Here is a 57671-nt window from a genome sequence, read left to right on the forward strand (position 1 = left end):
CGAATCGAGCTACTCCGGGTGGCTGATGTGCAGGAGTTTGGCCAAGCTCGGCAATTTGACGCGGGGACGCCCGTGCGGCTCGCCGGCCGCGCGCTCGTGAGCGTCGATGATGTCCCAGTGCGCCGAGGTGACCAGGTGCGGTTGGCGCGAGGACAGCCAGTCGGCCAACTTATCGGCATGGTCGTCGGGGAATTCGGCGAGTTCGCCGACACTCGTCAGATCGGCGATCAGGGTGTCGACCGTGTCCTGGGAGTCCTTCTTATTGGTGCCGATGACGCCGGTCGGCCCGCGTTTGATCCACCCGACCACGTATTCGTTGCGGCTGCCCGCCACGCGCCCGTCGGTGTTGGGGATGGTCGCGCTCTTGTCGTCGAACGGCAGCCCCGGCGTGGGCACGCCGCGGTAGCCGACCGAGCGCACCACCAGCTGGACGGGAAGCTCTTCGCGTTCGCCGGTGTCTTTGGCCGACACCTGCCCGGTCTCGTCGGTGACCAACTCGTTGCGGCCGAGCACCATTGTTTCCACTTTGCCGTCGCCCTTGATCTCGATCGGGGAGGTCATGAATCGAAACACCAGACGGCGGTGCCCCGGGCGGGGTTCGCGGCTGGCGTAGTCGCGCAGCACCTTGAGGTTCTGTTTTGTCGTCTTGCCGGCAGCCTCGACCTCCTCGTCGGTAATGCCCTCGAGCTGGGCCGGGTCGACGATTACGTCCACGCCCTCGAGGTCGGCCAGCTCACGCAATTCCAGCGTGGTGAACGCGGTCTGCAGCGCGCCGCGGCGGCCGAGTATCACCACTTCTTCCACACCGCGCGGGCTCAGCGTCAGCAACGCATGATCGGCGATGTCGGTGCGTGCCAGTACCTGCGGGTCGGTGATCAGGATGCGGGCGACGTCAAGCGCGACGTTGCCATTGCCGATGACGACCGCCCTGGCGCCGGACAGGTCGGGCGATATCTGCTCGAAGTTGGGATGCGCGTTGTACCAACCGACGAAATCGACGGCGGCGACGCTGCCCGCCAGGTCCTCGCCGGGAATGTTCAACGCGCGGTCGGACTGGGCGCCGATCGCGTAGATCACCGCGTCGTAGCGTTCGGCGAGTTCGGTGACCTCGACGTGCTCGCCGACCACCACGTTGCCGAAGAAGCGAAATCGCGGGTCGGCGGCGGTCTTCTCGAATTGCTTGCTGATCGATTTGATCTTCGGGTGATCGGGCGCGACGCCCGAGCGCACCAGTCCCCACGGCGTCGGCAGCATCTCGAGCATGTCGACGGCTACGTCGAAGTCGTCGGAGGCATCGGCAGCCTTGAGCAGAGATGCCGCCGCAAAGAAGCCCGACGGTCCGGCGCCAACGATTGCGACGTGAAATGGACGCATACCCAGCCTTCTGGTCATGCCCGGCTGCGACGCAAGGGCTGAGTAAGGGCTGGGCGTCGCAGTCGCGGGCGCACACGATGGTGACTTGATGCTAATCGCTGATGCCCGGCGTGTGGCCCAAGTGGCGCCGCTCGCCACCTGACCGGTCGGTCCCGACCAGGCCGCCGGTAACGTGGGCGGCTGTGGAACCTGACCGTCAAGCCGATATCGCCGCGCTCGACTCCGCGTTGACCACGGTGGAGCGGGTGCTCGACGTCGAGGGTCTGCGCAGCCGCATCGAGAAGCTCGAGCACGAGGCCAGCGACCCGAAACTGTGGGACGACCAGGGCAACGCGCAGCGTGTGACGAGCCAGTTGTCCCACGCCCAGGGCGAGCTGCGGCGCATCGAGGAACTGCGGCAGCGCCTCGACGACCTGCCGGTCATGTACGAGCTGGCCGCCGAGGAAGGCGGCGCCGACGAGCTGGCCGAGGCCGATGCGGAGCTCAAGGCTCTGCGCGCCGACATCGAGGCCGCCGAGGTGCGCACCCTGCTGTCGGGGGAGTACGACGAGCGCGAGGCGCTGGTCACCATCCGCTCCGGCGCCGGCGGGGTGGACGCCGCCGACTGGGCCGAGATGTTGATGCGGATGTACATCCGCTGGGCCGAGCAACACAAGTACGGCGTCGAGGTGTTCGACACCTCCTACGCCGAAGAGGCCGGGATCAAAAGCGCGACGTTCGCCGTGCACGCGCCGTACGCCTACGGCACGTTGTCCGTCGAACAGGGCACGCACCGGCTGGTGCGAATCAGCCCGTTCGACAACCAGAGTCGGCGCCAGACGTCGTTCGCCGAAGTCGAGGTGTTGCCGGTGGTCGAGACGACCGATCACATCGACATCCCCGAGGGCGACGTGCGGGTGGACGTCTACCGATCCAGCGGTCCGGGCGGCCAGTCGGTGAACACCACCGACTCGGCGGTTCGTTTAACCCACATCCCAACAGGTATCGTCGTGACTTGCCAGAACGAGAAGTCGCAACTGCAGAACAAGGTTTCGGCAATGCGAGTGCTTCAAGCAAAATTGTTGGAGCGCAAGCGTTTAGAAGAGCGTGCTGAGCTCGACGCCCTCAAAGGCGAAGGCGGCAGTTCGTGGGGCAACCAAATGCGCTCCTACGTACTACACCCCTATCAAATGGTGAAGGATCTGCGCACCGAGTACGAGGTGGGCAATCCGGCCGCCGTCCTGGACGGGGACATAGACGGATTCCTGGAAGCGGGGATCCGGTGGCGCAACCGAAAAGATGACGACTAACACAACATTGCTCGCAACCACGGCCGGGCAGCGCTGGCACGACTTCTGGCGCGGCCAGATCGGCGAGTGGATCCTCACCCGGGGTGTGCACCTTGCGATGCTGCTCATCGCCGCGGTGCTGGCGGTCCGCTTCGTCAGCTGGGTGGCCCAGCAGGTCACTCGCCAGCTCGACGAGGGCTTTGCCGAAAGCGATGCGCTGGTCCGCTCGGAGGCGACGAAGCACCGCCAGGCGGTGGCCTCGGTCATCCAGTGGGTGTCGATCGTCCTGATCGCGATTTGGGCCGTCGTCCAAGCGGGCGACGTGTTGAACTTCTCCGTCGGCGGGCTGGTCGCGCCCGCCACCGTCGTCGGCGCGGCGCTGGGTTTCGGTGCCCAGCAGCTGGTCAAGGACCTGCTATCGGGCTTCTTCATCATCGTCGAGAAGCAGTACGGTTTCGGCGACTTGGTCTCGCTTACCGTCACCGGCATCGCGGCCGAGGCGCGCGGAACCGTCGAGAACGTCACACTGCGGGTCACCCGGCTGCGCTCCTCTGATGGCGAGCTGTTCACCATCCCCAACGGCTCGATCGTCAAGACCGTCAACCTGTCCAAGGACTGGGCGCGCGCGGTGGTCGACATTCCCGTATCGACCAGTGCCGACCTCAACCGGGTCAACGACGTCCTGCGTGAGGTGTGCGACCACGCCATGGACAGCCCGCTGTTGGGTGAGCTGCTGCTGGACGCACCGACGCTGATGGGGCTGGAAAGCATCGAAGTCGACAGCGTCACGCTGCGGATGGTGGCCCGCACGCTGCCGGGCAAGCAGTTCGAGGCGGGCCGGCAGCTGCGCTTGCTGGTGATCCGGGCGCTGGCCCGCGCCGGCATCGTTACCACTGCGGACACGACGGTGAGTTTGGTCGAGGACGATCCCGGCGTGCCGGCCGCGCAGGCCGCCGAGGCCGCCCGCGAGACAGTGCATGAATCGGTGAAGCGGTGAAACTTACCCTCAACGTCTTCGAGAAGAACACCGATAACAAGGACAAAAGCTGGCCGGGCCACATGTTCGGGGGCCGGGTCCGCACGTCGACCCTGTTGCTGATCGTGGCGTTCCTGGCGCTGTGGTGGGTCTACGATACCTATCGGCCCGAGCCCCCGCCCAAGCCGCCCGCACAGCAGGTGGTGCCGCCGGGCTTCGTGCCCGACCCCAACTACACCTGGGTCCCGCGCAGCCGCGTCAAGCAGCCGCCGGCCGAGACCTACCCGCCGACGCCGACCACCACGGAGTTGCCGACCCCGACGACCGCGACGACCACGGCGCCCACGACCACGACGACCACCGTGCCGCCGCCGTTCCAGTTGCCGCAGCTGCCGTGTCTGCTGCCCGCGCCCCTTTGCCCGCCGAGTTCGACCACGCCGGCCTCGCCCCCGCCGCTACCGCAGCCCCGCCCAGGTCAGTAGCCCATCGGCACGCCACCCGCCGGTCGATCATCGCGGCCCAGCGAAATTCACCGCTACACTGGCGTGCCGTGATGATCACCCTCGACCATGTCAGCAAGAAGTACAAAGCGGCGGCCCGTCCGGCGCTCGATGACGTCAACGTCAAAATCGACAAGGGTGAATTCGTCTTCCTGATCGGCCCGTCGGGGTCGGGCAAATCGACGTTCATGCGGCTGCTGCTGGCCGCCGAGACCCCGTCGAGTGGGGACGTGCGGGTGTCGAAGTTCCACGTCAACAAGCTGCCGGGCCGGCACGTGCCGAAACTGCGTCAGGTGATCGGCTGCGTTTTTCAGGATTTCCGGCTGCTACAGCAAAAGACCGTCTTCGAAAACGTCGCGTTCGCGCTGGAGGTCATCGGCAAGCGCACCGACCAGATCAACCGGGTGGTGCCCGAGGTGATCGACACGGTCGGGCTGTCCGGCAAGGCCAACCGGCTGCCCGACGAGCTGTCCGGTGGCGAACAGCAGCGGGTTGCGATCGCGCGGGCGTTCGTCAACCGTCCGCTGATCCTGCTGGCCGACGAGCCCACCGGGAACCTCGACCCCGACACCAGTAACGACATCATGGATTTGTTGGAGCGGATCAACCGCACCGGGACGACGGTCTTGATGGCGACACACGACCACCACATCGTTGACTCGATGCGGCAGCGTGTCGTCGAGCTGTCCTTGGGCCGGCTGGTTCGTGACGAGCAGCGCGGCATCTACGGGATGGATCGCTAAGTGCGCTTCGGCTTCCTGCTCAACGAGGTCCTGACCGGTCTTCGTCGCAACGTCACGATGACGGTCGCGATGATCCTGACGACCGCCATCTCCATCGGCCTGTTCGGTGGTGGTCTGCTGGTGGTGCGCCTGGCCGAGCACTCGCGCGCGATCTACCTCGACCGGGTCGAGACGCAGGTCTTCCTGACCGAGGACGTGTCCGCCAACGACCCGGGCTGTACGACCAACCCGTGCAAGGCTCTGCGCGAGAAAATCGAAGGGCGCGAAGACGTTAAGTCGGTGCGGTTCCTCAACCGTCAGGACGCCTATGACGACGCCATTCGAAAGTTCCCGCAGTACAAGGACGTCGCCGGTAAGGACTCCTTTCCTGCGTCGTTCATCGTCAAGCTCAACAATCCCGAGCAACACAAGGATTTCGACGCGGCGATGCAGGGCCAGCCCGGGGTGTTGTCGGTGTTGAACCAGAAAGACCTCATCGATCGCCTGTTCGCCGTGCTCGACGGTCTGAGCGAGGTCGCCTTCGCCGTCGCCCTGGTCCAGGCCGTCGGCGCAATCCTGTTGATTGCCAACATGGTTCAGGTCGCGGCGTACACGCGGCGCACCGAAATCGGAATCATGCGACTGGTCGGGGCGAGCCGCTGGTACACGCAGTTGCCGTTCCTGGTCGAGGCGATGTTCGCCGCCGCCGTCGGTGTCGGTATCGCCATCGGCGGGCTTGTCGTCGTGCGGGCATTGTTCCTGGACAACGCGTTAAACCAGTTCTACCAAGCCAATCTCATCGCTCGCATCGACTATGCGGACATCCTTTACATCTCACCGATTCTGTTGCTTCTCGGCGTGTCGATGGCGGGCCTGACGTCATACGTGACGTTGCGGCTGTACGTGCGGCGGTAGCTGTGCCCAAAAAGTCCAGCCGGACCAACGCGGTTGGCGGCAAGCGCGAGAGCAAACAAATCATCGCGAGCAATCGCAAGGCGCGGCATGACTATTCAATCGTCGAGTTATTCGAGGCCGGAATGTCGTTACAGGGCACCGAGGTCAAGAGCTTGCGCGAAGGACATGCCTCGCTGACCGATGCATTCGCAACCATTGACGACGGCGAAGTGTGGTTGCGCAACTTGCACATTCCCGAGTATCAGCACGGTAGCTGGACGAACCATGATCCTCGTCGCAATCGAAAGTTGTTGCTACATCGGCAACAAATCGACCGCCTGGTCGGCAAGATCCGCGATGGTAGCCTCACGTTGGTGCCGTTGTCGTTGTACTTCACCGGGGGCAAGGTCAAGGTTGAGCTTGCATTGGCACGAGGCAAACGAGCGTACGACAAACGCCAGGACATGGCCCGCCGGGATGCTCAGCGCGACGTAGTTCGCGAATTGGGCCGGCGATCGAAAGGTATGAACTGATAGGAGCCGCGTACGCGCAGCTGTCGGCCGTCTCGTACGGCGTCAGCGATTTTGTGGGCGGCGTGGCCGCACGCCGCGTGGCCGCGCTGCGGGTCATGCTCGCGGCCTATCCGGTCGAGGCCGTACTGCTCGGCGTCTTGGGACTCATCGCCGGCGGACCCATCCACACCGGCGCGGTGTTCTGGGGCTGCCTGTACGGCGTCGGCCAGGCCTTCGGCATGTGGGCGTTTTATGCGGCGCTGGCCTCCGGCCCGATCTCGGTGGTCGCCCCGCTTGGCAGGCGTGCTCAACGCCGCAGTCCCGGTGGCGGTCGGCGTCGCACTGGGGGAGCGGCCCGGCCCGGCCGCTTCGATCGGCGTCGTCCTGGCCATCGTGGCCGTCATGCTTGTCAGCCGCGACGCCACCGCCGAGGGCGCCGCCCGGTTCCGGTTCACGCCGAAGGTGGCCTGGTTGACGGTGTTCGCCGGGTCCGCGTTCGGGCTGGATCTGGTGTTCCTGCATCAGGCGCCGCACGACAGCAAGCTGTGGCCGCTGATGTTCGCCCGGCTGGCCGCCACGGTGGTGATCACCGTCATGGCCGCCTCGCGGCGCACGCTGCGGCTGCCGCAGGGCAACTCGATGCGGCTGGCGCTGACGATCGCGCTGCTGGACATCTGCGCCCTGGTCACCCAGCTGATCGCGTTGCAGTCCTGGCTGCTGTCGCTGGCCAGCATTCTGATCTCGCTGTATCCCGCCGCCACGGTCGTGCTGGCGATGATGATCCTGCGCGAGCGGGTCACCCGCTGGCAGGGGATCGGCATGGTGATGGCCATGGGGTCGGTCGCCATGATCGCCGCGGGCTAGTTCCCGTGGGGCAGTGATCGGCCTACGATCCGACCATGGCCGATCGTCCCGTCACACTGCTCGACAAGTCCGAGGTCCTGTCGGGGCTGTTCGCCGTCTGGGACGACCTCGATGCGCTGTTGGACGGGCTGACCGACGAGCAGTGGAAGGCGCCGACGCCGCTACCGGGCTGGTGCGTGCAGTCCGTGGTCTCGCACATCATCGGGACCGAGTCCTTCCTGGAGGGCGTTCCCGCGCCCGAGCCGGAGACCGACGTCAAGGCGCTCGATCATGTGCGCAACGACGTCGGCGCGATGAACGAGTGCTGGGTACGCGATCTCGCCAACGAGCCCGGTGCGAAGGTTCTCGAGCGTTTCCGCGCGGTCACCGACGGGCGCCGCAAGGTGCTGCAAGGCTTGTCCGACGAGGACTGGAATGCGCAGGGCTTCACGCCCGCGGGCCCCGACAGCTACGGGCGATTCATGCGGATCCGGGTCTTCGACTGCTGGATGCACGAGCAGGACATCCGCATCGCCCTGCAACGGCCACCGTCCGACGACGAGCTCGCCGGCCCCGCGTCGCAGCTGTCTCTCGACGAGGTCGCGGCCACGATGGGGTTTGTCGTGGGCAAACTGGCCAAGGCGCCGGACGGATCACGTGTCGAGTTCGACCTGACCGGTCCGCTGGCGCGCAGCATCCGCGTCAGCGTCGACGGCCGGGCGCAGCTGGTCAACGACTTCGGCGGCAAGGAACCCACGGCGACGATCCGGCTGGACGCGTTGCAGTTCACCAGGCTGGCCGGCGGGCGTCCGATGTGCCCGGCGCGGCCGCAGGATGTCGAACTCGCCGGAGATGAGGACGTGGCCGCTCGGATCGTCGAGCACCTGAATTTCGTGATCTGACCGCAAGCTTGCCCGGAACATAATTCCGTTGCTGGTCGTTGAGCCTGACGTACCATAGATTGTCCTGCCGAAATTCGGTGGGGATGCGAGGGGCTGAAAGGTTTCGACTTCGCGCATCGAATCAAGGGAAGCGTGCCGGTGCAGGCAAGAGACCACCGTAAGCGTCGATGCAACCATATAAGCGCCGATTCACATCAGCGCGACTACGCTCTCGCTGCCTAAGCGACAGCTAGTCCGTCAGACCGGGAAAGCCCTCGACCCGGACCCTGGCGTCAGCTAGAGGGATCCACCGATGAGTCCGGTCGCGGGACTTATCGGGACACCAACAGCGACTGGGATCGTCATCCTGGCTAGTCCGCGTGAACAGGAGATCCGAGTAGAGGCATAGCGGACTGCGCACGGAGAAGTCTTGAGGGAATGCCGTAGGACCCGGGTTCGATTCCCGGCAGCTCCACTGAGAATGTGCTGTCCCAAGCGTTGGATTTTGTCTTGGGTGAGCGGCTTTAATCGTCATGAACTTTCGCAGCTAGAAGGAGCTCTCATGACGTGTCGCCGTCTTGCTTGGGTACTCGGCGCGATCGTGGCGCTGGCGGCGGCCATCGTTCCCGTCCCGGCCTATGGCGATCCGCCGACGAAGTGTCTGACCAACACTCCCAAGGGCAAGCAGGTCTACGTGCCCTGCGACTTGCTCAATGCCGGGGCAAATTTCCCGCCGGGGCAGCGTTGTCCTCCGCCGCTCGAGCAGTATCCGAAAGATGTGGCGGACTGGTGCGGTGAAGGCCCGGGTCTAGCGAGTACTACGCCCACGACTCCTCCGACTCCGACGAGCGGCCCCGCGAGTCCCACGAGCTCTGTGCGGCCGACGACCTCCGCGAGCCCAACGACTTCTACGACCCCGACGAGCCCCACACGTTCTGTGACCCCCACGAGTCCCACGAGTCCGGTAAGCCCGACGGCTGCGACGAGCCCCACCGGCCCGGCGGCTCCGGGCAGTACTGAGTGACGTCGTCCTGCACAAGTTGGTTCACCTGGTGTGAACGGGCTGTGCCGGACATTACGTCGGCGGAACCGCATGCCGCGGCTGGTGCAACAGTGCCCGGACCAGCGGGCGTGGCCCGATGGACCGAAGCATTTGACTGGCCGGGCGGACCCGCACCCGCTTCGGCCACCAGAACCACCGTCCCATCACCGTCATGATCGACGGCGTGATGAGCGTGCGAACGACGAACGTGTCGAACATCAGACCGATACCGATCGTCGTGCCGAACTGACCGATCGCCCGCAGATCGCTGGAGAGCATCGTGGCCATCGTGACGGCGAACACCACACCGGCTGCGGACACCACCGGGCCCGTCACGCCGACGCCGCGGATGAGCCCGGTGTTCAGGCCGGCCCCGATTTCCTCCTCGATGCGCGACACCAGCATCAGGTTGTAGTCCGACCCCACCGCCAAGAGCACGATCAACGCGAATTCCGTTGCCACCCAGTGTAACTGGAAGTGGCCCAAGTGCTGCCAAATCAATGTCGAGAATCCGAACGCTGCGCCTAGCGACAGCACGATCGTGCCGACGATGACGGCCGCTGCGACCAATGCGCGGGTGACGATCACCATGATGATGAAGATCAGCACGATCGACGCCACCGCGGCGATCAGCAGGTCGTACCAGGCGCCAGTGGCGATGTCGTTGAATGTTGCAGCGGTGCCGCCGAGGTAGATGTCGGCGTTCTCCAGCGAGGTGAGTTTCAGCGCCTCCTTGGCCGCGTTGCGCTCTTGCTCGACAGACTTGATGCCTTCCGCGGTCGCCGGGTCCACGGCGTGAGTGATGATGAAGCGCGCTGCCTTTCCGTCGGGCGACACCATCAGGCTCAACCCGAACTGGAAGTCGGGGTTCTGGAAGATCTCCGGCGGCAGGTAGAACAGACTTTCCACCCGAGCGTCGTTGAACGATTTGCCCATCACGGCGTTGGTGTCGGTCAGCCGATCGAACTGGTCGACGAGGTTGTCGAACGTGCTGTAGATAGTCAGCGTGGTGTCCCGGATCGACTTGGTGACGGCGATGTTCTCCGGGATGATCGCCAGCAATTCGCGCGTGGCCTTGGCTGTGTTGGAGAGATCGCTGGTGAGGGCGTGGAATTTTTCGGCCAGCTGATCGAATCCGTCCAGCGCGTCGAACAGCGACCGTAACGACCAGCAGATCGGGATGTCGTAGCAGTGCTTCTCCCAGTAGAAATAGCTGCGAATCGGCCTCCAGAAGTCATCGAAATCCGCGATGTGGTCCCGGATTTCGTCCGTGATGGCCGCAGTCTCCCCGGTGGTTTTCGAGCTGTCGTCGGCGGCGTCGGCGAGCTTCTGGGTGATCGCGTACTGGCGTTCCAACAGCGCGATCTGGGTGTCGAGATCTCCGATGATCTTCTTGATATCGGCGACTCGGTCCTTGAGGTAGTTCAGGTTGCTGCGGATCGGCGCGGTTTGCACGCTCAGCTGGAATGGAATGGACCCGTCTTCGATCGGTGGGCCGAGCGGCCGGGTGATGCTCTGCACCCGTTCGATGCCCGGCACCCGGAAAATAGCACCGGCAACCTTGTCCAACACCAGCATGTCTCGGGGATTGCGCAGATCGTGGTCCGATTCGATCATCAGCAGGTCCGGGTTCAGGCGGGCCTGGGTGAAGTGCCGATCGGCCGCGTCGTACGCCTGCACCGAGGCCGCGCTCTTCGGCAAGTAGTACAGGTCGTTGTAGCGCGGGGTGAAGCCCGCGAGACCAAGGGCGCCGACGATCGCCAGGATGACGGAGGTCGCGAGGATGGGCGCCGGCCAGCGCACGATGGCCGTCGCCAGGCGGCGCCAGCGGGTGTAGTTGAACTTGCGCTTGGGGTCCAAAAGACCGAAGCCACTGGCGAATGCGATGAGCGCGGGTGTCAGCGTGACCCCAGCCGCCACCACCACCAGCAGTCCTACTGCGCACGGGAACGCCAGCGAACTGAAGTAGGGCAGCCGGGTGAACTTCAAGCAGGCCAGCGCCCCAACAATGGTCAGACCGGAGCCCAGGACCACCTTGCTGACACCGGCGAAAGTGTCGTAGTACGCGGCTTCACGGTCCAAGCCGCGTTCACGGCCCTCCTGGTAGCGACCGACCATGAAAATCGCGTAATCGGTACCCGCCGCGATGGCCAGTGAGGTGAGCAGGTTCACGGCGAAGGTCGACAAGCCCATGACGCCGGTTTCGCCCAGCAGCGAAACCACGCCGCGGCCGGACAGCAGCCCAATGAAGAGGATGAACATGGTCAGCAGCACGGTGCTGATGGACCGGTAGACGAACATCAGCATGATCGCGATGATGACGACCGTGATGATGGTGATCTTGGCCAGGCTCTTGTCACCGACAACGATCACGTCGGCGGTCAGGGCGCCCTGGCCGGCGACGTAGGCCCTCACGCCAGCCGGCGGCTTCGCGTCCGCGACGATCTTTCGCACCGCGGCAACGGATTCGTCGCCGACCGCCCCACCTTGGTCACCCTTGAGGTTGACCTGGACGTAGGCGGCCTTATGGTCGTAGCTCTCCACACCTGAGGACGTGAATCGCTGCCCCCAGAAGTTCAGCGCATGCTCGACGTGTTCGTGGTCGGCCTGGATCTTTTTGACCAGGTCGTCGTAGAACTGGTGGGCGTCCGGGCCGAGCGGTTTGTCACCGACCAGGGTGACCAGGACGAGGTTGTCGGAGTCGTACTCCTTGAACTTCTCCCCGATGTGTTTCATCCCAGTTACCGATGGTGCGTCTGACGGCGAGAGCGGGACGGAGATCTCCTCGGCAACCTTCTCCAACTGCGGGACGAAGACGTTCACCCCGATCGCAATCAGCACCCAGGCCAGGACAATCGGCAGCGCCAGCGCGCGGACGGTACGAGCGAGGCGCGGTTTGCGCTCGAGCTCGTAGGGCTGGGCGACGGGGATTTCGTCCGTGTCGCTGGTTTGGTCGGTCATGCCGACTTGTCCAAGCAGGAAACTTGCGCGTTGTGCCCGTTGGCCTGTTGCTGATCGACCAATTTGCCGTCAACGGTGATGCGGCAGCCGATCGAGGGACTATCGCCCTGCGCGACGACGTAGGCGAAGATGCCGGGCATTTCGGCGACGATCGTTTGCGACCACGGCAACGTGGTGAAGTCGGCCTTCTGCGGTTGAGCGGCGGCGTCCATCCAGTTGACGACGCCGGTCGTCCCGGGCGGGCCCAGAATTTCGTAGACGGCAGTCTTGGCTGCGTAGGGCGGGGTTGCATCGCGCGGATCGGGCTTGGGTAGGCCGGGTCCGGGGAAGACGCCGCTGAGTCGGTCCACCGCAACACCGCCGATGACCACTGCCACGGCCACGACCAGAGCAACCCATCGCCGCTTGAGAAGCCTCAACACCGTACCCCCCGATTAGGCATGCCCGATGAGCTGACACTAGGGCAGTTCATCGGTCACCACATTTCGTCGCGTGCGCCACGGACTACCCGAACACCATCGCTGCCGCGTTCATTCCTGTGGTGTCCCGTCGCTTCGCAAGCCGCACCTTCTACCCTGGCCCGGGTAGAAGGTGCGGCTTGGTTGTGCGTCACTCGATCGGTTTGCTAGCCGAGGAGGCGGCGTGGGATAAGCGCCTCGCGCAGGGACACCGCAGGGCAGAGGATGTCGACGGACTCGTAGATTTCGTTGTCCTCCAACCAGACACGTCGACTCACTCGGGGGCTGATCGGCTTGCCCGCTGCGGTCAGGCGGGGGGCGGAGCGGGCGGAATTGCGCCATCGCAGCCGCCAGGCGGGGGAGGGGCGGGGAAAGGCTCGTTGCCGCTGACGCAGTCGAAATGCCAGCCAACCCAGTCGTCCGATTCCCACTGATGCCAGAACGACCCATCGGGGTACCGTGCACCGTCGCAGACATAGCCCATAAACCGGCTGTCGCAGTAGTTGTGGGTGATGTTGGGTATGTGTGGATCTGGTGGATCAGCGCTAGCAACGCCAGCAGAAAACATGGCCGCCGCTGTACAGCCCAGTAGCGCGGCGCCGACGCGGACAGATTTCAACTTCATTTCGGACTCCTATTCAAGGCGCCGGACCCGTGGGACGGATTCGGCGGTACTCGGAATTGTTGGTGTGGTCAGGCTGGGGGCGAAGCGGGCGGAATTGCCCCGTCGCAGCCGCCAGGCGGGGGTAAGGCCGGGAAAGGCTCGTTGCCGCTGACGCAGTCGTAGTGCCAGATACGAGGGCCTTGGCCGTACTCGTCGGCCCACTTCTGGTACCACTGATGCCAAAACGAGCCGTCGGGGTATCGCGTGCCGTCGCAGATATTGACCATGAACCGCTGGCCCTCGCAGTAGTTCGTCACCAGGTCTGGCTGGTGGGGGTCTGGTGGATCAGCGCCGGCAACGCCAGTAGAGAGCATGATCGCTGCAGTGCAGCCCAATAGCGCACCGCCGATGCGCGTGCGTCTCGACGTCATTTCGACTCCTAACTTCCGGCGTGGAATCCATGCAGCGGATTCCACGCGATGACCACGACTTGTGGACGAGCTCCGGCAACCCGGCGCGAGCGGTCGGGGCTTCCCGGTGCCGACCAGACGCCCGGTTCTGATCAAGCCACGGCTATGATGCGTTGTTCGGGAAGTCCTTGCCCCTGCTTCGGTCGCCTTCGGCATCCTTAGCATCGCTAAAGAGTTTATATCATGTCCTCAAGCATATATGAATAGTGAACAAATATACAAATTGAGCCAGTGCTCGAGGCTGGCGCTGGGCGTCGGGTCCGGCTGCCTGGTTCATCAGGCCGATCGTTCCGGCCGACTGGCGTTCCTGCGAACCACATCTGGTGGGTCTGGTCCAGTACCCGGTGTGATACTGGATGCCGCGGACGAGCAGCTCACCGGTGACCCCGTCTCGACCAGTATGTCGGCTTCGTCGACGATGCTCATATCGGTGCAGGCGAACCGCGCCCGCCGTTTCGGACATGATGCGGTGCAACGGAAATCCGTCGGGCACGTTGATCACGGCAAGGTTCCGCCCTCACCTTTTGGTTGTGCATCACTCGATCGGTTGCGAGCCGAGCAGGTGTGCAATGAGCGCCTCGCCTACGGACACCGCAGGGCCGGGGGTCGGCGGCGATCCGCACGACCGTCTCAATGGGCGAAAGGCTCTCAGGAACGGCTGTCGAGCTGAAGTCATGGAAACCTTAAGCACCGCAGAGGATTTCGCTGTGAGGCGCGAATTTCTGCCAGGTCGACCCGTTGACCGCCGAGGCGTAAAAGTATTGCTGCTATGGCACGCCATCGCAGTTGTGAGACCGCGAGTTTTGTCGATCTGAAATTAGCACCGATTTAGGGTCATGGCGCGTACGCTGAGCTGCATGGCTACCAAGACCACGGTCAAAATGAAGACCTGCGTGCATTGCGGCCACACGTTCGATCCGAATGATCGATGGCGTGACCTGTCCGACCCGGACTGGTTTCCGGTCGCATCGGTCTATTGTTCCCATGAGTGCAGCGATCGGTACCACTGCGATATGGGTCATTGCTGCTCGACCCGCGATAAAAAGAAAGCTAAACGCGAAGCGCGATAATCTGCGATCCACGGACCGACCGCATCTCTTGGTAGCCATCGGATTCGATTCCGGCATGGCGCATGAATAGGCTCGTCCGCGGCGCGGTTGACCGCTATGGGATCTCGTAGACCACCATCTTGTCGGCGATGCCGCGCAGCGCGGCCTCTTTCCGAACCGGTCGGATCGCCTCCTTCTGCAGGACGGCCGCGACGCCGGGCGCGTTGATCACGGGATCGGTGATGTGGATTTCCTGCGCGGTCGACAGGCTCTGCACGCGCGCCGCGACGTTGACGGTCTGGCCGAAATAGTCCTGCCGCTCGTTCAGCATCACCGCGAGGCACGGCCCCTCGTGGATGCCGATCTTGACGATCAGGTCCGACCTGCCGCGCTCGGCATTCAGCTTGTCCATCGCGGCCCGCATGCGCAAACCCGCGATGAGTGCGTGGTCCGGTTGGACAAAGGTCGCCATCACGGCGTCCCCGATGGTTTTGACCACGGCACCCTTTTCGGCCGCGATGATTTCCAGTAGTGCGCGAAAATGCGCGCGCACCAAGTCAAACGCGGCGAGGTCACCGACCCGCTCGTAAAGTGCGGTCGACCCCTTGAGGTCGGTGAACAGAAACGTCAGCGACGTGATTTTGAGACGCTGATCGATCTTGAGGTTGTCGGCCTTGAACACATCGCGGAATGTCTGGTTAGACAGCATTCGCTTGGCGGTGAGAAACGGCCTGCGCTTGCCCAAAAGATCGTGAAGGCCGTCGGCGACAAAGACGGTGGGCAGCGTCCGCAGAGTGGACTCATTGTTGAGCGCGAGCCGTACCGGACCTGGACGCAAGGCGCTCGACCCAGTCGGCGGGTGCGCCTTATTGAAGATCAGCTCGAGCTGCTGAGGCTGCTCGGTCGGCTCGCCGTCGACATCGATGAAATGAGCGGAGTGCGTCACCGGCTCGAAAACGATGATGAATTGCGGCGGAAGCTGGATGGACAGCACCGCCTTCTCGCCGGCGGGCAGTTCCTGCGCCTCCAGCGTCGCTTCCTCGGTCAGCGAGGCAAACGAATTCTCGCTGAGGTCGATGCCCGAACTCCAGAACACCTCTGTGTAGTAGTCCCACAACGGCAGCGTGTTGGGATCGTGGGCGGCAATCCGCCGGACCTTCGGGCTGACCGTAAAGGCCACCTCGACCTGCGCGTCGACCGAAGGCTCGTAGCCGCAGGCGCATAATCCGCAGCGATAGTCGTCATCACGCAGCGATTTCAATGTGTCGTGTGCGTCCAGCACGCCGCTGCAACCAGGACAAAGCACATTCCAGGTCAGATCGAACAGGCCAATCCGCGCGGCATGCAGGAAGCCGGAAATCACCTTTTCTTCGTCGAAGCCGGTGCGCTCGGAAAAGTCCAGGGCGTTGATCCGATTGAGCTCATGATCTGCGCCGTTCTCGATCAGCCGTCCGATGGCCTCTGCGACGGCCCGATCGGCGGTTTGCTTCAGCACCGACAATTGGGACTGGGTGTCGCTCATGACTCCAACCTAAATCGCATCGCGGCGACGGGCACTAGAGATTTTCGCTGGGCGGGGCGAGAGGGCTGGATCTGGCGTGAGCTGTCAACAGAGGAGCACCGTCGAGGTCTTATGTCTTGGGGCTGGACCTGCACCCGGGCCAGCTTCGGCGCAGCCGGGCCCTCGGGTCAACGGTGGTAGTTACCAGAGGATGACGACGGCATTGTTGCCTCCCGCGCAACGAACTGAGTCGACGGTTCTTCCCGTGTTGAGGTGCGACGTGTAGCCCGTGTGGCAGTCCATTTGGTAGCTGTCTCCGGTGACCGGGCTGTATGCAATCACCGTAGGACCACCTTGGCTGAGATAACTGCTACGGACGTTCATCGCAAACTGGCACGAAGTCACGTTGGTGGCGACGCCTGTATGTCCGTCAGGGCAGAGGAGAAATGTCTCGTCGGGTGGGGGAGCTGTCACCGTCACTGGTGGCGGTGCTGCCACGGCCGTTTGCGTCACGGTAACCGGAGGGGGTGCTGTCACCGTGACCGTTGGCGGTACACCAGCTGGAGCAGGCTGGGCCGTCGCTGTTCCAACTCTTTGAGGCTCAACCACCATTTGCGGCTTGCCTAACTGGCTCACCCAATAGCCGATGGTCACGGCAGCCACGACAAGTGGGACGAAGATGGCCCCAGCGATCAGCCACGTTCGTCTCCACGCGGGATCCTTAAGATCGTCCTCTGAGTAATCGGACCAGGCGGTGGGCGCCGCCTCCGTCTGTCGATACTTTTCGTAGTCAACGACCGGATTGACGATCTCCGTCACATCGCCCCCGGCACCATCCTGGTCCCATGCCGTGGTCCCGTCCTTCTCGTCGGCTATTACTACATGCTCCTAGAACGGACTATCGCTTCGGGGAAGATTGGCAGACATACGGCATTGCAATTCTCAATCTGGTCAAACCGGTAATTGATCTGCGCCTGGGCTGCTGGTGGGCAGTGGCGCACAAGTAACGATGGCGGCGATCCGCGTGCCTCGGCTGGGTGCTGTGGCGATCTCGAGCCGGCCCCCGATGGCCGCCAGCCGATCTTTCATGTTGGTCAGGCCGGCGCCGTCGCTTGCCCGGCTGAATCCGCGGCCGGTGTCGCTAATCGTGATGGTCAGCGTGTGGCCATCGGTATGCGCACTGACCGCCGCCTTGGTGTTGGGTCCGCCGTGTTTGGCGGCATTCTGCAGCGCCTCGGTGGTGCAGTAGTACAGCGCTGCTTCGATTTCCGTCGGGTAGCGTGCTAGGCCGTTGAGGTTCAGGTCGACGGGTACCGCAGCGTGTGCCGCGGCGGCAGGGAGTGCGTGCGCCAGGCCGCCGCTCACCAGTAAGGGTGGGTAAATGCCGTGCGCGAGTCTGCGGATCTCGGTAATCGCGGTATCTAGTACTTGTGACGCTTCCAGGAGGAGCGAGCTCGCGGCGTCTTGCTCCGCAGTGCGGGCGAGCTGCAGCAGCACCGCCAGCGCAACCAGGTGCTGTTGGGCTCCGTCATGCAAGTCGCGTTCAAGTCGGCGCCGTTCGTTGTCGGTCGCGGCGATCAGACGACTGCGCGACGCTGCCAGCTCCTTGGCCGTATTCCGCAGGGCTGCAGCGTTATTCCAGGCGACTAACAGGATGAGGATCGCCATCGCAGGCAGTCCCGCAATAACGAAAGTGTTGCCGACGGATTTGGGCAATTTATCGGACAGCCCTGAAACATCCTGTAGTCCCGCGAGCGCTCCCAAGGCCAATAGGCAACCGGCGGTGGTCGCTGTGAACGCCAACAGTCGCCTTCCGCGTACGTAGCGCTCGGCGAAAATAACGGGTAGCAGTGCAGCGAGCGCGACGACGGGCAGCAGCACCGGCGCAACAAACGTGACCATCAGGGCGCCCACCCAGTTGCCGACGCACATCAATGTCACTGCCTGCTGATTTTTGTGGCTCAGAGCCAGGCGAAGTGACGCGACCTGCACAGCGCTCTCTGCAACACAAATAAGAGCAAGGGCAAGCACCCAAGCGGATCGCATTACCCAGGCGTGCAGAGCTAGCGCGACTGGGGTGCTGATGCTCCATGCGATCACCTCACCGGCAACAAAAAGCTTGAGCATTGTTCCCGGGACGCCGCGGCTGAGGTCGCTAATCCACATACCGGCCTGCTCTACCTGGCCGAACGCCAGAAGCGGGTCAACAGATCCGGACTTAACTCTTCTTTACGTAGGTAGGCCGAGGCGCCACAGTCCTCGATCCCAACAGGCAGGTCGCAGATGTCGTAGGTAGACATCAAGAGAACTGTTAAATCTGGGTGTGAGGCGTGAATTCGCCGGGCAGCCTCAATACCGCCCATTCCGGGCATGTGGATGTCCATCAATACGATCCCATTCCGCTTATCACGAGTGACCTCGATGGCGGACTCGCCTGTCTCGCATTCGCCCGCCAGCACGAATTCATCTGTGGCGGAGAGCATTGCGACCGCTACTCGTCGAAAGCTGGCCTGGTCGTCGACCACCCACACGGGGACCTTCTCGGCTTCCATGCCGGATATGGTGGGCGATGTACTGGGTGGGGTACCAGGGTGTACACACCACTCTTTTTAAAGTCGGGCTGGGTGTGCCATCTAACTGGACGTGCCGTTGCTGAGAAACATCAACACCGCCTTCACGCGCCGGTCGACCGTCTCGTCTCCCGTGAGAGCGAGCTTGGCGAATATCGAGTTAATGTGCTTCTCTACGGCCCGTTGGGAGAGCACGAGGCGTTCCGCAATTGCCCGGTTGCTCGCGCCGGCGGCGATCTCAGCGAGTACTTCTCGCTCTCGAGAAGTCAGCGTGTTGACTGCCGACGATGAGGCTGGCCTTGCTAATAACGCCTCTACTACAAGGGGATCCAGCACCGTCCCGCCAGACGCGACCTCGCGGACCGCGTCGCTAAGCTGGTCGAAATGCGCGATTCGTTCCTTCAGCAGGTAGCCGCGCGCTTTGGTGCCCCCGTCCAGCAGCCCGATCGCATATGCCGGCTCGGCGTATTGCGACAACACGATCACCCCGGTGTCGGGATGCGCCGTGCGTAACCACTGGGCGAGGCGAATTCCCTCATCGGTCGATGTTGGTGGCATGCGCACGTCGGTCACCAACAATGCTGGATTGTGTTGATCGAGAAGCTTAACCGTGGAGTCGTAGTCGACGCCCTCGCCAACGACCGTCACATCGCGATCAGTTGACAGTGCTCGGCACACGCTATCGCGCACTAACAAAGAGTCCTCGGCAACCACTACCGAAATCGACTGGTCGGCCACGGCCATCAACGCATCTCCGTTGTCGCAGTGCATGTTTGTGGGCTATACGACTATAAGCGCCATTCTGCCCCAGCGGGCGCCGAAAAGGACAAGCGCGCGGACACCACATTCAAGGTGGTGTGTACACCCCCGGCGCGCATGACTCCGAGTTGTGGTGTGTGCCCTCTCGCCGGTATGCGCTGTGCCTGATGACATTCGAGATGTGATTACTGCCGGACTATCGCCGGCCCGAATGGAAGGAGAACGCAATGTTCATCAAAAGACAGGTCGGTGTGACGATCACGCTGGGCGCGTGCGCGCTGCTTTTAAGTGGTTGCTTGGCGGCTTTTCCCAGCAACGGACTCGGCGGCTACTTCTACATCTAGCCGATAGCGCGCGACGGAGATCCAGCTGACGCTTGTCGTTCTCGTAGTTAGGAATAACGCTGCCGCGAGCAGATCGAGTGACGTTAGACGAACAGTTCGGAACAAGTCAATCTCGCCGGCCGCGATCCGGGTTGAGCTCTCATCCTGGCCGTTTGTCCATTTACCGGAAAGGAAACCACAAACATGAAAAGCTCGCTAGAAGGTCCGACAACCATCCTTCGTACAGGGGCCGACAAAACGCTTGAGCGCCGGGGCATTTGTTCCACTCTCGTCGCAATAGCCGTCGTCGTGGCCGCCGTCGGATTAGCATCACCGGCGTACGCGAGGGGAGGCTACGGTGGCGGCCAGGGACACGGCCACGGCTGCTATATCGCCGCATCGGGTGACTGCGTTCAGCGTCCGACTACGGCACCGTCACGGCCACCAGGCGCCACCGTCCAATGCGCTGATGGCGCGTGGTCGTTCAGTGAGCACCCCAGTTCGGGAGGTACCTGCCACGGGCATGGTGGCGTCTCATGAACAGGCTGCTCCACAAGAAGGGCCGCAGGCATGCGGCCCTTCTCCATGTGAGATCCCGTCAAGCCGGGTGGCTGGCGATCGTCGTAGGCGTGGACACTGAGATCATGCGCGCTTCGCCCGAGGCCGGCAGTTGACGAGCCGTTCCGGTAGTTCCTTCCGACGGGCCATTGCCGTCGGGACCGTCGTTGTCGCTTTCGTTGCGGGGTGCTCGCGCGGCGAGGCAGCACACCCATCGGTGCGCGACGGGGGACATCCGGCGCAGGCACCCGTCGCGGCTCCCGCGCCGGATTTCGCAAAGGTCTCCCTGCTGATCAACGCCGCGATCGCGGCAGACAAGCTGCCCGGCGCGGTCGTGGTGATCGGGCATGGCGGCAGGGTCGCCTTCCACCAGGCTTACGGCTCGCGCAAGCTGGCGGGCGAGCCCGGGTTGGATGGCTTGCCCGCACCTGCGGAGCCGATGACCGAGGACACCATCTTCGACTTGGCGTCGCTGACGAAGAGCCTCGCAACGGCGACCGCCGTTATGCAGCTCGGCGAACAGGGCAAGGTTGCGTTCGACGATCCCGTGCAGCAGCAGCTGCCGGACTTCAACCCTGCGGGCAACGCCCGGCGCGCGCAGGTCACCGTCCGCATGTTGCTGACGCACACTTCGGGCTTACCGGGCGACGTCAATCTGGGCGATCCGTGGGGACTGGACGGAGCGGACCAGGCAGAGGGCATCCATCGCGCGCTGACGACACCGCTGGAGTCTGCTCCCGGTGTGGGTTTCCGCTATTCCGATATCAACTTCATCCTGCTGGGTGCGCTGATCGAGAGGGTGACGGGTGAGGCCCTGGACGATTACGTTCAGCGGCACGTATTCGACCCGCTTCACCTGACGGACACCCGCTACCTTCCTTTGGCCAAAGCCTGTGGTCCGCACACGACGATCGGCTCCGCGATCGCCTGGGCTCCCGGGGCCCAAGGCGGGGCGCAGGACGCGTGCCCCGCTGGTCGTTGGGACGTAGGCCTCTTGCCGCGCATCGCACCGACCGCGCGCGACGAAGAGGGCAGAGCCTATCCGGGCAAGAACCCCGATCTCGATCACCTGCTGCGGGGCACCGTGCAGGACACCACGGCGCGACGCATGGGCGGCGTGGCCGGGCATGCCGGATTGTTTTCGACGGCTCACGACGTGGGCATCTTCGCCCAAGCCCTGCTTGATCGACTCGCGGGTCGCCCGAGCGAATTTCCTTTGATGCGAACAACTTTGGAGGCGATGACGAGTCCGCAGCAGCCGGGCCACAGCGCGCAACAACTCGAAGCGGCGATTAGCGCCTCCCGAGCGGCCGTCGCGCGGGGACCCAATACGACGAATCCGCTTCTGGCTCCGCACTACCCGACGATCAGCGGTGAAAACTTGCGCGGCTTCGGCTGGGATATCGACACCGCCGACTCCACGGCGCGGGGCGTGATCTTCCCCGTCGGAAGCTTTGGTCACACCGGCTTCACCGGAACCTCGGTTTGGATGGACCCGGCCTCCGATACTTACGTTGTTCTGCTCTCGAATTCCATCCATGTGCGAGGCAGTCCACCGATGTCGATTTTGCGCGGCGACGTCGCGACGGCGAGCGCACAAGCGCTTGGCCTTTAACCAGTAATTCTGTCGCCTCCGGTCACCTCATTGACTGGTGTGCGGAGCCGGCGAAGAATGGCCATTCGCATAGCATGGCGACTCACCCCTCGGTCGAAGTAGGCGATTATGGCCGATATTGTGCTGATCAATCCTCGGTTCGACGTGTCTTATTGGGGCCTCGAATACGCGCTTCCGCTCCTCGGTAAAAAGCGCATCTTGCCGAGTGTCTGTCTGCCGCTGCTGGCGGCGCTGACGCCCGACGACCATTGCGTGACAATCGTCGACGAGAACGTCGAGCCCATCGACTACGACCGGGTGGCCCAGGCCGACATCGTCGGGCTCACCGGCATGGACGTCCAAGGCCACCGGATGCTCGAGATTCTCCGTGAACTGAAAGCCCGTGGTGTGTTCACAGTTGTCGGCGGCCCGTCGGTCACGGTGCAAGAAGACTACTTCGACGGCCTGGCGGACGTCGTTTTCGTCGGCGAAGCCGACACGACCTGGCCGCAGTTCCTCGACGAATGGGCCCACGGACGGCAGCTGCACCGATACGAGCAAAGCGCGCCGAGCAACATGACCCGTTCGCCGACGCCGCGGTACGACCTGCTCAAGACAAAGGACTACCTGTTCGGCAGTATTCAATTCAGCCGGGGCTGTCCGTTCCAGTGTGAGTTTTGCGATATTCCCATCACGTTCGGTCGCAAACCGCGATTGAAAACGACCGCGCAAGTGCTCACCGAGTTGGAAGCGATGCGTAGGCAGCACGTCCGAATGGCCTTCATCGTTGACGACAACCTGATCGGCACGGCCGCGGTGAAGAAATTGCTCCGCGACATCGCTTCGTGGCAAGCCGCCAAGGGATACCCCCTGACGTTCATGGCTTATGCGTCGCTCAACCTCGCCGAAGACGACGAGCTGTTGGAGCTGATGGATGCGGCGAATATCGCGATGGTCTTCATCGGTATCGAAACCCCGAACGAGGAATCACTGCACGAGGCGAAGAAGTACCAAAACGTCCGCAAAGGCGGGACGATCGTCGATCGCGTGCGCAAAGTGCAGGACTCCGGCCTCGAGGTGCTGTGCGGCATGATCGTCGGCTTCGACCACGACGACACCCGGATCTTCAAGGCACAGTACGAGTTCATCCGTCAGACCGACATCATGCACCCCACGCTCAACATGCTCGTGGCCATTCCCAAGACGCCGCTCTACACGCGGTTGAAGAATGAAGGCCGCCTTGACCTTTCGAAGACCAACGCGTCCGACGGAATGTTCGGCACCAACGTCATTCCGCTCGGCATGACCCGCGACGAGCTGCGCGACGGGTACGTCGGTCTGGTGCGGGACATGCATGACCCCGACTTTTACTTCGACCGGCTCGAGAACCTCTATCTTCGGCGCCGAATCAATTTCGGACGCACCCGCCAAGCCCACTGGCGCCAACATCCCTTGACCAAGCGGAAATCCCAGTTGCTCGAAGCGCTTGCGGCGATCGTCTTGTTTGTCCGGCTGATGAGGGAAGTGCCGGAGCCGAAGTTGCGCCGCATCTATCGCCACCGGATGTCCGCCATGCTTCGGCACCGGCCGGATCCAAGCGTCCTGTTCATCAGTGTGGTCAAGTGCGCCATGCACTACCACCAGCACATGATGACGCGTGAGATCGCGGAAGGCGGGATCTCCTCAACGCATGCAAGAGGAGGGATGGCTTTCTATTGACCCGTCGCAGCGCGAGTTTCACCGAGTCGATCAGCCGTCGGCGCCTGCTCCGGCTCGCCGGTGGGGCGGGGGCTGCCACGGCCTTGGGCGGCTACGCCACTTCGACGACTGCGTCCGCACTCCCGCAGAGCTCGGCCTCGGCGGTCGTGCTGTGCCGGGACGCCTGGGGCGCTCGTCCTGCTCTGGCCGGCGGCCGGCCGCACACCATTACCCGAATGACTCTGCACCACGAGGCGGTCGTCCTCGGCGACAACCGCAACGCCCCGGGCCGTCTTCGCCAAGATCAGCGCTACCACCAAGACCAGAAAGGGTGGGTCGACATCGCCTATCACGTCGGCATCGACCGCGACGGCAACATCTACGAACTACGCACGCCGCAGATCGCGGGTGACACCGCGACGGATTACGACACAACCGGACACTTCCTGGTCCTCTGTGAAGGAGACTTCGACAAGGAATTCGTCTCAGAGGCTCAACTGCACAGTGCCGCTCTCGCTTTCGCCTGGGCCGCCCAAGCCTTTCATATCGCCAGTGACACCCTGGCCGGCCACCGCGATCTCGCCCAGACTTCCTGCCCGGGCGCCAACCTCTATGCCCAGCTGTCCTCGGGCGACCTCAAGCGCCGGGTCAACGATCTGCTTGCCGGGGGTACCGTCAACCTTCAGCGCGTCTGTGGGCCCGAAGCGGCTGCGACTGTCGCCGCGATCGAGGCCGGCTAACCCATTTCGACGACGCACTTCCCCCGCGTCGTCCGGGTGGCAACCCGCGTCAGCGCCGCGGGAACCTCGTCGAAGGCGCCGTTTCGAACACTGTTCCGCGAAGTTCGCCGTGGTCCAACCTTGCCGAAAGACCCTGCAGGATGGACCCGCTGCACGAGTTTTTCGGGCTCATCGTCGACCAACTCCTCGTCCGTGCTGGGAAGTTCGCGCGACGAATGATCGACTGTTCGATGTCAACGACCGCGTGGTCCTGATCACCGGGGGAAGCCGTGGACTCGGCGCGGCCATGAGCCTTGGCCTCACCCGCTGGCCTGCCATGTCGGCCACTGGGACATGTTGGACGCCGTCGTCGATGCCGCCGCGCGACGCTGGGGCCGCTTGACAGCCTGGTGAACAACGCCGGGATGAGCCCCGTGGCGCCATCACTACTAGAAACCTCAGAGACGTTGTTCGACAAGGTGATTGGCATCAACCTCAAAGGCCCGACGCGACTCACGACGCTGGCTGCGACGGCCATGGCTCGTACCGGCGGGGGATCGATCGCCAACATCAGCTCACCCTGCGCTCCTGCCGACATCCTGCGGCCCATAGCGCTGAATCGCGTAGGACGGCCTGAGGAAGCCTTCGGCGCAGTGATCTATCCATTTTCCGACGCCTCGAGCTACACCACCGGGTCACTGCTGACCATCGACGGCGGGCTGGCTGTGTGACCGGCGGGCCACGATCACCGGGATCTTGGCCCTGTTGACGACCGCCGCACCGACCGATCCCAGTAACCTGCCACTGAGCCAGCCGCAGCCGTGGCTGCCGACCACCAACAGTTGCGCCCGTCCGGACGCTTCGATCAGCCAACGTGCCGGATCACCGATTTCGATTCTGCGATGGACATTCACGTCGGGATAGCGTTCGTGCCAACCTGCCAGCCGTTCGGCCAGCGTCGCCTCCTCCTCGGTCAGCTGAGCGTCCCATTCGGAGTCTTGCGGCAACAGTTTGGAGCCGCGAACCCGCGGGTCCATCCAGGCGTGTAGCGCCACCAGGCCGACGCCTCGTCGGAAAGCCTCCTCAAATGCGATAGCGGTCGCCGCTTCCGATGCCGGTGAACCGTCGATGCCCACCAACACCGGCGCCCGGGTGAGATCGCCGATCGCGGTTTCGTGGTCGTGGATCACCGCGACCGGGCAGTGCGCGTGGTGGACCATCGCCGAACTCACCGAGCCAAGAAGGCTACGGGGCAGCACGGCGCCGTGCCCCCGGTAGCCGACCACCACCATCTCCACGCCTGCCGAGAGGTCGACGAGAGTCGGCACGGTGGCCGAATGAAAAACTTTGCTGTCGATCTGCACTGGACCGCACTCACCAGCGCTCTCCTCGGCGACCTTGATGGCGGACTCGATGGAATGGCGTCCGTGCTGTTGCTTGACGCCGGTCAGCGCGGCGGCCTCGAACCACTCCGGCAGGGGGGCGTCGTCGACATGAACCAGGGCCAGCGGCACCTTCCGCAGCGCTGCGTTGCGGGCGGCCCACCGGACGGCACGCAGGGCCGATGTGGAGCCGTCGATGCCTACCAAAATCGCGCCACGCGGTGGTTGCCACATTTCGTTTCGTTTTCCAATCGGCTGTCTACCCTCCGGCAGGATCACTCACGCAGGGCGTGACTGTCAGGGCCGAAAAGACACAAGCCGAAGGACCAAAGACACCGTCTGGACCTCGTCTTCAGCCGTGCACGGCCGAGGACGGCATGCCGGCGCAGGTCTAGGTGACTTGCGCGGCCTGCAACAGGTTGTCGGCAACCTCTTGGTGCCAGAACTCGTTGGCGTGGGTGGTGCTGACCTCGATTTCGAAGCGATCGGTCATGTCGGGGGTGATGTCGGCGACGTCGACGTAGAACTGCTCGTACCACCGGCGGTGCTGGTAGACGGCGCCGTCTTCCTCGGTGAGCAACGGATTGTCGATGCGCGTCTTGTGTTTCCAGATCTCGACGTCTTCGAGGAAGCCCTCGCCGAAGGTGCGGCTCATCGAGGCGGCGAGTTTGGCCGCCTTGTCGGCCGGTAGCCCGGGGATCTCCTGGACGGCGACACCCCACTGCAGCACGAACGAGTTGTGGGTGACGGGGTAGTGGCAGTTGATCAACGCCACCTCGAGCGTGAAGTCCGGTGCCACGTCGTTGTGCAGCCAGTTGATCATGTAGGCGGGCCCGAAATAGGTCGCCTCGGAGCGGAGTTTGCTTCCCTCCCAGAGGTTCTCGTAATTCTTCGTGGTGTCGGGCCGGGCCTTGGACTCCATGAGTTGCGTTGCGGTGTGCCCTTCGATGATGTTCTTGAAGAAGGTCGGGTAGGCGTGGTGAATGTAGAAGAAGTGCGCCATGTCGACGTTGTTGTCGACGATCTCGCGGCAGTGTGAGCCCTCGATGAGGATCGAGTTCCACGACCAGGGTGACCAGGTCCCTTCGGCGTATCCGTCGATGGTGGGTGGGAGCAGCTCGGCAGGCGGCGAAGAGCCCTCGGGATCGTGCCAGACCAGGAGTTGGCCGTTGACCTCGCTGGTCGGCCAGCGTCGTGTCCGGGCCAGCTTCGGCGTGCGCTTGGCATAGGGCACCAGCGAGCAGCGCCCGGTGGAGCCCTGCCAGCGCCAGTCGTGGAAGGGGCAGGTGACCGAGTCGCCCTTGATGGTGCCCTGGGACAAGTCGCCGCCCATGTGTCTGCAGTAGCCGTCCAGGGCGTGCAGGTCACCGTCGGAGTCGGCGAACACCACGAGGCGGGTGCCGAACGCGTCGATCCCGTGCGGGTGCCCGTCGCGGAAGTTCTCGGCCAGACCGACGCAGTGCCACCCGCGCGCAAAGCGCGTCATGGGGGAGCCCCTATCGATGTCACGAATATCGTTGTGAACCGCGACCACGGTCTTGCCTCCTCAATCCACCGCAGACAGTTTAAGACAGCCCGATTGCCGAAACGTCGTGCAGGGGAATAACCCCGTGCAGCGGTTGAGTTCGTCCAGTGTGCCAAGCATGCTCGATTGGAGCCCTAAGGAGAATCAGGTACGAAGGCGTGGCTCTGGGATGGCGAAGCTGGTCATCGTCAGGGTGAAATCTTGAAGGACGGTTGATGCGCGATCCACTGATTTCCAGCGACCAGGGGTCGTTCCGCATCCTGACGCTGAATCGCCCGGACGCGCGAAATGCATTGAACCGGAAGTTGATTCGGTCGCTGTATACCGCACTCAAGGAGTCCGACGCCGACGAATCCGTACGGGCGGTGGTGCTCACCGGCGCGGACCCGGCGTTCTGCGCCGGTCTGGACCTCAAGGAAGCGGCGCGCGATGGAATGGACTACTTCGCCGAGTTCCAGACGAACAGCTGCATTGCCGCCGTCGCCGAGATGCGCACCCCGATCATCGGGGCGATCAACGCAGCGACCTTTACCGGCGGACTAGAGATAGCGCTTGGCTGCGACTTTCTGGTCGCCTCAGACCGCGCCGTGTTCGCCGACACACACGCCCGGGTCGGCATCCTGCCCGGTGGGGGGATGACCGCCCGCCTGCCCCAGGTGGTCGGCGCCGCGATGGCGCGCCGACTGTCCATGACTGGGGAGGTGGTCGATGCGGCCACGGCTGAGCGCATCGGGCTGGTCACCGAGGTGGTCCCGCACGACCAGTTGCTTGACCGGACTCTCGCGCTGGCCAGCCAGATTGGTGAGGTGCCCGGCCCGACGATGCTGGGGTTGAAGGAGATCTCCGTGCGGGGTGCCTCGGCCGTGATCGACCCGGCGTTGGCCGCCGAGGGCGCCATCGCCGGAGCGCACAAGGCCGACCTCGGCGGGCTCGGCAAGCGCTTCGGCGACGTCTCGGCACGCAACAGGGGCCAGATCGGCGGTAAGTCAGGCCAGTGATCCGTCGATCTCCGTGAACACGAAGCCGCCCGCCGTCTCAGACATGGTGCGGCGCACCGGGAATCCGTCGGGGACATTCATCATCGCAAGGTCCAGTGGGCCGGCGCGCAGCATGGGTGCGCTGCTGAGGTCGCGGCTCACGAAAGTTGGGTGTTCCCTGAGGCGCTGGGTGAAGGCCGGCCGCCCCACGATCCCGGTGGCTCGTTCTCGTTCGACAGTGCAGGGATGGTCAGTGGTCCTGGTTGGGTCACACCCGGTTCCTATCCGACAGTGGAGCCGATCTAAGTTGCCGAGACTACTCAGCTGCGCAAGGCCCTCGCCGTGGGTGGCGGCACCCAACTTTGCAACGCTTTGCGGCCGATCAGCTGACAGCCGTGGGTGTAGGCCAGTTGTCTTGCAGCAGAGGTGAATTCCTGGTTGCTGATGACGATGCTTCGAGTGCATCCGTGATGGCGCGCGCCCGCGACCACCTGCTGAACCGCGGCGACGCCAACTGTTTTGCCCTGGCGCTTGCACTGGATCGCCACATACTGGCCGTCCTTTTGCGCGATCAGGTCGACGCCGTAGTCGCCGACGACGGGGGTGAAGCCGACCTGCCAGCCCGCGCGTTGCATCCGCGCGGCGATGTATTCCTCGAACTCCACGCCGTGCATCGCGTCGATCTCCCGCATGCCCGCATCGGAACCTAGCCGCCACCGCGATCGGCGGTAGGCCGGCTGAATCAGACCGGCGAAAAGCAGGCCGCAAGCGGCTCCCGCTACGCCCGCCGAGACTCGGTGCGCAAAGAACCCGGCCAGCAGCCCGAAATACAGCGGGAGAATGACGAACGCCGACCTCATGCCGCTGTGCATGAGCTGATGATAGGAAACGGCGACGACAAGCTCGGCGGAATTCTTCCCCGACCCGTGCTCGACGAAGCGCCCCATCGTCATCACCGCCCGACGACGCGACATGACCCGGGGGTTGAGCAGGGTGACCAAGCGGTTCGGTCGTCCGGGCATGACGGCGCCCCGCGGGTCCGCGGTCTGCCACCGCGGATAGTTCGAAAGAGCATCGCCCTTCGAGAGTTGGGGATCGGGTCTGCTGACGGCCGTCTCCGGCAAGCAGCCTGACCAGTCGAGGTGAGGGGCGTGGCCTCCGTGAGCGGACTAAACTTCTCCGAACAACGCTGCCGGCAAAGGGGGGCATAGCGTGGCCGATGAGTTGGATGCAGATTTCTTGGCGCTGCAGGTCGGGAGCAATCACGTGCTCAATGCAATCGGCGAGGCCGCCATTGACTTGGGATGACACAAGAGTTTTTGGCCGGAGTCCGTTCAATCTTCGAACCTCTGTTGATTGCTCTCGGCTTCCAGCTGGATGATGTGGACGACGACATAGATGAATGGGGGCTTAAGGGCTCTGTTGTGTTCTTCCGCTCGAAGGATTGCAAGATCCAAATCTACGACTCGACCCGAGACGGCTCGATTAATTGCATGATTGCTTCGCTGGACGACCCAAACGTGTTCGGCCCATATGATCAGTCCGGAAAATGGCAATACCTTCCCAGGTTCGCCATTCGGCAAGGAGTTCCTCTCGAAGAGATACGAGAAACCAACTTGCCAGATTTTCCCACTACCAGCCAATTCCTTGAAGCGGTGCGTGATCGCATCGAGAAATACTTTCCCGTCGCGCACGACGGGATCCTTGAGATGGAAGGGCCGGAGTACTGGGGCTCACGCCCGTGAACGCCTGCGGCGAGTTTTCCTTTCGATCCGGGAATCATGAATTAGGGATCCGTCAGGCCTCGATGTCGGGCGCCCATCTCGGCGGGCGAACGTCCGGCCGATGCGACGACCGCGCCGCCGCCAGTGTCGCCGCGCGTTCACCGTTGACCGCGGTCAGCGGTGGCGGTTGCCCCTTGCGTAGCGTCGCGATCAGCTCGCGATAGGGACCGATGACATAGACCGTGTCGCCGGCTTCCAGCCGGGCGTCGCGGCGCGGGCGTAACCTGATCGGCCCTTCCGGTCTGATGATTGCGATGACGCGCGTTTGGGTCGACAGATCCACCATGCGCAGGCCATCGAGCTCGCTGCCCTCCGCCACCAGCATTCCGCCGACCATAAAGGAGCGCTGCCCGACCCAGAACGTGCCCAGCACATGTAAACCCATTGCCGCGCCGATGAACCAAGGTGCCGCGAGGTCGACGATCGAGCGCACGTTCTCGAAACCGAACCGCCGATTCACCGCCGTGCTCAGCGCGCGGCCCTGCACGCGCATGACGATCGGCACTTTCGTATCGGACCCTAGGATTTCCAGCAGGACGATTCCGGTCTCGATATTCCGCATGTCGTCCTGGTTCACCACCGCCACACCGCGGGCGCGCTCGACCCGCGCCGATTCCAGCGTTTGGCGCATCGTCGGATCGCCGAAGATCACCGGCACGTCGAGTTTGGCCACGGTCGACAGGTAGCGGTTGTTCTCGTCCGGCTCGATGACCAGGACGTCGTACCCGGCAGCGGTCAGGTCGCTGACGACGCGGACGCCGATCGAACCCAGCCCGACGACGACGACATGACCGCGCATGTGGCGGGCGCGCAGGAGTCCGGCGGTTTTCACAAAGCGGCGCGACAGCATCAGGTCGGCCAGGAACGCGACGAGGATCGCGGTCACGATCGCGCCGCCGAACATCAACCCGATGACGAACAGCCGCAGAGCGGGGGACTGCTGGGCGAAGCTGAATTCGCCGTAGCCGACGGTCGAAATGGTCTCCGAGGTGAAATACAGGGCGTCCAGCCACGACATCCGGGGGTTCTGGTAGGTCAGGTACACGGCGGTTGTCGACCCGAGTATCAGGAATAGGGCGAACAACAACGAAGGAACCAGCATCGGGTTGACGTCGTCGCGCATCGCGCGCAGCGCGTCGATCGCTCGTCGCACCCGGGAATGGCGGGAGCGTGTCGCGGTCGGCGGCGTCACCCGTATCCCACGGGCCTCCATTTCGTCTTTGACGCCGATCATCGAGGTCCAGTCGCCCGCATAGACACGCAGGTCCCGTCCGGGACAGGGCACCACCACGCCGGGTTCGGGCGAGTTCTTTCCGTGCACCACCGCGACGGGTGCCAGGTCGGCATAGATCTCGCGCAGGGTCGCGTCGTACGGCGCCTCGGCTCCCCAGACAACGAATTCGATTCCTGCCGTTTGGAATTGGTGCGCGTTGCGCGACAGCACTGCCTCGACAAGCGACGGTGCGGCGAGGTCGGCGACGTCCAGAATCGCGCCGGGCCCGTTGACTGCGGTCACCGCTTCGCGCAGCACGTCGTTGGCCAGACGTGCCACCACCCGAACGGTGGGACTATATTCCCTTGTCAACAAAGCGATTTCGAGGTTGACCGCGTCGTTAGGGCCGGCGCAGACGACGGCACGCGCCCGATGCACGCCGGCGCCGAGCAGGTCGGCGGCCGTGTTGATCTTGATTATCCGCGCTCCGGCGCCCCTTAGCTCCTCGGCGATCGTCTTCGACAGTGGATCGTCTCCGCTGACGATGATTTCACGATGGAACTGGAAGACTTCGCCCATACTCCGATCTTTCGTTCACTGGTCCTATGACTATCGGCCACAACGTCGGATAGTGCCACCGGAACAAAATCGGCCTCTGCCTGCGGCGCAACAGTTTCGACTCGCGCTCGTCACGCGGACGAAATAGTTGAGGCGTAAATAGAGCCATCGCACCACTGCTTTTCGCGTGAAAGACCTTGATAATGGCGGGGTCTGCTGCAGGCTGTGGTGGCGCGCGAGTACTCAGCGCGGATAGTCAAACGAAGGAGCATTGCGTGTCCGACAAGACGCCCGACGACATCTTCAAGCTCGCCAGGGACGAGCACATCGAGTATGTCGACGTCCGCTTCTGCGACCTGCCGGGCACGATGCAGCACTTCACCATTCCGATCTACGCGTTCGACGAGAACGTGTTCGAGGAAGGCTTGGCCTTCGACGGCTCATCGATTCGCGGGTTCCAATCGATCCACGAGTCCGACATGCTGTTGCTGCCCGATCCCGAGACCGCCACGATCGACCCGTTCCGGGCCGCCAAGACGCTGAACGTCAACTTCTTCGTGCACGACCCGTTCACGCTCGAGTTGTACTCGCGCGACCCGCGCAACGTCGCCCGCAAGGCGGAGAACTATCTGATCAGCTCCGGCATCGCCGACACCGCCTACTTCGGTCCGGAGGCCGAGTTCTACATTTTCGACTCGGTCAGCTTCGACTCCTGCACCAACGAATCGTTCTACAAGGTGGATGCGACATCCGGTTGGTGGAACACCGGGAAAGAGACCGAGGCGGACGGCAGCCCCAACCTCGGCTACAAAGTCCGCCCGAAGGGCGGGTATTTTCCGATCGCGCCCACCGACCACTACGTCGACTTGCGCGACGAGATTCTCACCCACCTGACCAACGCCGGCTTTTCGCTGGAAAAGGGCCATCACGAGGTGGGCAGCGGCGGCCAGGCCGAAATCAACTACAAATTCAACACGCTGCTGCATGCCGCCGACGACCACCAGATGTACAAGTACATCGTCAAACAAACCGCCCGGCAGGCCGGCAAGACCGTGACGTTCATGCCCAAGCCGCTGTTCGGTGACAACGGCTCCGGCATGCATTGCCACCAGTCATTGTGGAAGGACGGCGTCCCGCTGATGTACGACGAGGACGGGTATGCGGGGCTGTCCGACACCGCCCGCCACTACATCGGCGGCTTGCTCTACCACGCGCCGTCGCTGCTGGCGTTCACCAACCCGACGGTGAATTCCTACAAGCGTCTGGTCCCCGGGTACGAGGCCCCGATCAACCTGGTCTACAGCCAGCGCAACCGGTCGGCGTGCGTGCGTATCCCGATCACCGGCAACAACCCCAAGGCCAAGCGGTTGGAGTTCCGTTGCCCCGACTCGTCGGGCAATCCGTATCTCTCATTTGCGGCCATGTTGATGGCCGGGTTGGACGGCATCAAGAACAAGATCGAGCCGCCACCGCCGGTCGACAAGGACCTCTACGAGCTGCCGCCGGAGGAGGCCGCGGAGATCCCGCAGGCTCCCACGCAGCTGTCGGCGGTGATCGACCGTCTGGAGGAGGACAGCGAATACCTGACCCAGGGGGGCGTGTTCACCCCCGACCTCATCCAGACGTGGATCAGCTACAAACGCGACTACGAGATCGCACCGTTCGGCCTCCGACCGACGCCGTACGAGTTCGCGCTCTACTACGACGTCTGACATGTTGGGCGGGCCCACCGAACTGTACGAGGATGGGCTGGTGCGAAAGCTTCTCGTGGTTGCGAGTTTTGTTGCCGTCCTCGGCGCCGCCGCCGCCGCCCAGCCGATCTCGAGCGGCATCTGGTTCGACCTCACGTTGCCCGCTCTGCCCGCCGCCTGAGCGGGGGACTGCGCAGGGCTTATGTGCGCGGGGGTAAGCGCACCACCTCGACGAAGAAGCTATCGATCTTGCGGATCGCCTTGAAAAATTGGTCGAGGTCGACGGGCTTGGTGACGTAGGCGTTGGCGTGCAGATTGTAGCTGCGCACAATGTCCTCTTCCAGTGACGACGAGGTGAGGACAACAACGGGGATGGCGCCGAGTTCGGAATCGGCTTTGATCTGCTCGAGAAGCTGGCGCCCGCTGTACTTGGGCAGATTGAGATCCAGCAGGATCAGGTCCGGCCGCGGTGCATCGGCGAATTCACCGCGTCGATAGAGGAAGTCCAAGCCCTCCTGGCCGTCGTGGGCCACGTGCAGCCTGTTGCGGATCTTGTTTTGTTCGAAAGCTTCGCGGGTGATCAGTTCATCGCCGGCATCGTCTTCGACCAATAACACATCGATTGGTTTCGTCGCGTCCATCACTGCTGCGTTCTCCCTTCGGCACAGGGGCTGATTGCGGGTGGGAGTGAGGTGGCCACGACTTGGCGCCACGTCCTACGCGCGTGATTGGACGTAGACCTTGAACCTTAACGACCGGCTTGCCGACGCGTCGGGTAGACCCCGTCACACAATCGGGATTGGAACGATCCGAAGCGGGGTACAGACGATTCGACCGAACCAATTAGGCAGGCGCGCAATAACGAGGTTGTTCGTGTGAACGTCTCGGGGCAGCTAGGGAGGTGGCGCGCCCGGCGGGACGTTGGGATCGGGTGGTGGCTCGGGAGAGGGCGGTGGTGGCGGCGGCTGATCTTTGCAGTCGGGGAGAAAGATTATGGTGCCGCCCACCATCGTCCAGGTGATCCCGCACGCCCGCGGCGCCACGGCGGGTGGATCGGGCGCAGCCAGCAGGGCTGCCAGGACCGCCGTGGCGAAAATCGGACGGACTAGACGCGAGACGAACCTCAACGCGACCCCGGGTCGGCCATGATGTTTCTGCTTTCCTGCCTAGCTGATTGCCCGAGTCTGAGATAAGCCGCCACCGGCCGCAACTCGAGGGTGATCTTGGGGCGCCGGGGGTTAGCCTTTGTTGCTATGCCGATGGCTGTCCGTGCGGTGTCCGCGATGGTCGCGCTGTTGCTGCTCGGCATCGCGGACATTCACGACGCGAGCCGCGCCTGCGCCGAACCGCCCGGCGCCGGCGAGCAGTCGGTGGGCTGGGACACCTATCGCCGGCTGGACCGGCTGCCGTATCTGAGCGTCAACACCGAAACGGAGCAAGTGTCGAGTTTCGACCGAAGCGGCGGCGATTTCGACATCTCCACTGGCAACCAGAACGGCAGCGGTGGCTGCTTGACGCTGGGTGGGGCCGGCTGTGTGATTGCCGAGGACCACGGCGCCGGCGAGGTGGGTTCGATCTGGTTCACCCGCGACGGCGGCAACGTGCGCGCGATCGGAACCATCCGCATCGAGTTGGACGGGCAGGTGGTGCTCGACGCGCGCCTGCAATCGGTGGTCGACGGCGTCCTGGGCGCGCCTTTCGTGTGGCCGCTGGTGGCGAACTCTGCGCAGTCACCCGGAGGCGTTTACATCAAAGTGCCGATGCCCTATCGGCATTCGATGCGGATCAGTGTTGCAACGAATCTGCAGTATTACCACGTCGGCTATCGCCGGTTCGCCTCCGCCGACGGCATCGCCACTTTCTCGCCCTCCGACCCCGCGCTCGACGTGATCGACACGCTGCGCGCCGCTGGTACCGCCGACCCCAAACCGACGCAACGCGCTGCGGCACATGGCAAACGGGATGTCGACCTTGCCGCCGACACCGGACAGACGATCGCCGAGTGGGCCGGGCCGGGGGCAATCTCGGCGGTTCACCTGCGGCTGCCGGCGCCGGCGGACCGACTAATGGCCGGGCTGCGGCTGCAGATCGAGTTCGACGGCCAGACCATGGTCGACTCCCCCCTCGGGGAGTTCTTCGGCGCGGGGCTGGGCGCCGAAAGTGTGCGGTCGCTGATGTTCGCCACCATCCCACAGCCGGATGGGTCGGTAGCGTTATCCGCTTGGTGGCCAATGCCATTCGCACGGTCAGCGCGCGTCACCCTGGTCAACACCACCGGCGATGCCGCGTCGGGGATCGACAGCGCCGTGCTGATCGCCCCCGACGCGCAGTGGGCGAGTGCGTTGGCCAGCGGCCGCGCCGGCTACTTCACCGCCCGCTCGCACGCCGGTCCGACGACCCTCGGTCAGGATTGGTCGTTCGCCGATGAACGCGGCCACGGCAAGTTCATGGGCGTCAGCCACACCATTCGCGGTTCCCGGACGAAAACGGCGTTCAGCGACGACGCCCCTTACTTTCTCGAGGGAGCCGAACGCGTGTACACAGACGGATCCGCCTCGCCCCAGTGGTATGGCACCGGCACCGAGGACTTCTACGAGGGCGGCTGGTATTTCAAGAACGGCACCCGCTTCAGCGATCCCCTCAACGGCCAACCCGACCAACGCACCGCGGCCGGCGGATGCGCGGACTACTGTGTCACCGTCTATCGGCTGACGCTCGCCGAGTCCGTCTCGTACCATTCCGCCCTTCGATTCGGTATCGAGCACGGAAAGCGCAGCATGGTCCAACCCGATTACAGCTCAACGGCATTCCTCTACACCCAACCGAACGACACCGAGAAATTCGGCGACGACGTCAGCCCGAGCGATCCGATCAGCCGGGTAGTCCACGGCTACGGCGACGACGCGGCCACCGACCAACTGTTGATCAGCCAGTACGAGGGCACCGAGGACATGCAGACCATCGCCGCGCTGGTCCGCATCACCCAGGCGCCGATCACGTTTCGCGTCCACATCGACCCGGGCAACCACGGAGTCGTGGTCCGCCGCTCGTCGGACCAAGCAACCGGCTATCAATCTGCCGATGTGCTGGTCGACGGCATACCGGCCGGGAATTGGCTTGAGCCGCGCAGCAATAACGCGCACCGCTGGCTCGACGACACCTACCTCGTGCCTGAATCCCTTACCGCGGGAAAGTCCGTCATCACGTTCACGCTGACACCCACGCCCGAATCGCCGCCCTGGACCGCAAGCCGCTACCGCGTCGACGCGGTGACGGGCCCGGCCGCCTAGCGGTCAGAACCCGGCGACCAGGGCGTTGTTCTCCGGGCAGTACGCCCGGACAGAAATGCCGACGTACGCATTGGCGCTGTCACTGAGCGCCGGGTTGCTCGCGCGGAAGGCGTCGGCCTCCTGCTGCACCGTCACCCCGCGCCCGATGTCCTGGCACACCATCTTGCCGTTGTAGATCGCGGCTTCCGGATTGGCGAACGAGATGCCCCGGTCGTTGAGGGCCTGGACGTACTTGTTGTCCTGATCCGGGGTGGACGCGATCGAGGGCGGAGCGGATGAGCCGGTCGTCGGCGCGCCTCGGTTCGGTTTCGGCCGCGCGGTGGGCGGTTGCGCCGCGGACTTACTCGTCGTCTGCGAGCCCCCCGATTGGTCGGGCGCGGTCAACAGCCAACTCGTCAAAACGATCGCACCCGCCAGCACTACACCCCCCGTGACCAGCGCACCGGCCCTGCCCCACGTCGAACTCCAGGACCGCCGAATGGCTCCCGGCTCGCTGCTGCGGGTCTCGTCGGCTCCCTCGTCGTTGCTTGACCAGGCAAGGCCGACCGACTCGGTGGGCGTGGAATTGGGCACGGCGGCCGTCTCGTCGACGTCCTGCGCGGCGGTCTCGTCACCGCCCTGGACCGGCTCGGACATGAGGGCCATGGTAGCCACCGCTCGCACGGGCGGCTCGGCACGCATCGCGCGAACGGCCGCCCGCTATTGAACTCATCGCCCATGAACTCCTAGGCTGCGGCCATGCCGATCGACCGTGCCGCGCTCGTCGCGGGCAGCATCCGACTAGCCTCCGGGGTCCACTTCCTCGTCGATCCCCTCGGCGCGAACCGACTTTGGGGCGACCCATCAGAGCCGACGCCGACCGCACGTCTGCTGCTGCGGTCGATGGGTTATCGCGACGCGCTCATCGGTTTGCTGCTCGCCGGGTCGGCCGTGCGCGGCAAAAACACCCGCGGCTGGTTCCTGGCGTCCGCCGGCGCCGATGCGTCCGACCTGCTCGGCGGGCTCAGCGTGCACGGCGAGCTCCGCCGCTCACAGCAGCTGATCGGCCTTGGCGGTGCCGTGATCGGCATCGTGGTGGGGCTGTGGGGCGCAGCGCGGCCGGGACCCAAGGTGGTGGAGGCCCCGGCGGATTAGCCGCCACGCTTACCGGACGCTAGCCGCGTGCACCGCAGACCAGTAGTCGTCTTCCCGCTTGGTCAGTTCATTCGACGTAATCGCGCCAAAATAAGCGGCGTCGTGAGCGAATCGCGCGGGCGCGTCGGGCAGCGCGTCGGGACCCTCGAGCCGAAAGCAGCTCGGTGCCAACGGACCGAACAGTAGTGCGCGGTGCAGCCGCGGCCAGCTGTCCAGGCGCGGCTCGACGCCGGCGGCGCGGGCGAAGGTGATAGCGGCGAGGTTCATCCGCGTCTTCTGCGGGGCGCCCCGGTTGGCGCGATAGACATCGATCGCCGACCGCTGATCATGATCGCTGGGCGGCGCGACGGCCCCGCCCCAGGTGTAGGCGATCCAGCGGGCCTGAAGTTCCAGCGGCACAAAGTATCCGCCCGACTGATCCCACATCCCCACGAATGCCAGGCCCGGAAGATCAGGGTGAAACGTATAGCGGTCGGCGTCCATATGCACCGCGTCGAGGTCGAGGGTGGCTCGGATGTCGGCGCTCAGAAAGGGCAAAGACAACCCGAATCCGGTGCCGAACACGATCCCGTCAAACTCCTCGACGTGCCCGTCGCCAAACGTCACGGTCGGGCCGGCGACCGATGTCAGCCACGGCCGCACCGTGATTCGGCCCTCGGCCACCAGCGGAAGGTACTGTTGACTGAGCGTGACACCGGCGGTGAACAAGGACGGGTCGGGCGCCGGTGCGCCATATTGCTCGGGGCTGCCCGCGGCCTCGAGCACGATCTCTTTGAGCTGCCGGTCGATTTCGGTGGGCGCAAGCGATTCATTTGCCAGCGCTCCGTACCGCGTGTAGATCCGCTGGTCGGAGGGAACCCCTGCGGCGAACTTCGGCACCACGTAGCGTTGCCGCCGCTGGGTCACGACGACGCGTGCGGCACCCAATTCGGCTAATTCCGAGGCGATCTCGAGAGCACTGACCGCGCAACCGGCGACCAGCACCCGCTTGTCGCGATAGGCAAGCCCGTCGCGATAGTGGTATGTGGAAATGGCGCCGGCCGATCCGGAGAACGTATCGATCCCGGCAACGACGGGGATAGCGGGAGCATGGAACCGGCCGCTTGCCACCACGATTCGATCGAAGCTCTCCGTTGCAGCGCCGTGCACCACCCGCCACCGTGACCCGTCGCGTTCGATCAGCTCGACCTGGGTGCCGAACCGGATGCGCGAGGCCAGACCGAACATGTCGGCGTAGCGGTGCAGATACTCCAGCACCTGGCGATTGGAGAGGTAGACGTGGTCGATCTCGTGCTCGAGGTCGCTGAACGCCGAAACGGTGCGGCTGCTGTTGGCATGCATGCGGGGCCACACGCCGCTGAGCCCTTCCAGGCCTGCCCACTGCCCGCCGAGCATCGGTCCCTGCTCGAGGATGGTCGGCTCGAAGCCCTGCGACAGCAGCCAACGCGCGGTAACCAGCCCGCCCGGGCCGGCCCCGATCACGGCGACACTCTGAGTCATCCCCGACACTGTCGCATACGACGTCGATGCGGTTGACTGGTGCTGCCGGGCCAGCTCGAAGAGCTGCGCGCGGCAGCCGCGCCTGACGTGCCGGTGATCAATATCAATATGGGTGAGCTGACCGCGAAAGCCGTTGCGGGCTATGGCGATATCGGTGTCGACCACGCCTTGGTGGAGCTGCCGACCGAGCTGCGTGACCCGACGCTCAAACGGCTGGACAAGCTGCGGGCAAAGTTCGCGAGGTCGGCGTAAGGCTAAGTGCCGCAGAACGTTCGATAGTCGCCGAAGTCCTTCGGCGCGGGCTCGGCGTAGCGATCGAGGCCCGGCCGCCGATCGTATGGAGCGGTGACGGCGGCGAGCAATTGTCGCGCCGGATGCAGATCGCCGGCCGTCGCGGACGTCAGGGCCTCCTCGACCAGGTGATTGCGGGGGATGTAGATCGGGTTGGCGCGATCCATCGACGCGGCGTCGGGGCCCAAGGCCCGCCAGCGCGACAGCCAGGCGTCGAAGCCGGCGAGGCCGGCGAACAACCCACGCGCCGGTTCGGCGTCGCCCCGGGCCGCCTCGCCGAGATGACGGAAAAACGACGTGTAGTCGACGCGGCCTCGTGTGAGCAGCCCCAACAACTCGTCGACCAACGACGCCAGCACTTGCGCGTGGACGTCGGCGGGTAACCCGAGCTTGGCGCGCATGCCGGACGACCACGTGGCCTCGTACTCGGTGCGGAACGCGCCGAAAGAGCCCTCGGCGAGCGCGATTCCCTCCTCGATGGTGTCGGCAAGCAGCGGAAGCAGCGTTTCGGCGAACCGGGCCAGATTCCACCCGGCGACGGCCGGCTGGTTGCCGAAGGCGTAGCGCCCCCAGTGATCGATCGAGCTGAAGACCGTCTCGGGGCTATAGGTGTCCATAAAAGCGCACGGGCCGTAGTCGATGGTTTCGCCGGAAACCGTCATGTTGTCGGTGTTCATCACTCCGTGGGTGAATCCGATCAACATCCAGCGGGCGATCAGAGACGCCTGCGCGGCGGCGACCGCTTCAAACAGCGCGAGGTAGGGGCGTTCGGCCTGTGCCGCCTCCGGGTGGTGACGGGCGATCGCGTGGTCGGCGAGGCGGCGCAGCAGGTCGATGTCGCCGTCCAGGGCCGCGTACTGGAAGGTGCCTACCCGCAGGTGGCTGCTCGCGACGCGCACGAGCAGGGCGCCGGGCAGCACGGCTTCTCGACGCACCGGCCGCCCGGTGGCCACCACGGCCAACGATCTCGTCGTCGGAACGCCTAACGCGTGCATTGCCTCGCTGACGAGGTATTCGCGCAGCATCGGACCCACCGCGGCCAGTCCGTCACCGCCGCGGGCGAACGGCGTCGGACCCGAACCCTTGAGGGCGATGTCGCGCACCCGCCCGTGGTGGTCGGCGAGCTCGCCCAGCAGCAATGCGCGCCCGTCGCCCAACCGCGGGACGAGACCACCGAATTGGTGCCCGGCATAGGCCTGGGCTACCGGTGCGGCGCCGGCGGGAACCAGATCGCCCACCAGAAACCGCAGCCCATTGGGGCTTTGTAGCCAGGCAGCGTCCAGGCCGAGCCCGGTGGCCAGCGACTCGTTGAGAATCAGCAGGCGCGGGGCGGGCGGAGTCTCCGCTCGCCAAGGGACGCCCAGCTCGGGCAACTCGCGCGCGAAGCGATCGTCCAGGACGACGCCTATCTCGGGTGCAACGCTCACATCATCCAGAGTACGGAGAGTCAGTTCCTAGCCGAAGGCTTTGCGGAGGGCGTCGCGAGCGCGGTCGAACACCAACGCGAATGGCCCCACCGCGAAATTCAGCTTCGCCGATTCCACACCCGGATGTGGGTGGGTTGGAGCAATAGCCTCCGCGGCTCGCACCGCTGTCGCCAGCCGCTTGAGTTCGGCAACATCGAGTTCGACTTTTAAATAAGGGAATTCGTCGATCTCTTCACTTTCAGCGTGGTTCAGGACCGCTTCCCGCAGGTTGGTCAGCTGGTCGATGAATTCTTGGGAACTGACGTCGAGCTTCTCGATCTGAGCCAGCAGTTCCTTGGCTTCGCGCTCTTCTTTCAAACGAGCGTCGACGATCGCCTCGCCGGCTTGGGCCTCGCGGCGAACGCGCGGATGCACGATCATCTCCTCGGCCGTCTCGTGTGCCGCAAGGAGTTCACGCAACGCGGCGAACGGCTTTGCGCGGGCGTCGGGTTCCGACGCGAGTAGCACCTCGTCGAACATGTCCTCGATCAAATTGTGCTGGGCTTTGAGGAACGTGACGACTTCGTCGGGCGATTCGATCATCATCTCGGCCACGGCGATACCTCCGGATACGGGCTTCAGTGCGGGCGTGGGCGTTGCGCCATCAGGCGTTTTGTACCCAGGTCCAGCCGAGGTAAACGCGTCAGCGCGCTGACCAGGACAGTTGCGCCGATCGATGGATGCCAAAACCCCGCTAGAGCTGGCCGGGCGGAGAGTAGGCTGCCCGGTTGACATGAGTGACCGCGAAGTGATCCTGCCCCGGCAACTGACGGATATCAGCGCCGAGGTCCGCGATGTTCCGCCGCCGCCGATCCCGCAACTGCCCGAGCCGTACCATCTGCGTGTCGCCGATCCGGAGGCCGACGCGGAGTTGATCAGCGAGTGGATGAACCGACCACACCTGGCCGAATCGTGGGAGTACCCGTGGCCGCCGGAGCGCTGGCGCCGCTATCTGCGTGCACAACTCGAGAGCGGCTTTTCCCGGCCCCTCGTCGCCGGCCTGGATGGAGTGGATCGCGGTTACATCGAAATCTACCGGGCGGCAAAGGATTCCATTGCTGCACGGTATGAATACGACTCCTACGATCTGGGCTTGCACGTTGCGGTCGCCGATTTGGAATATCTGAGACAGGGACATGTCCGATTTCTGCTGCCGCACTTGGTACTGAGCATGCTGACGCTCGATCCGCAATGCCGCCGGATCATGTTCGATCCCGACCACCGCAATACCTTGGCGCGCAGGTTTTGTGAGAGCGGTGGTTGCGTATTCCTCGGTGAACACGACATGTCGAATCGGCGGATGGCGCTGTACGCGTTGTCCCGCACACCCGAAGATGTGCCCCGCCCTCGTCAAGGTTGAACGGTTCGCGGGGACAAGGGAGTAGCCATGTGGGCTCGGCTGGTGGTGGCGCCGTGGCGGGTGCGCTGGCTGTAGGAATGCGTCGGTCATCGCCCTCGTGTTGATCGCAATCTGATCGGCGTCAGTAGTCGTGATCCGCGAGCGTGATGTCGCCGAGCCGCCGGGACTCGTCGAGTGACAGCGCGGCAGGAACCATCTCGCTGGTCACCAGCCCGTGGTGGGTCGTCACCTCATCGACGATATCGAAGCTGCGCGCAATCGAGTCCGGTGTGTCGACGACGATGGTGGTCACCGGGAGCCGGCGCGCGACTTGAAAAACCCTGTCGCCGTGCGGTTTATGATCTCCGTTGAATCCCCAGATGCCGCGCAGCGCCGTTGCTCCGCGGGCCGTCCCCGACCGCAACAATCGCTGGATCAGCGCGCGATGAATCGGCAGCCCGTCATGGGTGACGCCCTCGTCGGTGTAGACCATCAGCTTTTGCCACAGGGTGCGTCCGTGGTCATCGGTCTGCGGCAGCGGCTGTGGCCGCGCGAATAGTTCACCATCGCGTTTGCACACGCGCACCCGTTCCACGGTCAGCAGCGGATTCCGCGTTAAGTCGGCCAATTCCGTTGTGGCGGAAGAAACTTGCGCCGTCGAGCCGACGGCGATGATCATCATCGGAACGTTGACGTTACGGCCGAAGAACTTGGCGCGGTAACGCGCGCCATGCGCCGTGCCGTCCACACCGAGCAGCACGATGGCGCCGGCGAATCCGAGCCGGTGCAGCAGCTGGCACACCGTGTAGTACGCGGCCTTCCCGGCGATTCTTTCCTGGCGGCCCACATAGACCGTGAGCTTGGCGGCGTCGCCGTTGTGGCCGTCGATGTTGGTCACTGCGTCGTTCCGGGTGAGCAGCCGCGCCCGCTCAATCGTCACCAGCCCCCGGCCGGTCATGGCGGCCACTTCGTCGACGAGCGAACGGATCTTCGGCTCCACGTCCACCGCCGCGATCGCCACCGCCGGGTCCTCGGACAGGCTCAGCGAGACGTCGGTGCGCAGTTCGTGGCTGGACCCGAAGCTGGCGATTCCGCGAAGCATCACGCTGGTCGCTACGCCGTTGCCACCGAACACATCGAACATCGCGTCGGCGAGAAACCGAGCGTCGTCGCCGACCACGCGTTGGCGTTCGCCGAAGTACGCGGTCAATTTCAAACACGGCTGATTCATAGCTGCTCCGCCAGCCACTGCCCCAGCAGCGCCGCGCTCATTCCCAGCACGACGGAGACGACGATATTGGCCATCTCAGCCCAGGTGCGGCGCTCCTCGCCGAGCCGCTGTGTCTCCAGCATCCAGGTGGAGAAGGTGGTGTAGGCGCCGACGAAGGCGGTGCCGGCCAGCAGCGCCGCGTCCTTGCTCAACGCCAGCCCGCCGAGGAATCCCAGCAGGGCGGCGCCGCTGACGTTCACCACCAGCGTGCCGTAGGGGAACGGTCGGCCCACGCGGCGGGTCACCGTGCGGTCCACCAGGAAACGCGTCACCGAGCCGACGCCGCCGATGAGTACGACGCCGGTCCAGACCAAAACCGTGGTCATGAGCGCACTCTCGTCCGGCGCACCAGCGTGGTCGCCACGTGCACGGCCAGCAACCCCACCACGATGCTGGTTGCCGCGTAACCCGCGGCCAAGGCCCAGTGGCTGTGCTGGATCATCTTGAGCGTCTCGACCTGCATCGTGGAGAAGGTGGTTAAGCCACCGCAGAATCCGGTGCCGAGCAGGGGGCGCCGATAGCTCGACAGCGGTAGCCGCTCCAGCAATCGTGTGGTGAAGTAGCCCACCAGAAACGCGCCCGCGATGTTGACGACGAACGTCGGCCACGGCCAGCTCGACGGGTCGGCATTGCCCAGTGTGCTCAGGGCGGCACGAGCCAGCGCGCCCAGCGCTCCGCCGGCGAAAATCGCGGCGTACTCGCGGTAGTCGTGCTGTGCCACCGGGCTGGTTCCCTTCGCCGTGCGAATGCTGCGCCTTGCAGCGTAGAGCCAAGACTTACCAGTGGGTGAACGCGGGAAGTACCCCCGAAGACCGATGCGGCGTGCCGGGGCGGACACAGGCAGAATTGACAGCCATGGCCCACCCGCGTGCCGGTCAACCGGCCCTGCCCGAAGACCTTGTCGATCTGCCGCATCTGATCACGACCTACTACTCGATCCAGTCCGACCCCGATGACGTCGCCCAGCAGGTGGCCTTCGGCACGTCCGGCCACCGGGGCTCGGCGCTGGACGGAGCTTTCAACGAAGCCCACATCCTCGCGATCACCCAGGCCATCGTCGAATACCGTGCGACGCAGGGCACCACGGGGCCGTTGTTCATCGGCCGCGACACCCACGGCCTCTCCGAGCCGGCCTGGGTATCGGCACTGGAGGTGCTGGCCGCCAACGACGTCGTCGCGATCGTCGACTCGGCGGACCGGTACACACCGACGCCCGCGGTCAGTCACGCGATCCTGACCTACAACCGCGGCCGCAGCGACGCACTGGCCGACGGGATCGTGGTAACGCCGTCGCACAACCCGCCCCGCGATGGTGGTTTCAAGTACAACCCGCCAAACGGCGGTCCGGCTGATACCGATGCCACGAACGCGATTGCCAAGCGCGCCAACGAAATTCTGCGTACCGGTTCGGGGGTCAAGCGGGTGCCGTTCGCCCGCGCCATCAAGACCGCGGAGCGTCACGACTACCTGCACGCCTACATCGACGACCTACCCAACGTCGTCGACGTCGACGTGATTCGCAAGGCCGGCATAAGGATCGGCGCCGACCCGCTCGGCGGGGCCAGCGTCGACTACTGGGCCGCGATCGGCGAACGCCACAACCTGGAGCTGACCGTCGTCAATCCGTTGGTCGACGCGACGTGGCGGTTCATGACACTCGACCACGACGGCAAGATCCGCATGGATTGCAGCTCGCCGAACGCGATGGCTGGGCTGATTGCCAACCGCGACCACTTCCAGATCGCCACCGGCAACGACGCCGACTCCGACCGGCACGGCATCGTCACCCCCGACGCGGGCTTGTTGAACCCCAATCACTATCTCGCGGCGGCCATCGACTACCTCTACACCCATCGGCCGTCCTGGCCGGCGGGCATCGCGGTCGGCAAGACGGCGGTCAGTTCCTCGATCATCGACCGGGTGGTCGCCGGTATCGACCGCAAGCTCGTCGAGGTGCCGGTCGGGTTCAAGTGGTTCGTCGACGGCCTCATCGGCGGCACCATCGGCTTCGGCGGGGAGGAGTCAGCGGGGGCGTCGTTCCTGCGGCGCGACGGATCGGTGTGGACCACCGACAAGGACGGCATCATCCTGGCGCTGCTCGCCTCCGAGATCCTGGCCGTCACGGGTGCCACGCCGTCGCAGCGCTATCAGGAACTGGCCGACAAATACGGCACGCCGTTTTATGCCCGCGTCGATGCGCCCGCGGACCGCGACCAAAAGGCCCGGCTGGCGAAGCTGTCACCCGATGAGGTGACCGCGACCGAGCTGGCCGGAGAGCCGATCACCGCCAAGTTGACTGCTGCGCCGGGCAACGGCGCACCGTTGGGCGGACTGAAAGTCACGACGGCCAATGCATGGTTTGCCGCGCGACCATCCGGCACCGAGGACGTCTACAAGATTTATGCGGAATCTTTCAACGGGCCAGAGCATTTAGCGGAGGTCCAAGAAAGTGCGCGCGAGGTGGTTAATAAAGTCATTGGGTGACCCTTTCCCTTCGCCTTAACCACCCGGGGGGTCGCGGCCTGCGTTCTACGCGTCTGCCGCGCGAAGTTTGGATCCTTAGCTGGGCAAATATCATGGTCGCTCTGGGCTATGGGGTCATTTCGCCGGCATTGCCATCCTTTGCCCGCAGTTTTGGGGTCAGCATCAAGGCGGTGACATTCTTGGTCACCGTCTTTTCGTTGAGTCGGCTGTGTTTCGCGCCGATAAGCGGCCAGCTGGTGCAGAAGCTGGGGGAGCGGCGCATTTACATCGGCGGCATGCTGATAGTCGCGGTGGCCACCGCCGCGTGCGCATTTTCCCGGGCTTACTGGCAGCTGCTGGCTTACCGCGTCATCAGCGGGATCGGGTCGACGATGTTCTACGTCTCGGCGCTGGGACTGATGATTCACATCAGCCCGCCCGACGCGCGCGGACGCGTCGCTGGCCTGTTGACCACGTCGTTCATGGTGGGCGCCGTCGCCGGGCCCGCGGTCGGTGCCCTGGCGGCCGGTTGGGGGGTGACCGCCCCGTTCATCCTGTACGGCTTCGCGCTACTGGGCGTGGCGGTGGTCCTTTACTACAGCCTGCGGAACTCGACCCTGGCCGCGCCGGGGCCGCCGACGGGGTCGACGGTCACGATGCGGCAGGCGCTGCGGTTCCGCGGGTATTGGTCGTCGCTGGGGGCGAACTTCGCGACTGGCTGGTCGGCGTTCGGCCTGCGCGTAGCGCTGGTCCCGTTGTTCATCATCGACGTCATGGGCCGCGGCGTCGGCATCATCGGGATCGTGCTGGCCGCGTTCGCCGGGGGCAACGCACTGGCCATGATCCCCAGCGGCTACCTGTCCGACCGCATGGGCCGGCGCACGTTGATGATCGTGGGCCTGGCGTTGTCGGGTGTGGCGACCGTCTTCCTCGGCGCCGCCACGTCGTTGCCGGCGTTCCTGGTCGCGGCGGCGATGGTCGGCGCGGTGACTGGGATCTACATGTCGCCGATGCAGGCCGCGGTCGCCGACATTCTCGGCAGCGAGGCCCGCGCGGGTGGTCCGGTGGCGGCGGTGCAGATGATGTCCGATCTGGGTGCCATCGTCGGGTCGATGACGCTCGGCTGGGTGGCCGAGCGGCTGAGCTACACGTGGGGCTTCACCATCAGCGGAATAGTGCTGCTGATCGCTGCCGTCGGCTGGGTGGCGGCGCCGGAGACCCGGCCTGCGCCGGAGCCGGAGCCCGATCACCTGGTGTCTCCGCATACGTCGAACCTGCCTGAGCAGCAACTTTGAACGACGGTTACTAGTGGTGTAGCTTCGATGGGCACGACACGGGGCTATGGCGCAGTTGGTAGCGCACCACACTGGCAGTGTGGGGGTCAGGGGTTCGAATCCCCTTAGCTCCACAGAGATTGATCAGGTCAAAGCGTATCCCGTCTGCTGTCGAGCTTTCGTCGTCCGCAGCAGCATGGATCGCCGGGTCGAGATGGCGCAACTTCATCCAGGTCCTCATCGACATGTCTGCGTAAGTGTCGAGGGTCACTGAAGGCTTCGCAGACTCGCCGTGCAACGGAGACGACCATCGCCCGGACCTTCGGCGTGAGTCGGGCGACAATCTATCTATCGAGTGCTCGCTGAGGGTGGCGAGAGCTGACCCCTCCTCAAGTGATGGGTCCGCCAGGAGGCCTTACCGCGCGGCGGTGGCGGGCTGTTTGTCAGCGGACAGAGGCTTTTCTTGCGGCAGGTCGTTGTGGGCTGACATCGACTTGTAGAGATAGTCGATCATTTTGATCGAGAACGGAATCGTGATCAGAGGGGCGAAGACCCACCAAATGTTCATGAAGATGAACTTGAACATGACGGGCCGCTGCAGATGGAAACTCCACGGGAATAAATTGTGTGAAATTAGGCCAAACTGGAACTTTTTCAATCCCGCGCACGGAGCGTTTGTAATTTATGCTATGACGCACTTACAGCTGCCAGCGCCCGATTCTTTCGATTAGGTGTTCTGACCTTTCAGTTCGGTAAGCAATCAACGCAGCTGGTCCGAATCGGCGATCTTCCGCAGATGCCGCGTTGCACATGGCGCGCATCAATCTTCCGGCAGGGTGTCAGTTTTTGGTTCGATCAGCGCAAAGTCGATAAGGTCAATAATTTCGACTGGGGCGCCGATACTAATTGATTGAGGCGGACAATTGCAGCCAGGTGCGGCGCGCTGGTCGAGCCGGAACCTCCGGAGATGAAAAAAAACTGGACAAACGCGCTATACTTCACTGTATCAATTATGGTTAATTTCTGGAGAAAATCTTTATGCTCACCGCAAAAGAAGTAAGTAAGTCCTTCGGCAATCAGCAAGTGCTCGCTAACGTCAGTCTCGGGTTAAATGAAGGTGATTGCATCGCCCTCGTAGGATCCAATGGGTCCGGAAAATCCACTTTCATGCGAATTTTGGCTGGCGAGGAGAGTTTTGACGAGGGCACGATAAGTCATTCGAAGCTTGACGAAGTCGGATACCTACCCCAGACTATGCGCGTGATATCGGGTGAGACTATCGACGATGTCATTGCTTCATCTTCTGCCGGATTGCGGGCGATTGAACAACGCATGCGTGTCTTGGAAGGCGAAATGGCGAACTCCAATGGCGCCGACTCCGAACTACTTGTTGAATACGGAGAATTGTCTCATCACTTCGAAGCAAGAGGTGGCTACGAACTCGATTCTAATATCGATCGCATTCTCGACGGGCTTGGTGTCGGATATCTGAAGCGTAGCCAAGCAGTCGTGGATTTATCGGGAGGCGAAAGCGCGCGAGTCGCTTTTGCAGCGTTACTACTGGCTTCACCGGACATATTATTGCTAGATGAGCCGACTAATGACTTAGATAGTAATGCTTTGACATGGCTGGAGACATATTTGCGCGAATACAAAGGTGCTGTGCTGCTGATTAGTCATGATCGAGATTTCATTGATGCCCTTGCGAATGCCATTGTTGAACTTGATGAGCACCAGCACACGTTCACTCGGTATGAAGGCAACTACGGTCGATATCTGACGGCTAAAGCGGCAGCACGCGTTCAGGCTCAACAAGCCTACGACCTCCAACAAAAGGAAATAGCTGACCTTCGAGAGAAGGCGGCGACGACCGCGCGATCTGTCGGGCACAGCAGGGCGCGAACAGATCATGACAAAACGTCGTATAACTTCCGCGGCGCGAATGTAGAAAGAGCGGTAAGTCGAAATGTTCGGGCAGCTCGAGAGAAACTCGATCGTATTGAGGGAAATCTTTTGTTACCACCACCGGACCCACTCCGCTTTCGAGCCAATCTGACATCGGGTAGCCTGCCCAAGGATGCCATTGCCATCGAAGCCCGCGATGTTAACGTGTCTTACGGAGGCCGTAAGATACTTGACCGAGTACGCTGCGAAGTGAATGCTCGTGATCGTATTTGTATAGTCGGCGAAAATGGGACCGGAAAATCAACTCTGTTGAAGATACTAGCTAACGAGTTAGAACCAGATTCTGGCGAGATTCAGGTCAGGAAAGAAATGAAGGTTGGCTATTTATCGCAAAAGACACGTCTGCCCCTTCCTGCCGAAACAGTCGCTGCCAATATTACTGCCGGCCTACGTTTGAGAGGTTTAGACGAGGTACCAGACGAATCGCGCGGCTGGTTGATCCAGTGGGGATTGATTTTACGCGAAGACCTGCGCAAACGTGCAAGCGAACTTTCCACAGGCCAGCAACGGAAGGTTGATCTGGGAATTTTGATAGCCTCCGCTCCTGACGTTTTGATGCTCGACGAACCGACAAACCATCTATCGTTCGACGTCGTTGAGTCACTGCAGGCCGCTCTGCTTAGTTTCGCGGGGCCGGTCGTGGTCGTGACACATGACCGTAGGCTGATGCGTGTGCTATCAAACACGTGGTGGCGCCTGATCGATGGGAAGCTGGAGGTAGGGGAAGCGTCCAAACTGGTCGCAACTTAACATTTGTGAAATGACTTCGGCGAGCCCCTCAGTCGCGCGAACCTACCCGAAAGCCGATTCCTAGGGAGCACCACCATGGAGGATGGCGAGCGACCTCCATATTCCGCGCTGACCAAGACATATAGCCAAAGGATCCACCTTTGCGAGTCCTTGTGCGCGAATTCCCTTCGTGCACCATAGCTACTGGTGCAATTACCGAACTGGACGAGATCGCGGAGCGACTGCGCAGCTGGAGCTACCAAGAGGGTTCAGCTTGACGACAATTTTGACGACAACCGCGAGGACAATTGCTCCCTCAACCACCGTCCCTACACTGCCGAAACGGCAACATCGTGCCTGTTCACGGTCCCTGCCTGGTCCTGGCAGTGTGGGGGTCAGGGGTTCCGAATCCCCTTAGCTTCACGATTGTGATGAGTCGATTCATAGATGACAGATGAGTCGCGTCATGGGTTACAGATTCCCCGGCCGTCGGCCGGGGTTTTTGTTTTGGTTGCGCCAGTAGTTTCGTTCGGGGTTGATGTGGTGGCTGCTCTCGTCCTCGAGTTCGTCTTGGTCAGTGGGCTGGACCAGGTCCTGGCCGTCCGACGAGCTCCCGGCTCCGAATACAAACTGTCCGATCGACTGTGTCGCAGCGAACTAGAGTTTGCTGAAATCACGTCAGCAGGCAATATGAGTTGAGGATCAAAAGGCATGACCCACAAGATGTTCAGCCTCGTGCTTGAGGCGGTCGACCGGATCGCTGCCTCGAAAATTCCACCGGTCAAGGTGGTCCGGGCGATAGAGCGGGCGAGGCATCATCTTGGTCAGCTGCAGCGGCGTACGGTGCCCGCCTCGGTCGGTTTGCTGGAGATGGTAATTGATGGGTGGGTTGCCCAGTCAATCACCGCGGCCGCCGATCTCGGCGTCGCGGACGCGCTGGCGCAAGGGCCGCTGTCGGTCGAGGATTTGGCGCTCGCGGTCGACGCAGACGTCGATGCGCTCAGCCGATTGATGCGGGCCCTGAGTACCCGAGGGATTTTTCGTAGATGCCGCGACGGCCGCTACGACCTGACGCCGCTGGCACAGCCGCTTCGTCGCGACGCCCGAATATCCCTGGCCGGATGGGTCAGATGGGCGGGTTCGCCACAGATGCGTGAGCTTTGGAGCCACCTGAGCGAGGGGATCCGCGCCGGTCGCTGCCGGTCAGTGGAGATGCAGGGCCAGCACCTGTTCGACTACCTAGCCGGCGAGCCCGAACTGCACGAGATATTCAACTCAGCAATGACCAGCGTGTCGGAACTTTCGCTTGCGCCGCTGATGGCTGCCTACGACTTCAACCCCTACCGCACCATCGTGGATGTCGGGGGCGGGCATGGCCGGTTGCTTGCTGCGATCCTAGCCGCCGCGCCGAAGTCACACGGCATCCTTTTCGATATGCCGCAAGTCTTGGCGGGTGCCCCGACCGAGCTTGGTAAACATGGGATCTCGCAGAGGGTCCGGCTGGTCAAAGGTTCATTTTTCGACGAGGTCATACCGGTTGGAGGCGACGCCTATGTCATTAAGGACGTGCTCCACGACTGGCCCGATCAGGATGCCTCGCGCATCCTGCGTAACGTGCGCGCAGCCGCTGGGCCCGGTAAGCACTTGTTGGTCATCGAACCGGTGATCCCGCAGCACAACCGTGAATTCGCTGGGAACTGGCTCGATCTGGATATGTTCGTCACCGCTGGGACACGGTTACGCACGGCCGATCAATACCGTGAACTGCTTGAGCGCGCCGGCTTTCAACTGAAGCGCGTGGTCGAAACGGTGTCCGCGTTCAGCGTCCTCGAAGCTGAAGCCATCTAGCAGGGAGCGTCCAGCACATGTTTCGGTTGCACGCGGTGAGCGTGATCCCGGCGGATCACGAAGAAATGCGGCCTTTTCGTCATCACCGCCCGCTGCTGGACGGCATACCGATTCGAGCAGCCGAGCCTGCGGTTGGAAGCGACGCCCGCTCAATTCAGGGCCATTCCTGCTGAAAAGTGATTGGTCCTAGGGGCGTTTCAACGTATCGGCGAGGCGGTTTACGTGCGAACTGGGAGGTCATATGCTCCAACGCCTTGCGCGACTGGCGCTCGCCGCGCCGCGGCGAATCGTCGCTCTCGTCGCATTAATGACTGCTGGTGCTGCGGTTTTCGGGGCGCCGGCGGCAGCCAGTCTCTCCGCGAGCGGGTTCGAGGATCCGGCGTCGGGATCCGCGCACGCGACGCGCCTGCTGACTGATGTGTTCCATAAGGGCGTACTGCAGCTGGTGTTCATCGTCGCTGACGACCGAGGTATCGACAGCCCAGACGCCCGGACCGCCAGTAACCGGATTATCGAGAAACTCACGCACGCGCCTGGCGTGACCGCGGTGGTATCGGCGTGGACGTCGTCGCCCCAGGCCTCGGTCGCGCTACTGAGTGCTAACCGCCGTGCGGGTTTGATCGTTGCCGATCTCAACGGCCGCGAGGCTCAGGCAGCTCGGCAAGCGCAGATGATCGTCGACTCGGTTAACGCCGACATCGTGCCCGCTTTCCCCGGTGTAAGCGTCAAGTCTGGGGGGTCGGCGATGGTGTACTCGCAGATAGTCCAACAGACCTTGCGCGACGTGTTCACGATGGAGTCGATTGCAATCCCGATGAGCCTACTGGTCCTGGTATGGGTGTTCGGCGGCGTTCGGGTCGCGTTGCTCCCATTGGCCGCGGCCGCGGTGGCGATTGCGGGCTCATTTGCGTTTCTGCGTCTGATGGCAATCTGGGCCGAGGTGTCCATCTTCGCCCTAAGCCTCACAACGGCGCTGGGGCTGGCCCTGGCTGTCGACTACACGCTGTTGATGATCAGCCGTTACCGCGACGAACTAACTGCAGGGTCCGATCCGGCCCAGGCGCTTACCACCATGATGACGACGGCGGGGCGCACGATTTTGTTTTCGGCGCTCACGGTGGCGTTGTCGATGACCACGATGGTGCTATTTCCGATACCTTTCCTTAGGTCGTTCGCGTATGGCGGCATCGCGACGGTCGTGTTATCCGCTGTCGCGGCGATCGTTTTGACACCGGCCGGGATCGCACTGCTCGGCGCCCGGCTCGACGAGCGAGCAGGGCGTCGCCGAGTCGACGGCGATGTCGGCAACGATGCCGTTGTCCGGCAAGGCTTTTGGTACCGCTGGTCCAGGTTCGTGATCCGCCACGCAATAGTCGTCGGTCTGGCCGTGGCAGTACTGCTGATCAGTTCGGGCATCCCCTTCTTCGGTTTCCGCTGGGGTTTTCCGGATGACCGGGTGTTGCCTCGATCGGCGTCGGCGCATCAAGTGGGTGATGAACTGCGGACGGAGTTCGTAGCCCAGTCCGGAACCGGGGCCATACTGGTCGTCCCTGATGCGCGTGGCCTGGTTTCGGCCGATGTCGAGCGGTACGCGGCACAGGCCTCACGGGTGGTCGACGTCGCGGCGGTCTCCGCGCCGACGGCCACCTTCGTCGGTGGGCGGGCTGTGGGGCCACCCTCGCCGGACGCCGCGGGCGCCGCCGACGGCAGTCTCTATCTGAGCGTCACCAGTGTCGCTCCGCCATTTTCAGCGGCCTCCGAAGCGCAGTTGGATGGCCTGCGCGCGCTGCCCGGTCCCGGGGGCCGTGTCGTGTTGATGACGGGGGTAGCCGCACTCAACCGCGACAGCGTGGGGGCCATCAGCGCGCGGCTCCCGCTCGTGCTCGGCTTGATCGCCGCTATCACGTATGTGGTGCTTTTCCTGCTCACCCGCAGTGTCGTGCTGCCGGCCAAGGCGCTGGTGCTGAACACCTTGTCGTTGACCGCGGCGTTCGGCGCGCTCGTGTGGATCTTCCAGGACGGCCATCTCGGTGGGCTGGGGACTACGCCGAGCGGCACGCTGGTGGCCAACATTCCGGTGCTGTTGTTCTGCATCGCGTTCGGGTTGGCCATGGATTACGAGGTGTTCTTGCTGGCTCGGATCCGGGAGTTTTGGGTCGCGGGTACCGCCTCCGCCGCCGCGAACGACGAGAGCGTGGCTCGTGGCCTGGCGCACACGGGACGCGTCGTGACCGCGGCGGCGATAATCATGGCGATCTCATTCGCCGGCTTGATCGCAGCCCAGGTGTCCTTCATGAGGATGTTCGGCCTCGGGCTGGCGCTGGCTGTGGTGGTCGACGCAACGTTGGTACGGATGATGTTGCTACCGGCGCTCATGCATCTTCTCGGACGGTGGAATTGGTGGGCACCGAGGTGGTTGCAGCGCGACCGGAAGCCCACGCTTGAGTGACCTATATCACACATTGGGTGCGGCGTCCCACCCATCCGGGCGGGACGCGGCTACGAATTCGTTGCGCCGGCGTCGGTCAACTACCCAATGAGGAGCGTGCACGTGAGAGTTAGCCGTGGTGGCGTGCGCAACAAGAAAGGTGGGCATAATTCGCATCGAGACGACCCGATCTGTCTGGCATCCGTGCGCGACGCGGTACGGGACCACCTGACCGAGTTCGTCCGTCGTGAATGCGTCCCTCGGCTCGGCGGCTCTCACGTCGATGTGGCGGCCGACGTGCTCGGCAACTTCGTCGCCGGGGGTAAATACCTGCGATCGACGTTCATGTATCTGGGATGGTTATGTGGGGGCGCCGCGGACGAAGCGGCGTTGCGGGCGTCCGCGAGCCTGGAGTTGCTCCACTGCTTCGCGCTCATGCAGGACGACGTCATGGACGGGTCGCCGTTGCGCCGCGCCCAGCCAGCGGCCCACGTCGTGTTCGCCCGATGGCACGCCAGCAATGCGCTGGCAGGCTCCGCGGATCGTTTCGGCGAATCCGCCGCCGTCCTCCTCGGCGATCTTTGCCTGGTATGGGCCGAGGAGATGTTGCGCCGCAGCGGAATTGGCGCGGATGCCCTCGCCCGGGTCTGGCCCCGGTACGACCAGATGCGGACCGAACTAGCGATCGGACAGTTCGCCGACCTGGTCAACAGCGCGCAGACGTTGCCGAGCTTCGATGACGTGCTCGACGTGCTACGCCGTAAGTCCGGAAATTACACTGTGCGCCGCCCGCTGGAGATGGGTGCGGCGATGGCGAATTGCGGCACCGAAGTGCTCGATGCGCTGTCCGGATACGGCACCGCGATCGGGGAGGCCTTCCAGTTGCGCGACGACCTGCTCGACGTGTTCGGTTCACCGTCGGTCACGGGAAAACCGGCGGGCATCGACTTGATGATGCAGAAGACGACAAGTGTCGTCGTCGCCGCGCACGAGCTTGCCGGGCCGGGTGTACGGCGGGAGCTGGTCGAACTCATGGACGGCGGAGAGATCGATGACGCAAGTGCCGAACGCTGGCGAGAGCTGATCGTCCGCAGCGGTGCCGTTCAATACATCGAGAAGCACATCAGCGAGCGACTGACCTTCGCGCTCGATGTTCTCGAGGGCGCCGGGATCACGGTGGCCACTCATGAAGCCCTGTGCGACATGGCTTTCAAGTGCGCGAAGCGAGCCGCGTGATGCGCAGTGTGGACGACGGTTTCTAGGTGTGGTGACGGGCCTGGTCTTCAACCGTCGTCAACACGCTGTCGCGGCTGGCGATCTTGATGTGCCACCAAGAAAGTTGAGCTGACGACAACCGTGACGACAATTGCGCCTGACACTCACCGTTGCGGGACAGCGGCCAGCGCATTGCGCGGTATGTCGAGCGTCGCGATGGGATATCTTCCGGAACTGTCGCGCCCGTCTGATGCCAACTCCATGGGCGGATAGTCCACCACCCGCGAAGCATTGGGTTTGTGTTGCTGCCACGACACCGACGCCTGCAAGGTGTAGTGCCCGGGCGTCAAGCCGACCAGGTCGATGTGGACTGGCTCGGCGACTGACACCGGAACCGGCTGTTCGCGTGACTGGCCGGCATCGTATGGGACCAGCGTTTTTAGGCTGACCATTGCCGGCAGCGTCTTAACCACCGCTCCCGCGGCATCCGTCAGTTGGTAGCGGGGAAGCCATTTCTCGGTTGCCGCAGCGGAGCCGGAATTGGTCCATACCAATGATGTGCTCGCCGTCTTGCCCTGGATCGACAGCGATCGTGGCCGGGCCTCAACTGAGTATCGATAGCCGGCGTCAGCGTTGGCCCATGCCCACAGCAGGTACAGCGCTGGGTCCATCGGAGTGGTCGACTGGGTGTCCGCGAAATCGCAACTCGATGTCATCGACACGTGGTACTTGATGACGTCGTGTAGGCCCTTTTCGTAGTAGGAGCGTGGATCAACTCCCTCTGGCAACAGGCACCATTCGGTAATTACTGGCGCCGCGGCCAGCCGGCGTTTTAGTTCGGTGACGATCGGATCTGCCGACTCCACATAATATGAGCCTTCGGCCTCGGCCCAAGCGGGCAACGGCGCCTGCACACCGAGGCAATCCGCGCGGATGCCCACCGGCGCGGACAGTTTCTTCGTGACGTCGTCCGCGAGCAGCTGACGCACAATCTCCGGGTTGAGCGCCGCCGTCATCAATTGTGTACGGGGAAAAGCGCTTACATGCGCAGCGACCAGATATCGAATCGAGGCGGCGGTGATGCTTTGATCAGCAAACTGGCTGTAGTACCCCAGCTCCGCCTCGCTGTCGTCGGGTTGTGGGCCCGGCGCGCTCAGCTTGTCACGCAAATACGCGATGTGGTTCTCGCTCCAATCGCCATAGCCAGAGAACTCGAAAGCGCTCAGCCGCTCGTCACCGTCGTAGCGCCGCCCCAGCGCTGCGACCAACCGTCCAAAGGCGTCGAGGTAATTGGTATCGTTCCAGTTCGGCACCACCTGGGTCACTCCCGCGGCGGGGCCGTCCGACGGGCCGCGATAGCTGGTGGTGGCGCCAGGGATGGCACGCACCCAGTCAGGTACCTCGATATTGGTGGCGTCCGGAAAGACCGTGTCGCAACACGAGCTGTAGGCGACCACGCGAAGGGTCAGTCGCATATTGCGGGCGGCCAGTTTCGTCAGCGCATCGTCAATCGTGCGGAAGTCGAACTTCTGGCCGTCAGGGGCGTCGAGTGGCAACGTGCGCGGGTCGGTGGGCTCTAACTGCCGCCACGTGACACGCAAACTTCCATCATGCGCAGCAGGCCACGGCGGATACCGGTGTTGCGCGGGATTGCCTTGCGGGAAAAGCGGTTCCAGGAGATCCTCGTATTGGCCGCGCAGCGGATTGGATAGGGCCTGCGTGCTCGGGGGCACGCTCGGTCTAGTCGTTGCATCCAGCGGTCTTCCGCTGAGCACCAGGACCGTGCATGCGCTAATGGACAGCATGCCTTTCCCGAGCGGACGAAACATCCTGCGTAATGGACCCAACACCGTCGTCACGGCTCGGCCACGCCAGTTGGCGGCATCAGGATGGGTAATTGTCAGCATTGTCCTTCGGCGAGGGATTCCGCTAGCGGCAGACTTGGCGACACAGATTGCAACGAGTCCGATCTCGCTGCGCCAGTCGATGTGAGGCTGTCGCAGAACTTGCGTGGCGCCTCGATAGGGCCGAGCCTCGATGCAATCAGATTCGC

The 57671-nt window shown here is 63.6% G+C and carries 47 protein-coding genes, 1 tRNA gene, 1 other RNA gene and 3 pseudogenes (1 of these 52 cut by a window edge); 29 read left to right on the forward strand and 23 right to left on the reverse strand.

Translation table 11 applies throughout. The features are described from left to right. Positions 1 to 9: 9 nt before the first annotated feature. Complete coding sequence (locus MSG_RS06860; protein ID WP_096438218.1) at positions 10 to 1374, reverse strand: FAD-dependent oxidoreductase; 1365 nt, start codon at positions 1372 to 1374, stop codon at positions 10 to 12. 182 nt (positions 1375 to 1556) lie between these two features. Between MSG_RS06860 and prfB the strand changes: the two genes are divergently transcribed. The 9 genes and pseudogenes from prfB to ssrA all read left to right on the forward strand — a co-directional run bounded on the left by prfB (position 1557) and on the right by ssrA (position 8448). Further along, positions 1557 to 2663, forward strand: a complete 1107-nt coding sequence (prfB, locus tag MSG_RS06865; RefSeq protein ID WP_096438220.1) for a peptide chain release factor 2 — start codon at positions 1557 to 1559, stop codon at positions 2661 to 2663. Next, entirely contained in the window at positions 2653 to 3639 is a 987-nt protein-coding gene (locus tag MSG_RS06870; RefSeq protein ID WP_096438222.1) for a mechanosensitive ion channel family protein, read from the forward strand. The genes prfB and MSG_RS06870 overlap by 11 nt, the downstream gene beginning before the upstream one ends. Next, a complete protein-coding gene (locus MSG_RS25320) occupies positions 3636 to 4100 on the forward strand; it encodes a hypothetical protein (protein WP_096438223.1) in 465 nt (154 codons plus the stop codon). Before MSG_RS06870 ends, MSG_RS25320 begins: the two co-directional genes overlap by 4 nt. 71 nt (positions 4101 to 4171) lie before the next feature. Continuing rightward, positions 4172 to 4861, forward strand: a complete 690-nt coding sequence (gene ftsE / locus MSG_RS06880; protein WP_096438225.1) for a cell division ATP-binding protein FtsE — start codon at positions 4172 to 4174, stop codon at positions 4859 to 4861. Next, entirely contained in the window at positions 4862 to 5755 is an 894-nt protein-coding gene (ftsX, locus tag MSG_RS06885; protein ID WP_096438227.1) for a permease-like cell division protein FtsX, read from the forward strand. 2 nt (positions 5756 to 5757) lie between these two features. Next, positions 5758 to 6267: an SsrA-binding protein SmpB gene (gene smpB, locus MSG_RS06890; RefSeq protein ID WP_096438228.1), complete on the forward strand. Its 510-nt coding sequence runs from the start codon at positions 5758 to 5760 to the stop codon at positions 6265 to 6267. Between the two features lie 95 nt (positions 6268 to 6362). After that, positions 6363 to 7110, forward strand: a pseudogene (locus tag MSG_RS06895) (EamA family transporter). A gap of 35 nt (positions 7111 to 7145) precedes the next feature. After that, positions 7146 to 7991, forward strand: a complete 846-nt coding sequence (locus tag MSG_RS06900) for a maleylpyruvate isomerase family mycothiol-dependent enzyme (RefSeq protein ID WP_096438229.1) — start codon at positions 7146 to 7148, stop codon at positions 7989 to 7991. An 89-nt stretch (positions 7992 to 8080) separates the two neighbouring features. Continuing rightward, positions 8081 to 8448, forward strand: a transfer-messenger RNA (tmRNA) gene (gene ssrA, locus MSG_RS06905). 597 nt (positions 8449 to 9045) lie between these two features. Here ssrA and MSG_RS06910 read toward each other — a convergent pair. Together MSG_RS06910 and MSG_RS06915 are read right to left on the reverse strand one after the other, a co-directional pair. Further along, entirely contained in the window at positions 9046 to 11973 is a 2928-nt protein-coding gene (locus MSG_RS06910) for an MMPL/RND family transporter (protein ID WP_096438231.1), read from the reverse strand. Continuing rightward, positions 11970 to 12392, reverse strand: coding sequence for an MmpS family transport accessory protein (locus tag MSG_RS06915; protein WP_181159158.1), 423 nt, complete (start codon positions 12390 to 12392; stop codon positions 11970 to 11972). The genes MSG_RS06910 and MSG_RS06915 overlap by 4 nt, the downstream gene beginning before the upstream one ends. 1970 nt (positions 12393 to 14362) lie before the next feature. Between MSG_RS06915 and MSG_RS06930 the strand changes: the two genes are divergently transcribed. Continuing rightward, positions 14363 to 14575, forward strand: coding sequence for a ferric uptake regulation protein (locus MSG_RS06930; protein ID WP_096444166.1), 213 nt, complete (start codon positions 14363 to 14365; stop codon positions 14573 to 14575). Between the two features lie 94 nt (positions 14576 to 14669). Here MSG_RS06930 and MSG_RS06935 read toward each other — a convergent pair whose 3' ends face one another. The 4 genes from MSG_RS06935 to MSG_RS06950 all read right to left on the reverse strand — a co-directional run bounded on the left by MSG_RS06935 (position 14670) and on the right by MSG_RS06950 (position 19396). Continuing rightward, the gene (locus MSG_RS06935; RefSeq protein ID WP_096438238.1) at positions 14670 to 16076 is read right to left on the reverse strand and encodes an adenylate/guanylate cyclase domain-containing protein; all 1407 of its coding nucleotides are present in this window, start codon (positions 16074 to 16076) and stop codon (positions 14670 to 14672) included. Positions 16077 to 17006: 930 nt separating this feature from the next. After that, positions 17007 to 18221, reverse strand: a complete 1215-nt coding sequence (locus MSG_RS06940) for a sensor histidine kinase (RefSeq protein ID WP_096438241.1) — start codon at positions 18219 to 18221, stop codon at positions 17007 to 17009. A gap of 11 nt (positions 18222 to 18232) precedes the next feature. Next, a complete protein-coding gene (locus MSG_RS06945; RefSeq protein ID WP_096438243.1) occupies positions 18233 to 18607 on the reverse strand; it encodes a response regulator in 375 nt (124 codons plus the stop codon). An 81-nt stretch (positions 18608 to 18688) separates the two neighbouring features. After that, positions 18689 to 19396, reverse strand: a complete 708-nt coding sequence (locus MSG_RS06950) for a response regulator transcription factor (RefSeq protein ID WP_232011182.1) — start codon at positions 19394 to 19396, stop codon at positions 18689 to 18691. Between the two features lie 515 nt (positions 19397 to 19911). On the opposite strand from MSG_RS06950, the gene MSG_RS25990 reads away from it, so the two are divergent. The 5 genes and pseudogenes from MSG_RS25990 to MSG_RS06975 all read left to right on the forward strand — a co-directional run bounded on the left by MSG_RS25990 (position 19912) and on the right by MSG_RS06975 (position 25007). After that, on the forward strand, positions 19912 to 20247 hold the full coding sequence (locus MSG_RS25990; protein WP_096438245.1) for a DUF3761 domain-containing protein: 336 nt from the start codon (positions 19912 to 19914) through the stop codon (positions 20245 to 20247). A gap of 166 nt (positions 20248 to 20413) precedes the next feature. Beyond that, entirely contained in the window at positions 20414 to 21880 is a 1467-nt protein-coding gene (locus MSG_RS06960; protein ID WP_096444170.1) for a serine hydrolase domain-containing protein, read from the forward strand. 108 nt (positions 21881 to 21988) lie between these two features. Then, positions 21989 to 23578: a B12-binding domain-containing radical SAM protein gene (locus MSG_RS06965; protein ID WP_096438247.1), complete on the forward strand. Its 1590-nt coding sequence runs from the start codon at positions 21989 to 21991 to the stop codon at positions 23576 to 23578. A 215-nt stretch (positions 23579 to 23793) separates the two neighbouring features. Next, entirely contained in the window at positions 23794 to 24297 is a 504-nt protein-coding gene (locus MSG_RS06970) for an N-acetylmuramoyl-L-alanine amidase (RefSeq protein WP_096438249.1), read from the forward strand. Positions 24298 to 24520: 223 nt separating this feature from the next. Next, positions 24521 to 25007: pseudogene (locus MSG_RS06975) on the forward strand (SDR family oxidoreductase). Here MSG_RS06975 and MSG_RS06980 read toward each other — a convergent pair. Both MSG_RS06980 and MSG_RS06985 read right to left on the reverse strand, forming a co-directional pair. After that, positions 24972 to 25892, reverse strand: a complete 921-nt coding sequence (locus MSG_RS06980; RefSeq protein ID WP_096438251.1) for a universal stress protein — start codon at positions 25890 to 25892, stop codon at positions 24972 to 24974. The pseudogene MSG_RS06975 and the gene MSG_RS06980 sit on opposite strands and share 36 nt — an antisense overlap. Before the next feature lie 157 nt (positions 25893 to 26049). After that, the gene (locus MSG_RS06985) at positions 26050 to 27144 is read right to left on the reverse strand and encodes a Rieske 2Fe-2S domain-containing protein (protein ID WP_096438253.1); all 1095 of its coding nucleotides are present in this window, start codon (positions 27142 to 27144) and stop codon (positions 26050 to 26052) included. Positions 27145 to 27398: 254 nt separating this feature from the next. Between MSG_RS06985 and MSG_RS06990 the strand changes: the two genes are divergently transcribed. Next, entirely contained in the window at positions 27399 to 28181 is a 783-nt protein-coding gene (locus tag MSG_RS06990) for an enoyl-CoA hydratase (RefSeq protein WP_096438255.1), read from the forward strand. Positions 28182 to 28187: 6 nt separating this feature from the next. On the opposite strand, the pseudogene MSG_RS06995 reads toward MSG_RS06990, so the two are convergent. Both MSG_RS06995 and MSG_RS07000 read right to left on the reverse strand, forming a co-directional pair. Further along, positions 28188 to 28397 (reverse strand): annotated as a pseudogene (locus tag MSG_RS06995) (class I adenylate-forming enzyme family protein); the annotation flags it as partial. A gap of 83 nt (positions 28398 to 28480) precedes the next feature. Then, the gene (locus MSG_RS07000) at positions 28481 to 29182 is read right to left on the reverse strand and encodes a restriction endonuclease (RefSeq protein WP_232011184.1); all 702 of its coding nucleotides are present in this window, start codon (positions 29180 to 29182) and stop codon (positions 28481 to 28483) included. A 282-nt stretch (positions 29183 to 29464) separates the two neighbouring features. On the opposite strand from MSG_RS07000, the gene MSG_RS07005 reads away from it, so the two are divergent. Then, complete coding sequence (locus MSG_RS07005) at positions 29465 to 29905, forward strand: hypothetical protein (RefSeq protein ID WP_096438257.1); 441 nt, start codon at positions 29465 to 29467, stop codon at positions 29903 to 29905. A 52-nt stretch (positions 29906 to 29957) separates the two neighbouring features. On the opposite strand, the gene MSG_RS07010 is transcribed toward MSG_RS07005, so the two are convergent. After that, positions 29958 to 31736, reverse strand: a complete 1779-nt coding sequence (locus MSG_RS07010; RefSeq protein WP_096438259.1) for an NAD-binding protein — start codon at positions 31734 to 31736, stop codon at positions 29958 to 29960. Positions 31737 to 31990: 254 nt separating this feature from the next. Between MSG_RS07010 and glnA the strand changes: the two genes are divergently transcribed. Then, positions 31991 to 33427, forward strand: coding sequence for a type I glutamate--ammonia ligase (gene glnA, locus MSG_RS07015; RefSeq protein ID WP_096438261.1), 1437 nt, complete (start codon positions 31991 to 31993; stop codon positions 33425 to 33427). 179 nt (positions 33428 to 33606) lie between these two features. Here glnA and MSG_RS07020 read toward each other — a convergent pair whose 3' ends face one another. Next, entirely contained in the window at positions 33607 to 34047 is a 441-nt protein-coding gene (locus MSG_RS07020) for a response regulator (RefSeq protein WP_096438263.1), read from the reverse strand. A 642-nt stretch (positions 34048 to 34689) separates the two neighbouring features. Here MSG_RS07020 and MSG_RS07025 point away from each other — a divergent pair. Further along, positions 34690 to 36696, forward strand: a complete 2007-nt coding sequence (locus MSG_RS07025; RefSeq protein WP_232011248.1) for a glycoside hydrolase family 172 protein — start codon at positions 34690 to 34692, stop codon at positions 36694 to 36696. Positions 36697 to 36699: 3 nt separating this feature from the next. Here the strand turns inward: MSG_RS07025 and MSG_RS07030 are convergent, their stop codons facing one another. Next, a complete protein-coding gene (locus MSG_RS07030) occupies positions 36700 to 37332 on the reverse strand; it encodes a DUF732 domain-containing protein (RefSeq protein WP_232011185.1) in 633 nt (210 codons plus the stop codon). A gap of 102 nt (positions 37333 to 37434) precedes the next feature. Between MSG_RS07030 and MSG_RS07035 the strand changes: the two genes are divergently transcribed. Then, positions 37435 to 37830 carry a DUF4267 domain-containing protein gene (locus tag MSG_RS07035; protein WP_096438267.1) on the forward strand — a complete coding sequence of 132 codons (396 nt, stop codon included), beginning with the start codon at positions 37435 to 37437 and terminating at the stop codon, positions 37828 to 37830. Positions 37831 to 37839: 9 nt separating this feature from the next. Here the strand turns inward: MSG_RS07035 and MSG_RS07040 are convergent, their stop codons facing one another. Continuing rightward, positions 37840 to 39330 carry a flavin-containing monooxygenase gene (locus MSG_RS07040; protein ID WP_096438269.1) on the reverse strand — a complete coding sequence of 497 codons (1491 nt, stop codon included), beginning with the start codon at positions 39328 to 39330 and terminating at the stop codon, positions 37840 to 37842. 39 nt (positions 39331 to 39369) lie between these two features. On the opposite strand from MSG_RS07040, the gene MSG_RS07045 reads away from it, so the two are divergent. Continuing rightward, on the forward strand, positions 39370 to 39582 hold the full coding sequence (locus MSG_RS07045; protein ID WP_096438271.1) for a hypothetical protein: 213 nt from the start codon (positions 39370 to 39372) through the stop codon (positions 39580 to 39582). A 2-nt stretch (positions 39583 to 39584) separates the two neighbouring features. Here MSG_RS07045 and MSG_RS07050 read toward each other — a convergent pair whose 3' ends face one another. Together MSG_RS07050 and MSG_RS07055 are read right to left on the reverse strand one after the other, a co-directional pair. Next, the gene (locus tag MSG_RS07050) at positions 39585 to 41048 is read right to left on the reverse strand and encodes a protein adenylyltransferase SelO (RefSeq protein WP_096438273.1); all 1464 of its coding nucleotides are present in this window, start codon (positions 41046 to 41048) and stop codon (positions 39585 to 39587) included. A 27-nt stretch (positions 41049 to 41075) separates the two neighbouring features. Next, positions 41076 to 41642, reverse strand: coding sequence for a hemerythrin domain-containing protein (locus MSG_RS07055; protein ID WP_096438275.1), 567 nt, complete (start codon positions 41640 to 41642; stop codon positions 41076 to 41078). Between the two features lie 178 nt (positions 41643 to 41820). Here MSG_RS07055 and MSG_RS07060 point away from each other — a divergent pair, with 178 nt between their 5' ends. Next, entirely contained in the window at positions 41821 to 42447 is a 627-nt protein-coding gene (locus MSG_RS07060) for a GNAT family N-acetyltransferase (RefSeq protein ID WP_096438277.1), read from the forward strand. A gap of 121 nt (positions 42448 to 42568) precedes the next feature. Here MSG_RS07060 and MSG_RS07065 read toward each other — a convergent pair whose 3' ends face one another. Genes MSG_RS07065 through crcB (MSG_RS07075) form a run of 3 tightly spaced genes read right to left on the reverse strand, consistent with a single transcriptional unit; the run spans position 42569 to position 44417 of the window. After that, on the reverse strand, positions 42569 to 43657 hold the full coding sequence (locus tag MSG_RS07065) for a DUF190 domain-containing protein (protein ID WP_096438279.1): 1089 nt from the start codon (positions 43655 to 43657) through the stop codon (positions 42569 to 42571). Continuing rightward, the gene (gene crcB, locus MSG_RS07070) at positions 43654 to 44022 is read right to left on the reverse strand and encodes a fluoride efflux transporter CrcB (protein ID WP_096438281.1); all 369 of its coding nucleotides are present in this window, start codon (positions 44020 to 44022) and stop codon (positions 43654 to 43656) included. Before crcB (MSG_RS07070) ends, MSG_RS07065 begins: the two co-directional genes overlap by 4 nt. Beyond that, positions 44019 to 44417 (reverse strand): fluoride efflux transporter CrcB, encoded by a 399-nt coding sequence (gene crcB / locus MSG_RS07075; protein WP_096438283.1) that lies wholly within the window; start codon positions 44415 to 44417, stop codon positions 44019 to 44021. The genes crcB (MSG_RS07070) and crcB (MSG_RS07075) overlap by 4 nt, the downstream gene beginning before the upstream one ends. Before the next feature lie 134 nt (positions 44418 to 44551). On the opposite strand from crcB (MSG_RS07075), the gene pgm reads away from it, so the two are divergent. The 3 genes from pgm to MSG_RS07090 all read left to right on the forward strand — a co-directional run bounded on the left by pgm (position 44552) and on the right by MSG_RS07090 (position 47567). Then, positions 44552 to 46180, forward strand: coding sequence for a phosphoglucomutase (alpha-D-glucose-1,6-bisphosphate-dependent) (gene pgm / locus MSG_RS07080; protein ID WP_096438285.1), 1629 nt, complete (start codon positions 44552 to 44554; stop codon positions 46178 to 46180). A gap of 71 nt (positions 46181 to 46251) precedes the next feature. After that, positions 46252 to 47454 carry an MFS transporter gene (locus tag MSG_RS07085; protein WP_373421138.1) on the forward strand — a complete coding sequence of 401 codons (1203 nt, stop codon included), beginning with the start codon at positions 46252 to 46254 and terminating at the stop codon, positions 47452 to 47454. Positions 47455 to 47494: 40 nt separating this feature from the next. Beyond that, positions 47495 to 47567: transfer RNA gene (locus MSG_RS07090), tRNA-Ala, on the forward strand. Positions 47568 to 47848: 281 nt separating this feature from the next. Here the strand turns inward: MSG_RS07090 and MSG_RS25110 are convergent. Beyond that, positions 47849 to 48019, reverse strand: coding sequence for a hypothetical protein (locus tag MSG_RS25110; RefSeq protein ID WP_162899164.1), 171 nt, complete (start codon positions 48017 to 48019; stop codon positions 47849 to 47851). 452 nt (positions 48020 to 48471) lie between these two features. Between MSG_RS25110 and abc-f the strand changes: the two genes are divergently transcribed. The 4 genes from abc-f (at position 48472) to MSG_RS07110 (ending at position 55639) form a co-directional block, all read left to right on the forward strand. Continuing rightward, positions 48472 to 50148, forward strand: coding sequence for a ribosomal protection-like ABC-F family protein (gene abc-f / locus MSG_RS07095; protein WP_096438289.1), 1677 nt, complete (start codon positions 48472 to 48474; stop codon positions 50146 to 50148). Between the two features lie 690 nt (positions 50149 to 50838). Then, on the forward strand, positions 50839 to 51975 hold the full coding sequence (locus MSG_RS07100) for an acetylserotonin O-methyltransferase (protein WP_232011186.1): 1137 nt from the start codon (positions 50839 to 50841) through the stop codon (positions 51973 to 51975). Positions 51976 to 52216: 241 nt separating this feature from the next. Continuing rightward, complete coding sequence (locus MSG_RS07105; protein ID WP_096438291.1) at positions 52217 to 54424, forward strand: MMPL family transporter; 2208 nt, start codon at positions 52217 to 52219, stop codon at positions 54422 to 54424. Positions 54425 to 54547: 123 nt separating this feature from the next. Continuing rightward, the gene (locus tag MSG_RS07110) at positions 54548 to 55639 is read left to right on the forward strand and encodes a polyprenyl synthetase family protein (RefSeq protein ID WP_232011249.1); all 1092 of its coding nucleotides are present in this window, start codon (positions 54548 to 54550) and stop codon (positions 55637 to 55639) included. A gap of 143 nt (positions 55640 to 55782) precedes the next feature. Here the strand turns inward: MSG_RS07110 and MSG_RS07115 are convergent, their stop codons facing one another. Together MSG_RS07115 and MSG_RS24800 are read right to left on the reverse strand one after the other, a co-directional pair. Then, complete coding sequence (locus MSG_RS07115; RefSeq protein WP_181159159.1) at positions 55783 to 57447, reverse strand: hypothetical protein; 1665 nt, start codon at positions 57445 to 57447, stop codon at positions 55783 to 55785. Between the two features lie 71 nt (positions 57448 to 57518). After that, on the reverse strand, positions 57519 to 57671 hold the 3' portion of the coding sequence (locus tag MSG_RS24800; RefSeq protein ID WP_142404458.1) for a hypothetical protein. The gene runs 96 nt beyond the window's last position; only the last 153 of its 249 coding nucleotides appear in the window; its start codon lies off the right edge, out of view — the gene reads right to left on this strand; the stop codon is at positions 57519 to 57521.

The sequence above is a fragment of the Mycobacterium shigaense genome (genome assembly GCF_002356315.1).
In the GTDB taxonomy this organism is placed as follows: Bacteria; Actinomycetota; Actinomycetes; order Mycobacteriales; family Mycobacteriaceae; genus Mycobacterium; species Mycobacterium shigaense.

Bases quoted from the DNA above. Each gene is read 5' to 3' on its own strand.
- MSG_RS06870 (WP_096438222.1), top strand. From the start codon at position 2,653: ATGACGACTAACACAACATTGCTCGCAACCACGGCCGGGCAGCGCTGG.
- MSG_RS07020 (WP_096438263.1), bottom strand. From the start codon at position 34,047: ATGGACGCGACGAAACCAATCGATGTGTTATTGGTCGAAGACGATGCC.
- MSG_RS07040 (WP_096438269.1), bottom strand. From the start codon at position 39,330: ATGACTCAGAGTGTCGCCGTGATCGGGGCCGGCCCGGGCGGGCTGGTT.
- MSG_RS06935 (WP_096438238.1), bottom strand. From the start codon at position 16,076: ATGAGCGACACCCAGTCCCAATTGTCGGTGCTGAAGCAAACCGCCGAT.
- abc-f (WP_096438289.1), top strand. From the start codon at position 48,472: ATGCTCACCGCAAAAGAAGTAAGTAAGTCCTTCGGCAATCAGCAAGTG.
- MSG_RS06910 (WP_096438231.1), bottom strand. From the start codon at position 11,973: ATGACCGACCAAACCAGCGACACGGACGAAATCCCCGTCGCCCAGCCC.
- MSG_RS06900 (WP_096438229.1), top strand. From the start codon at position 7,146: ATGGCCGATCGTCCCGTCACACTGCTCGACAAGTCCGAGGTCCTGTCG.
- ftsE (WP_096438225.1), top strand. From the start codon at position 4,172: ATGATCACCCTCGACCATGTCAGCAAGAAGTACAAAGCGGCGGCCCGT.
- MSG_RS07065 (WP_096438279.1), bottom strand. From the start codon at position 43,657: ATGAATCAGCCGTGTTTGAAATTGACCGCGTACTTCGGCGAACGCCAA.
- MSG_RS06860 (WP_096438218.1), bottom strand. From the start codon at position 1,374: ATGCGTCCATTTCACGTCGCAATCGTTGGCGCCGGACCGTCGGGCTTC.
- MSG_RS06965 (WP_096438247.1), top strand. From the start codon at position 21,989: ATGGCCGATATTGTGCTGATCAATCCTCGGTTCGACGTGTCTTATTGG.
- MSG_RS07105 (WP_096438291.1), top strand. From the start codon at position 52,217: ATGCTCCAACGCCTTGCGCGACTGGCGCTCGCCGCGCCGCGGCGAATC.
- MSG_RS25110 (WP_162899164.1), bottom strand. From the start codon at position 48,019: ATGTTCAAGTTCATCTTCATGAACATTTGGTGGGTCTTCGCCCCTCTG.
- MSG_RS06930 (WP_096444166.1), top strand. From the start codon at position 14,363: ATGGCTACCAAGACCACGGTCAAAATGAAGACCTGCGTGCATTGCGGC.
- MSG_RS06945 (WP_096438243.1), bottom strand. From the start codon at position 18,607: ATGGAAGCCGAGAAGGTCCCCGTGTGGGTGGTCGACGACCAGGCCAGC.
- MSG_RS06950 (WP_232011182.1), bottom strand. From the start codon at position 19,396: ATGCACTGCGACAACGGAGATGCGTTGATGGCCGTGGCCGACCAGTCG.
- MSG_RS07025 (WP_232011248.1), top strand. From the start codon at position 34,690: ATGGTCGCGCTGTTGCTGCTCGGCATCGCGGACATTCACGACGCGAGC.
- MSG_RS07115 (WP_181159159.1), bottom strand. From the start codon at position 57,447: ATGTTTCGTCCGCTCGGGAAAGGCATGCTGTCCATTAGCGCATGCACG.
- MSG_RS06980 (WP_096438251.1), bottom strand. From the start codon at position 25,892: ATGTGGCAACCACCGCGTGGCGCGATTTTGGTAGGCATCGACGGCTCC.
- MSG_RS07060 (WP_096438277.1), top strand. From the start codon at position 41,821: ATGAGTGACCGCGAAGTGATCCTGCCCCGGCAACTGACGGATATCAGC.
- pgm (WP_096438285.1), top strand. From the start codon at position 44,552: ATGGCCCACCCGCGTGCCGGTCAACCGGCCCTGCCCGAAGACCTTGTC.
- crcB (WP_096438281.1), bottom strand. From the start codon at position 44,022: ATGACCACGGTTTTGGTCTGGACCGGCGTCGTACTCATCGGCGGCGTC.
- MSG_RS07035 (WP_096438267.1), top strand. From the start codon at position 37,435: ATGCCGATCGACCGTGCCGCGCTCGTCGCGGGCAGCATCCGACTAGCC.
- MSG_RS07100 (WP_232011186.1), top strand. From the start codon at position 50,839: ATGACCCACAAGATGTTCAGCCTCGTGCTTGAGGCGGTCGACCGGATC.
- MSG_RS06940 (WP_096438241.1), bottom strand. From the start codon at position 18,221: ATGTGGATTAGCGACCTCAGCCGCGGCGTCCCGGGAACAATGCTCAAG.
- MSG_RS07030 (WP_232011185.1), bottom strand. From the start codon at position 37,332: ATGTCCGAGCCGGTCCAGGGCGGTGACGAGACCGCCGCGCAGGACGTC.
- MSG_RS06990 (WP_096438255.1), top strand. From the start codon at position 27,399: ATGCGCGATCCACTGATTTCCAGCGACCAGGGGTCGTTCCGCATCCTG.
- MSG_RS06985 (WP_096438253.1), bottom strand. From the start codon at position 27,144: ATGACGCGCTTTGCGCGCGGGTGGCACTGCGTCGGTCTGGCCGAGAAC.
- MSG_RS07000 (WP_232011184.1), bottom strand. From the start codon at position 29,182: ATGCCCGGACGACCGAACCGCTTGGTCACCCTGCTCAACCCCCGGGTC.
- MSG_RS25990 (WP_096438245.1), top strand. From the start codon at position 19,912: ATGAAAAGCTCGCTAGAAGGTCCGACAACCATCCTTCGTACAGGGGCC.
- MSG_RS07010 (WP_096438259.1), bottom strand. From the start codon at position 31,736: ATGGGCGAAGTCTTCCAGTTCCATCGTGAAATCATCGTCAGCGGAGAC.
- MSG_RS07005 (WP_096438257.1), top strand. From the start codon at position 29,465: ATGACACAAGAGTTTTTGGCCGGAGTCCGTTCAATCTTCGAACCTCTG.
- MSG_RS06970 (WP_096438249.1), top strand. From the start codon at position 23,794: ATGACTCTGCACCACGAGGCGGTCGTCCTCGGCGACAACCGCAACGCC.